This window comes from Enterobacter sp. NFIX58 (assembly GCF_900110475.1).
GTDB lineage: Bacteria > Pseudomonadota > Gammaproteobacteria > Enterobacterales > Enterobacteriaceae > Enterobacter > Enterobacter quasiroggenkampii.
The window spans coordinates 343555-401225 of record NZ_FODW01000004.1 but is presented as its reverse complement, the minus strand read 5'-3'; the positions used below and the strand labels follow the sequence as shown (position 1 = coordinate 401225).

General features: G+C 56.4%; 47 protein-coding genes, 1 pseudogene and 1 riboswitch (1 of these 49 running past the window's edge). Of the genes and pseudogenes, 23 read left to right on the top strand and 25 right to left on the bottom strand.

Going from position 1 to position 57671, the window contains the following annotated elements:
- From BMW97_RS18205 to leuO, 16 genes are all read right to left on the bottom strand, one after another.
- On the bottom strand, positions 1 to 274 hold the beginning of the coding sequence (locus tag BMW97_RS18205; RefSeq protein WP_045907798.1) for a D-alanine--D-alanine ligase. 647 nt of this gene lie to the left of the window's left edge; only the first 274 of its 921 coding nucleotides appear in the window; it begins with the start codon at positions 272 to 274; its stop codon lies off the left edge, out of view.
- Positions 267 to 1742: a UDP-N-acetylmuramate--L-alanine ligase gene (gene murC, locus BMW97_RS18200; RefSeq protein ID WP_023293287.1), complete on the bottom strand. Its 1476-nt coding sequence runs from the start codon at positions 1740 to 1742 to the stop codon at positions 267 to 269. Before murC ends, BMW97_RS18205 begins: the two co-directional genes overlap by 8 nt.
- 56 nt (positions 1743 to 1798) lie before the next feature.
- Positions 1799 to 2863 (bottom strand): undecaprenyldiphospho-muramoylpentapeptide beta-N-acetylglucosaminyltransferase, encoded by a 1065-nt coding sequence (murG, locus tag BMW97_RS18195; RefSeq protein ID WP_045907797.1) that lies wholly within the window; start codon positions 2861 to 2863, stop codon positions 1799 to 1801.
- Complete coding sequence (gene ftsW, locus BMW97_RS18190) at positions 2860 to 4104, bottom strand: cell division protein FtsW (protein WP_008501983.1); 1245 nt, start codon at positions 4102 to 4104, stop codon at positions 2860 to 2862. Before ftsW ends, murG begins: the two co-directional genes overlap by 4 nt.
- Positions 4104 to 5420 carry a UDP-N-acetylmuramoyl-L-alanine--D-glutamate ligase gene (gene murD, locus BMW97_RS18185; RefSeq protein ID WP_045907796.1) on the bottom strand — a complete coding sequence of 439 codons (1317 nt, stop codon included), beginning with the start codon at positions 5418 to 5420 and terminating at the stop codon, positions 4104 to 4106. The genes ftsW and murD overlap by 1 nt, the downstream gene beginning before the upstream one ends.
- 2 nt (positions 5421 to 5422) lie before the next feature.
- Positions 5423 to 6505: a phospho-N-acetylmuramoyl-pentapeptide-transferase gene (mraY, locus tag BMW97_RS18180; RefSeq protein WP_008501985.1), complete on the bottom strand. Its 1083-nt coding sequence runs from the start codon at positions 6503 to 6505 to the stop codon at positions 5423 to 5425.
- Positions 6499 to 7857: a UDP-N-acetylmuramoyl-tripeptide--D-alanyl-D-alanine ligase gene (gene murF / locus BMW97_RS18175; RefSeq protein ID WP_045907795.1), complete on the bottom strand. Its 1359-nt coding sequence runs from the start codon at positions 7855 to 7857 to the stop codon at positions 6499 to 6501. The genes mraY and murF overlap by 7 nt, the downstream gene beginning before the upstream one ends.
- Complete coding sequence (gene murE / locus BMW97_RS18170; RefSeq protein ID WP_045907794.1) at positions 7854 to 9341, bottom strand: UDP-N-acetylmuramoyl-L-alanyl-D-glutamate--2,6-diaminopimelate ligase; 1488 nt, start codon at positions 9339 to 9341, stop codon at positions 7854 to 7856. The genes murF and murE overlap by 4 nt, the downstream gene beginning before the upstream one ends.
- Entirely contained in the window at positions 9328 to 11094 is a 1767-nt protein-coding gene (locus BMW97_RS18165; protein WP_045907793.1) for a peptidoglycan glycosyltransferase FtsI, read from the bottom strand. Before BMW97_RS18165 ends, murE begins: the two co-directional genes overlap by 14 nt.
- Before the next feature lie 15 nt (positions 11095 to 11109).
- Positions 11110 to 11475 (bottom strand): cell division protein FtsL, encoded by a 366-nt coding sequence (gene ftsL, locus BMW97_RS18160; RefSeq protein ID WP_008501989.1) that lies wholly within the window; start codon positions 11473 to 11475, stop codon positions 11110 to 11112.
- Entirely contained in the window at positions 11472 to 12413 is a 942-nt protein-coding gene (gene rsmH / locus BMW97_RS18155; RefSeq protein ID WP_090393056.1) for a 16S rRNA (cytosine(1402)-N(4))-methyltransferase RsmH, read from the bottom strand. Before rsmH ends, ftsL begins: the two co-directional genes overlap by 4 nt.
- Before the next feature lie 2 nt (positions 12414 to 12415).
- A complete protein-coding gene (mraZ, locus tag BMW97_RS18150) occupies positions 12416 to 12874 on the bottom strand; it encodes a division/cell wall cluster transcriptional repressor MraZ (RefSeq protein WP_021240528.1) in 459 nt (152 codons plus the stop codon).
- A gap of 600 nt (positions 12875 to 13474) precedes the next feature.
- A complete protein-coding gene (cra, locus tag BMW97_RS18145) occupies positions 13475 to 14482 on the bottom strand; it encodes a catabolite repressor/activator (RefSeq protein WP_008501993.1) in 1008 nt (335 codons plus the stop codon).
- 179 nt (positions 14483 to 14661) lie between these two features.
- Positions 14662 to 15153 (bottom strand): acetolactate synthase small subunit, encoded by a 492-nt coding sequence (ilvN, locus tag BMW97_RS18140; RefSeq protein ID WP_045907792.1) that lies wholly within the window; start codon positions 15151 to 15153, stop codon positions 14662 to 14664.
- A gap of 1 nt (position 15154) precedes the next feature.
- Positions 15155 to 16879, bottom strand: a complete 1725-nt coding sequence (gene ilvI, locus BMW97_RS18135; RefSeq protein WP_045907791.1) for an acetolactate synthase 3 large subunit — start codon at positions 16877 to 16879, stop codon at positions 15155 to 15157.
- A gap of 380 nt (positions 16880 to 17259) precedes the next feature.
- Positions 17260 to 18222, bottom strand: coding sequence for a transcriptional regulator LeuO (gene leuO / locus BMW97_RS18130; protein ID WP_275430302.1), 963 nt, complete (start codon positions 18220 to 18222; stop codon positions 17260 to 17262).
- A 587-nt stretch (positions 18223 to 18809) separates the two neighbouring features.
- On the opposite strand from leuO, the gene leuL reads away from it, so the two are divergent.
- The 5 genes from leuL (at position 18810) to leuD (ending at position 23669) form a co-directional block, all read left to right on the top strand.
- Positions 18810 to 18896: a leu operon leader peptide gene (leuL, locus tag BMW97_RS24450; RefSeq protein ID WP_071530973.1), complete on the top strand. Its 87-nt coding sequence runs from the start codon at positions 18810 to 18812 to the stop codon at positions 18894 to 18896.
- Between the two features lie 91 nt (positions 18897 to 18987).
- Positions 18988 to 20559 carry a 2-isopropylmalate synthase gene (leuA, locus tag BMW97_RS18125; RefSeq protein WP_008501997.1) on the top strand — a complete coding sequence of 524 codons (1572 nt, stop codon included), beginning with the start codon at positions 18988 to 18990 and terminating at the stop codon, positions 20557 to 20559.
- Complete coding sequence (gene leuB / locus BMW97_RS18120) at positions 20559 to 21650, top strand: 3-isopropylmalate dehydrogenase (protein WP_024907450.1); 1092 nt, start codon at positions 20559 to 20561, stop codon at positions 21648 to 21650. Before leuA ends, leuB begins: the two co-directional genes overlap by 1 nt.
- A 2-nt stretch (positions 21651 to 21652) precedes the next feature.
- Entirely contained in the window at positions 21653 to 23053 is a 1401-nt protein-coding gene (gene leuC / locus BMW97_RS18115) for a 3-isopropylmalate dehydratase large subunit (protein WP_008501999.1), read from the top strand.
- Between the two features lie 10 nt (positions 23054 to 23063).
- Entirely contained in the window at positions 23064 to 23669 is a 606-nt protein-coding gene (gene leuD, locus BMW97_RS18110) for a 3-isopropylmalate dehydratase small subunit (protein ID WP_023616037.1), read from the top strand.
- A gap of 91 nt (positions 23670 to 23760) precedes the next feature.
- On the opposite strand, the gene BMW97_RS18105 is transcribed toward leuD, so the two are convergent.
- From BMW97_RS18105 to sgrT, 3 genes are all read right to left on the bottom strand, one after another.
- Entirely contained in the window at positions 23761 to 23913 is a 153-nt protein-coding gene (locus BMW97_RS18105; RefSeq protein WP_045907789.1) for a Hok/Gef family protein, read from the bottom strand.
- A gap of 216 nt (positions 23914 to 24129) precedes the next feature.
- Positions 24130 to 25308, bottom strand: coding sequence for a sugar efflux transporter (locus BMW97_RS18100; protein ID WP_045907788.1), 1179 nt, complete (start codon positions 25306 to 25308; stop codon positions 24130 to 24132).
- Between the two features lie 120 nt (positions 25309 to 25428).
- Positions 25429 to 25581: a glucose uptake inhibitor SgrT gene (gene sgrT, locus BMW97_RS18095; RefSeq protein ID WP_045907787.1), complete on the bottom strand. Its 153-nt coding sequence runs from the start codon at positions 25579 to 25581 to the stop codon at positions 25429 to 25431.
- Positions 25582 to 25669: 88 nt separating this feature from the next.
- On the opposite strand from sgrT, the gene sgrR reads away from it, so the two are divergent.
- From sgrR to thiQ, 4 genes are all read left to right on the top strand, one after another.
- Positions 25670 to 27325 (top strand): HTH-type transcriptional regulator SgrR, encoded by a 1656-nt coding sequence (gene sgrR / locus BMW97_RS18090; protein ID WP_045907786.1) that lies wholly within the window; start codon positions 25670 to 25672, stop codon positions 27323 to 27325.
- Between the two features lie 36 nt (positions 27326 to 27361).
- Positions 27362 to 27462: riboswitch (TPP riboswitch) on the top strand.
- Positions 27463 to 27493: 31 nt separating this feature from the next.
- Positions 27494 to 28477, top strand: coding sequence for a thiamine ABC transporter substrate binding subunit (thiB, locus tag BMW97_RS18085; RefSeq protein ID WP_023345430.1), 984 nt, complete (start codon positions 27494 to 27496; stop codon positions 28475 to 28477).
- A complete protein-coding gene (gene thiP / locus BMW97_RS18080; protein ID WP_045907785.1) occupies positions 28453 to 30063 on the top strand; it encodes a thiamine/thiamine pyrophosphate ABC transporter permease ThiP in 1611 nt (536 codons plus the stop codon). The genes thiB and thiP overlap by 25 nt, the downstream gene beginning before the upstream one ends.
- Positions 30047 to 30745 (top strand): thiamine ABC transporter ATP-binding protein ThiQ, encoded by a 699-nt coding sequence (gene thiQ, locus BMW97_RS18075; RefSeq protein ID WP_045907784.1) that lies wholly within the window; start codon positions 30047 to 30049, stop codon positions 30743 to 30745. The genes thiP and thiQ overlap by 17 nt, the downstream gene beginning before the upstream one ends.
- A 28-nt stretch (positions 30746 to 30773) precedes the next feature.
- On the opposite strand, the gene BMW97_RS18070 is transcribed toward thiQ, so the two are convergent.
- Together BMW97_RS18070 and araC are read right to left on the bottom strand one after the other, a co-directional pair.
- Entirely contained in the window at positions 30774 to 31541 is a 768-nt protein-coding gene (locus BMW97_RS18070) for a DedA family protein (RefSeq protein WP_045907783.1), read from the bottom strand.
- Between the two features lie 128 nt (positions 31542 to 31669).
- Positions 31670 to 32515 carry an arabinose operon transcriptional regulator AraC gene (araC, locus tag BMW97_RS18065; protein ID WP_023293301.1) on the bottom strand — a complete coding sequence of 282 codons (846 nt, stop codon included), beginning with the start codon at positions 32513 to 32515 and terminating at the stop codon, positions 31670 to 31672.
- Positions 32516 to 32852: 337 nt separating this feature from the next.
- Here araC and araB point away from each other — a divergent pair, with 337 nt between their 5' ends.
- The 8 genes and pseudogenes from araB (at position 32853) to BMW97_RS18030 (ending at position 46678) form a co-directional block, all read left to right on the top strand.
- Positions 32853 to 34562, top strand: a complete 1710-nt coding sequence (araB, locus tag BMW97_RS18060) for a ribulokinase (RefSeq protein WP_045907782.1) — start codon at positions 32853 to 32855, stop codon at positions 34560 to 34562.
- A 10-nt stretch (positions 34563 to 34572) separates the two neighbouring features.
- The gene (gene araA, locus BMW97_RS18055) at positions 34573 to 36075 is read left to right on the top strand and encodes an L-arabinose isomerase (protein ID WP_045907781.1); all 1503 of its coding nucleotides are present in this window, start codon (positions 34573 to 34575) and stop codon (positions 36073 to 36075) included.
- An 89-nt stretch (positions 36076 to 36164) separates the two neighbouring features.
- Positions 36165 to 36860: an L-ribulose-5-phosphate 4-epimerase gene (gene araD / locus BMW97_RS18050; protein ID WP_008502011.1), complete on the top strand. Its 696-nt coding sequence runs from the start codon at positions 36165 to 36167 to the stop codon at positions 36858 to 36860.
- A 156-nt stretch (positions 36861 to 37016) separates the two neighbouring features.
- Positions 37017 to 39374 (top strand): DNA polymerase II, encoded by a 2358-nt coding sequence (gene polB, locus BMW97_RS18045; RefSeq protein ID WP_045907780.1) that lies wholly within the window; start codon positions 37017 to 37019, stop codon positions 39372 to 39374.
- 128 nt (positions 39375 to 39502) lie between these two features.
- On the top strand, positions 39503 to 42409 hold the full coding sequence (rapA, locus tag BMW97_RS18040; protein ID WP_045907779.1) for an RNA polymerase-associated protein RapA: 2907 nt from the start codon (positions 39503 to 39505) through the stop codon (positions 42407 to 42409).
- Positions 42410 to 42421: 12 nt separating this feature from the next.
- Positions 42422 to 43081 carry a bifunctional tRNA pseudouridine(32) synthase/23S rRNA pseudouridine(746) synthase RluA gene (gene rluA / locus BMW97_RS18035; protein WP_045907778.1) on the top strand — a complete coding sequence of 220 codons (660 nt, stop codon included), beginning with the start codon at positions 42422 to 42424 and terminating at the stop codon, positions 43079 to 43081.
- A 312-nt stretch (positions 43082 to 43393) separates the two neighbouring features.
- Positions 43394 to 43519 (top strand): annotated as a pseudogene (locus BMW97_RS24445) (ESPR domain-containing protein); the annotation flags it as partial.
- A gap of 189 nt (positions 43520 to 43708) precedes the next feature.
- Positions 43709 to 46678: an autotransporter outer membrane beta-barrel domain-containing protein gene (locus BMW97_RS18030; protein ID WP_302846758.1), complete on the top strand. Its 2970-nt coding sequence runs from the start codon at positions 43709 to 43711 to the stop codon at positions 46676 to 46678.
- Positions 46679 to 46738: 60 nt separating this feature from the next.
- Here BMW97_RS18030 and djlA read toward each other — a convergent pair whose 3' ends face one another.
- Positions 46739 to 47554, bottom strand: coding sequence for a co-chaperone DjlA (djlA, locus tag BMW97_RS18025; protein ID WP_008502016.1), 816 nt, complete (start codon positions 47552 to 47554; stop codon positions 46739 to 46741).
- Between the two features lie 239 nt (positions 47555 to 47793).
- Between djlA and lptD the strand changes: the two genes are divergently transcribed.
- The 6 genes from lptD to apaH are packed head-to-tail and all read left to right on the top strand — an operon-like array spanning position 47794 to position 54547.
- A complete protein-coding gene (gene lptD / locus BMW97_RS18020; RefSeq protein ID WP_045907776.1) occupies positions 47794 to 50169 on the top strand; it encodes an LPS assembly protein LptD in 2376 nt (791 codons plus the stop codon).
- A gap of 53 nt (positions 50170 to 50222) precedes the next feature.
- A complete protein-coding gene (gene surA, locus BMW97_RS18015; protein ID WP_045907775.1) occupies positions 50223 to 51509 on the top strand; it encodes a peptidylprolyl isomerase SurA in 1287 nt (428 codons plus the stop codon).
- Complete coding sequence (gene pdxA, locus BMW97_RS18010; RefSeq protein ID WP_045907774.1) at positions 51509 to 52495, top strand: 4-hydroxythreonine-4-phosphate dehydrogenase PdxA; 987 nt, start codon at positions 51509 to 51511, stop codon at positions 52493 to 52495. Before surA ends, pdxA begins: the two co-directional genes overlap by 1 nt.
- Positions 52492 to 53313 carry a 16S rRNA (adenine(1518)-N(6)/adenine(1519)-N(6))-dimethyltransferase RsmA gene (gene rsmA / locus BMW97_RS18005; protein ID WP_008502020.1) on the top strand — a complete coding sequence of 274 codons (822 nt, stop codon included), beginning with the start codon at positions 52492 to 52494 and terminating at the stop codon, positions 53311 to 53313. Before pdxA ends, rsmA begins: the two co-directional genes overlap by 4 nt.
- 3 nt (positions 53314 to 53316) lie before the next feature.
- Positions 53317 to 53694: a Co2+/Mg2+ efflux protein ApaG gene (gene apaG / locus BMW97_RS18000; protein WP_032644031.1), complete on the top strand. Its 378-nt coding sequence runs from the start codon at positions 53317 to 53319 to the stop codon at positions 53692 to 53694.
- Positions 53695 to 53698: 4 nt separating this feature from the next.
- On the top strand, positions 53699 to 54547 hold the full coding sequence (apaH, locus tag BMW97_RS17995; RefSeq protein WP_045907773.1) for a bis(5'-nucleosyl)-tetraphosphatase (symmetrical) ApaH: 849 nt from the start codon (positions 53699 to 53701) through the stop codon (positions 54545 to 54547).
- A gap of 36 nt (positions 54548 to 54583) precedes the next feature.
- On the opposite strand, the gene folA is transcribed toward apaH, so the two are convergent.
- From folA to kefF, 3 genes are all read right to left on the bottom strand, one after another.
- Complete coding sequence (folA, locus tag BMW97_RS17990) at positions 54584 to 55063, bottom strand: type 3 dihydrofolate reductase (protein WP_045907772.1); 480 nt, start codon at positions 55061 to 55063, stop codon at positions 54584 to 54586.
- A 114-nt stretch (positions 55064 to 55177) separates the two neighbouring features.
- A complete protein-coding gene (kefC, locus tag BMW97_RS17980; RefSeq protein ID WP_045907771.1) occupies positions 55178 to 57043 on the bottom strand; it encodes a glutathione-regulated potassium-efflux system protein KefC in 1866 nt (621 codons plus the stop codon).
- Positions 57036 to 57566 carry a glutathione-regulated potassium-efflux system oxidoreductase KefF gene (kefF, locus tag BMW97_RS17975; protein WP_045907770.1) on the bottom strand — a complete coding sequence of 177 codons (531 nt, stop codon included), beginning with the start codon at positions 57564 to 57566 and terminating at the stop codon, positions 57036 to 57038. Before kefF ends, kefC begins: the two co-directional genes overlap by 8 nt.
- Positions 57567 to 57671 lie beyond the last annotated feature (105 nt).

Below are 57671 nucleotides of genomic sequence, written 5' to 3'. Positions count from 1 at the left end.
CGGAAGCCATCACGCCGCTGCCGGTGTACGGCAGGCCGATCAGATCCAGAAGCCCCTGCAGGGTACCGTCTTCACCGCCACGACCGTGTAAAGCGATAAAAACTTTATCGAAGCCCATGGCTTTTAACTGCGTCACGTCGACCTCTTTTGGGTCAACCAGGTGCGCATTGACGCCACCTTCACGCAGGCCCGCCAGTACAGCCGCGCCGGAATTCAGGGAAACCTCGCGCTCGGCGGAGGTGCCGCCAGACAGGACAGCAATCTTATCAGCCATGATGCTCATCCTCCTGGTTTTGCGGCTTCAGTTTGATTTCAGCTAAGGTACGGGCGATTTTGCCGATATTTCCCGCACCCTGAATCAGAATCAAATCGTTACCTGTCAGGACCGGTGCCAGAATTTCCGCCACCTGTGCAGGGTCAGAAACCAGAATAGGGTCAACCTTACCGCGTCCACGAATGGTGCGACACAGAGAACGGCTGTCTGCACCAGGAATCGGCGTCTCGCCTGCGGCGTATACATCCAGCATTAGCAGGGTATCAACCTGCGACAGGACGCTGGCGAAATCGTCATACAGATCGCGCGTACGCGTGAAACGGTGCGGCTGGAACACCATCACCAGATTCTTGTCCGGCCAGCCCGCACGTGCGGCTTTAATGGTGGCGTCCACTTCGGTTGGATGATGACCGTAGTCGTCCACCAGCATCGCCGTACCGGCTTTACCGTTCACCGGATCCAGCGGGAATTCACCGAGGAAATCGAAACGACGACCGGTGCCCTGGAAACTTTCCAGCGCGCGCAGGATCGCATCATCATCAATGCCTTCTTCCGTCGCGACGGCCACTGCCGCTGCGGCATTGAGCGCGTTATGGCGCCCTGGCGCATTCAGCGTCACGTGCAGCAGCTCTTTGTCCTGACGCGCCAGCGTGAAGTGCCCCTGCGCGCCAATCTGTTTGTACTCTTCCACGCGGACGTCAGCGTCTTCACTGAAACCGTAGGTGGTGATTTGACGACCCACGCGCGGCAGCAGCTCGCGGATCACCGGATCGTCTACGCACATCACCGCGCGCCCGTAGAACGGCAGGTTGTGCAGGAAGTTGATAAAGGTCTGCTTTAAGTTCTCGAAGTCACCCTGGTAGGTATCCATATGGTCCGCTTCGATGTTGGTGACAATCGCCACCATCGGCTGCAGGTGCAGGAACGACGCGTCGCTCTCATCCGCTTCAGCAATCAGATAACGACTGTGGCCCAGACGCGCATGCACGCCCGCGGCTTTAACCAGACCACCGTTGACGAACGTCGGGTCGAGACCCGCTTCTGCATAAATACTGGAGACCATCGCCGTGGTCGTGGTTTTACCGTGGGTCCCGGCAATCGCGATGCCGTGGCGAAAACGCATCAGTTCCGCCAGCATTTCTGCACGGCGGATCACCGGAATGCGCGCGTCATGCGCGGCAACGATTTCCGGGTTGTCAGAGGAGATAGCGCTCGATACCACTACCACGCTCGCATCGCGCACGTTTTCCGGGCGATGATTGAAATAGATAGTCGCCCCAAGCGACGCCAGCTGCTGCGTTACAGGGTTTGGCGCCAGGTCAGACCCGCTGATCTGATAGCCTTCGTTAGCTAACACTTCGGCAATACCGCCCATGCCAGCACCACCGATGCCAACAAAGTGAATGTGCCGGACGCGACGCATCTCGGGCACGATTGAACGCAGTTTTGCCAGTTGTTGTGTATTCATTCTCTAAACGCCATCGACTACTTAAAATTCGTGCCGCGCTTCACGCGCTGCGAGGGTTAAGCCTGGGCTGCCAGGCTCACTTCTTTTGCCACCCGTTCCGTCGCATCAGGGATAGCCGCCGCGCGCGCGCGTTCAGCCATCTCAAGCAATACGTCTCTGTTCCAGCCCGCCAGGGTGGTGGCGACCGCGTCGGCGGTAAATTGTGGCTGCTCAAAAATTTTCGCCGCACCGGCTTTCTCAAGCGGCAGGGCATTCCAGTACTGCTGTCTGTCTTTGTGCTGGAAAGGCACAAACAGAGCCGGCAGCCCCGCGGCAGCGATTTCGCTTACCGTTAAGGCGCCAGAACGACAGACCACGACATCGGCCCAGGCGTACGCTGCCGCCATGTCGTCGATAAATTCCGTCACGTTATGCTGCGACTGCCCCGCCTCGGCGTAAGCCTGCTCAACGGTCTGCTGAGCGCCTTTTCCACTCTGGTGCCAGATGGTGACGGCATCACCCAGCTTTGCGGCAACCTGCGGCATCGTCTGGTTTAAAATACGTGCGCCCTGAGAGCCGCCGACGACCAGCACACGCACCGGCCCTTCACGGCCCGCCAGGCGAGCCTCCGGCAGCGGCAGTGCCAGTACGTCCACGCGCACCGGGTTTCCCACCACGTCCGCTTTCGGGAACGCGCCAGGAAATGCCTGCATGACTTTGGTGGCGATTTTCGCCAGCCATTTGTTGGTCAGACCCGCAATACCGTTCTGCTCATGCAGCACGACGGGAATACCTAACGACCACGCGGCTAACCCACCTGGACCCGAGACATAGCCGCCCATGCCCAGCACCACATCGGGCTTAAAGCGCTTCATGATGGTGCGCGCCTGACGCCAGGCGTTAAAAATGCGCACCGGTGCCAGCAGCATTGCCTTGAGGCCTTTGCCCCGAAGGCCGGAAATACGAATAAAGTCGATCTCAATACCGTGTTTCGGTACCAGGTCGGCCTCCATGCGGTCTGCGGTTCCCAGCCAGCGTACCTGCCAGCCCTGATCCATTAAATGGTGCGCAACCGCCAGTCCCGGGAACACATGTCCGCCAGTACCGCCTGCCATCACCATTAACCGCTTCGGTTGATTCATCGTGAACCTCGTGTAAACGCCTGGGCTTTTTCCAGACGCGTCTCATAATCTATGCGCAACAACAGCATGATGGCCGTCGACATAATCAACAGACTGGAACCACCATAACTGATCAACGGCAACGTCAGACCTTTGGTCGGCAGCATACCTGCTGCGGCCCCGACGTTAACCAATGCCTGGAAGCTAAACCAGATACCAATTGAGCAGGCCAGGAAGCCTGAGAAACGGTGATCGATCTCCAGCGCTTTCCGGCCGATGGACATGGCGCGGAAAGCGACGAAGAATACCATTAATAGCGCTAATACCACACCGATATAACCCAGTTCTTCCGCAATAATGGAGAAGATGAAGTCAGTATGCGCTTCCGGTAAATACTCCAGTTTCTGTACCGAGTTACCCAGCCCCTGCCCCCAGAGCTCACCGCGCCCAAAGGCCATGAGTGACTGCGTCAGCTGATAGCCGCTGCCGAACGGGTCTTCCCACGGGTTCCAGAACGAGGTCACGCGGCGAATACGGTAAGGCTCGGCGAGGATCAGCAGCACAACCGCTGAAATCCCCATCCCGATAATGGCGATGAACTGCCACAGCTTTGCGCCCGCCAGGAACAGCATGGCCAGCGTGGTGACAAACAGTACCACCACGGTACCGAGGTCAGGCTGCGCCAGCAGTAATACCGCCAGCACCAGAATCACGCCCATCGGTTTTAAGAAGCCGCGCAGGTTATTACGCACTTCATCTACCTTACGCACCAGGTAGTTCGCCAGGTAGCAGAACAGGGAGAGCTTGGTAAATTCCGCAGGCTGAATACGCAGCGGGCCAAAGGCGATCCAGCGTGATGCCCCGTTTACGGAACTCCCCACCACCAGAACGATCAGCAGCATAATGATCGACGCGATCAGCATCGCCGTACTGTGCCGCTGCCAGAACTCCATCGGCAGACGCAAGGTCACCAGCGCCAGGCAGAATGCCAGGATGATGTACAGACCATCACGTTTGGCAAACAGGAAAGGATCGTTCGCCAGACGCTGCCCGACGGGCATTGACGCTGACGTCACCATAATAAAGCCGACCGCCGCGAGCCCCATTGTGAGCCAGAACAGCGTGCGGTCGTACATGATCAGGCTGTCGTTATCTTTTTGACGAGAGCCCATCACCCAGCCTTTGAGCGCCGCAAACAACCACACCAGGATCCCAAATCCTGGCAGGCGCGGCATTTTCAGGCGAGGGAGAGATAAACGCATCAGCCTAACTCCTTCGCCAGGCGGGTAAAGACATCACCACGCTGTTCGAAATTCTTGAATTGATCGAGGCTGGCGCAGGCCGGAGAGAGCAGCACCATGTCACCCGGCTTCACGCGAGGGGCAATCAGCCGCATCGCCTGTTCCATGGTTTCGGTTTGCTCGGCGACCTCAGGGCGCAGTGCAGCCAGCTCGCTGCCGTCACGGCCGAAGCAGTACAGACGGACATTATCGCCGGAGAGATACGGCTTCAGGGACGAGAAATCCGCTGATTTACCGTCACCGCCCAGCAGCAGATGCAAGGTACCGTCAACGTGCAGGCCGTTCAGCGCGGCCTCCGTGCTGCCCACGTTGGTGGCTTTGGAGTCGTTGATCCAGCGCACGCCGTTGTGCTCCAGCGCCAGCTGGAAACGGTGTGCCAGGCCGGAAAACGTGGTTAACGCTTTCAGGCTTGAGGAGCGCGGCAGCCCCACTGCGTCCGCCAGCGCCAGCGCCGCCAGCGCATTGGTATAGTTGTGCTGCCCAGAGAGCTTCATCTCTTTCACGTTCAGCACTTTCTCACCTTTCACGCGCAGCCAGGTTTCACCCAGCTGGCGGTTGAGATGATAATCACCCATGGTGATGCCAAAACTAATGCAGCGGTCGTCTGCGCCACGCACCGGCATGGTCAGCGCATCATCGGCGTTCACTACGCAGACTTTGGCATTCTCATAAACGCGCAGCTTGGCGGCACGGTACTGCTGCAGACCAAATGGATATCTGTCCATGTGATCTTCAGTCACGTTGAGGATCGTCGCAGCGGCAGCATGCAGGCTGGAGGTCGTTTCCAGCTGGAAGCTGGAAAGCTCGAGAACATACAGTTCACAGCCTTTGTCCAGCAGCATCAGAGCAGGCAAACCAATGTTACCGCCAACGCCGACGTTCATGCCCGCCGCTTTTGCCATTTCCCCCACCAGGGTGGTGACGGTGCTTTTACCGTTAGAACCGGTAATCGCGATAACAGGAGCCTGCGCTTCGCGGCAGAACAGCTCGATATCGCCGACAATCTCAACGCCTGCATCTGCGGCAGCGCTCAGGGAAGGATGCGCCAGCGCCATACCCGGGCTGGCGACAATCAGATCGGCTGCCAGCAGCCAGTCATCATTCAGACCACCAAGGTGGCGTTCAACCTGTTCCGGCAGTTTATCCAGACCCGGCGGAGAGACACGCGTATCCATCACGCGCGGCGTCACGCCACGTGCGAGGAAAAAGTCCACGCAGGAAAGGCCCGTGAGGCCTAACCCGATGATAACGACTTTTTTACCCTGGTAATCTGCCATGATTAACGTACCTTCAGCGTTGCCAGGCCAATCAGCACCAGCATCAGCGAAATAATCCAGAAGCGCACAATGACGCGCGGCTCCGGCCAGCCTTTCAGTTCATAGTGGTGGTGAATCGGCGCCATACGGAAGATGCGCTGGCCGCGCAGCTTGAAGGAGCCGACCTGCAAAATCACCGACAGCGTCTCAACCACAAACACGCCGCCCATGATCACCAGCAGGAACTCCTGACGCAGCAGCACGGCAATAATGCCCAGCGCGCCGCCCAAAGCCAGTGAACCGACGTCCCCCATAAAGACCTGAGCCGGATAGGTGTTGAACCACAGGAAGCCAAGCCCCGCGCCGACAATCGCCGTACAGACGATCACCAGTTCACCCGCGTGGCGCAGATAAGGGATGTGCAGGTAGTTCGCGAAATTCATGTTACCGGTCGCCCAGGCCACCAGCGCAAAACCGGCCGCCACGAAGACGGTAGGCATGATTGCCAGTCCATCCAGACCGTCGGTCAGGTTAACGGCGTTACCGGTGCCGACAATCACAAAGTACGCCAGCAGAATGTAGAACAGACCCAGCTGCGGCATCACGTCTTTAAAGAACGGCACGACCAGCTCGGTCGCTGGCGTGTCTTTCCCTGCCAGATACAGCGCGAAGGCCACGCCCAGCGCGATCACCGACATCCAGAAGTACTTCCAGCGGGCAATCAGGCCTTTGGTATCTTTGCGGACGACTTTGCGGTAATCATCGACGAAACCAATGATCCCGTAACCCACCAGAACCGTCAGCACACACCAGACGTACGGGTTGGACGGGTACGCCCACAGCAGTACGGAAACGACGATGGCAGTCAGGATCATGATCCCGCCCATGGTCGGGGTACCGCGCTTGCTGAAGTGCGATTCCGGGCCGTCGTTACGCACAACCTGGCCGAAAGAGAGCTTTTGCAGACGGGCAATCATGCGCGGGCCCATCCACAACGAGATGAACAGCGCAGTCAGCAGGCTGACGATGGCGCGAAACGTCAGATAGGAAAAGACGTTAAAGCCTGAGTAATATTTGACCAAATGTTCGGCCAGCCAAACTAACATGTCCCGTTCTCCTGTAATGCGTGCACAACCTCTTCCATGGCGGCACTACGTGAACCTTTCACTAACACTGTCACAATTTGTTTTTCTGTCATTAATGCCTTAAGGCGCTCAATCAACGCGGCTTTATCGGCAAAATGCTCGCCAACGCCGCTGGCCTGGCTAATCGCCTGGCTCAGTTTTCCTGCGCTCAGTACACAGTCCAGCCCCGCCGCTTTCGCCGCTTCACCGACCTGGGTATGACAGGCTTCGCTTTCGTCGCCCAGCTCTGCCATGTCGCCAACCACCATGATGCGGAAGCCCGGCATTTCAGATAACACCTGCACCGCCGCCGTCATCGAGCCAACGTTCGCGTTGTAGGAGTCGTCCAGCAGCAGTTTGTTTTCCGAAAGCTGAATCGGGAACAGGCGTCCCGGCACGGCTTTCAGGTTCGCCAGCCCGGCTTTGATTGCCTCATGTGAAGCGCCTACCGCCGTTGCCAGCGCCGCCGCCGCAAGGGCATTGGCGATGTTATGGCGACCCGGCAGCGGCAGCAGCACCTCCACGCCACCCGTTGGGGTGGTGAGGGTGAACTCGGTGCCGTGCGACGTCACATGGATATTGGTCGCCGTAAAATCACTGTTGGCCGCATTTGGCGAGAAGCGCCAGGTTTTACGCGCACCAATGATGCTCTGCCAGTTCAGCCAGTCGTTGTTATCGGCGTTCAGAATGGCGATCCCGCTTTCCGGCAGGCCGGTGTAAATCTCGCCTTTTGCTTTCGCCACGCCTTCCAGCGAGCCAAAGCCTTCCAGGTGCGCAGCCGCGAGGTTATTCACCAGCGCTGCTTCCGGTCGAGTCAGGCTCACGGTCCAGGCGATTTCACCCTGGTGGTTTGCACCTAACTCGATCACCGCATACTCGTGCTCTTTGGTCAGGCGAAGCAATGTCATCGGCACGCCGATGTCATTATTGAGGTTGCCCGCGGTATAAAGCGTATTGCCGCACTGGCTGAGGATCGCCGCCGTCATCTCTTTCACTGACGTTTTGCCAGAGGATCCGGTCAGGGCGACGACGCGAGCCGGCACCTGCTGACGAACCCAGGCCGCCAGCTCGCCGAACGCGAGACGCGTATCTTTCACCACAACCTGCGGCAGATCGATATCAAGCTTGCGGCTGACCAGCAGCGCACCGGCGCCGTTCTCTTTGGCCTGTTCAGCAAAATCATGCGCGTCAAAACGCTCGCCTTTCAGCGCCACGAACAGACAGCCAGCGGTGACTTTGCGGGTGTCCGTCGTCACGGCATCAATGGTCAGGTCTTGCCCGTGCAGGTCGCCGTGCAGTACCGCTGCGGCCTGGCTTAACGAGAGGCTAATCATGCGACGACTCCCAGCAGGCGAGCTGCCGTTACGCGATCGGAGTAATCCAGACGGCGGTTGCCAACGATCTGATAATCTTCATGGCCTTTACCCGCCAGCAGAACAACATCATTCTCCTGGGCCTGCATGATGGCGTTCGTCACGGCTTCCGCCCGGCCTTCCACGACGCGCGCGCGGCCCGCATCCAGCATGCCCGCCAGAATGTCATTAATGATGGCGCGCGGCTCTTCCGTACGCGGGTTGTCATCGGTGACAACCGGAATATCTGCGAACTGTTCCGCAATAGCGCCCATCAGCGGGCGTTTGCCTTTGTCACGATCGCCGCCACAACCAAACACGCACCAGAGCTTACCGGTACAGTGCAGACGCGCCGCTTCCAGCGCTTTTTCCAGCGCATCCGGCGTGTGGGCATAATCAACCACAACGGTCGGTTTGCCCGGCGCGCTAAACACTTCCATACGGCCACAAACTGGCTGCAGACGCGCGGCGGTTTTCAGCAGTTCAGCCATCGGGTAACCCAGCGCCAGCAGCGTTGCCAGCGCCAGCAGCAGGTTGCTGACGTTAAACGCCCCCATCAGGCGGCTTTCAATTTCGCCTTCACCCCAGGAAGAGGCAAAGCGGATGGTCGCCCCGCTGTCGTGATATTTCACCTCAACCGCCTTCAGCCAGCGGCCGTGGCAGTTCGGATTGATATGGTCTTCCATCGATACGGCAACCGCATCGGGCAGCTTCGCCAGCCAGCGGCGGCCGACTTCATCGTCGGCATTAATGATCGCCTGACCACAGTGGTGAGTGGAATAGAGCAGCCATTTCGCGGCTTCGTAGTGCTCCATATCACCATGATAATCAAGATGATCGCGGCTCAGGTTGGTAAACACGGACGCGGCAAATTTCAGCGCCGCGACACGGTGCTGTACCAGACCGTGCGAAGAGACCTCCATCGCGGCAAAGGTTGCGCCCTGCCCTGCCAGACCGGCGAGCACGTGCTGTACGTCAACCGCGGAGCCGGTGGTGTTTTCCGTCGGGCTCACTTTGCCCAGCAGACCGTTACCTACGGTACCCATCACCGCGCCGGTTTCACCCAGCAGCTGAGCCCACTGCGCCATCAGCTGCGTGGTGGTGGTTTTTCCGTTCGTACCCGTTACGCCAACCAGGCGCAGCTGGTCGGAAGGTTCGTGATAAAAACGTCCCGCCAGTGCGGAAAGACGTTCGTTTAACTGGCTGAGATAGATGACCGGCACGCCGTGCATTTCACGGATCTCACCGTCGGTTGCCTCATCTTTAGCCTCAGCAATAATGGCAGCCACACCTTGCGCAATCGCCTGCGGGATATAACGACGCCCGTCCGCCTGATGACCGACCACCGCCACAAAAAGATCGCCAGAAGCAGCCACGCGGCTGTCCAGTACCATCTCTCGCAGTGCTCGCTCCGGTGCATTTGGCACCCACGGAGCGAGAAGGTCGCGCAAATTACGATCTGCCACCTGTACCCTCGCCTTGATTAATTACAAATTCACTTTTTTCGCCCGTCGCCAGCGCATCCGGTTCAATGTTCATGGTGCGTAACACGCCGCCCATGATGGCCCCGAACACAGGCGCGGAGACGGCGCCGCCGTAGTATTTACCCGCCTGTGGATCGTTTATCACGACCACCAGCGCAAAACGCGGATTGCTTGCAGGCGCAACGCCTGCGGTATAGGCAATGTATTTGTTGATGTAGCGGCCGTCTGGCCCCACTTTTTTCGCTGTACCGGTTTTAATGGCGATACGATAGCCTTTAATCGCCGCCTTCACGCCGCCGCCGCCCGGCAGCGCCACGCTTTCCATCATGTGCACTACGGTACGAACGATGGATTCCGGGAAGATACGCTCTCCCGGGACCGGTGGATCAACTTTGGTAATCGACAGCGGGCGATAAACGCCATAGCTGCCAATCGTTGCGTAGACTCGCGCTAACTGTAACGGGGTTACCATTAGCCCGTAGCCGAAAGAGAAGGTGGCCCTCTCTATGTCAGACCACCGTTGTTTTTGAGGATATAAGCCACTGCGTTCTCCGACCAACCCCAAATTGGTCGCCTTTCCCAGTCCAAAACGTGAGTAAGTCTCTACTAACGCTGAGGACGGCATCGCTAACGCCAGCTTTGAAACACCGACGTTACTCGACTTCTGTAACACCCCAGTCAGGGTCAATTCGCTGTAGCGCGCCACGTCTTTTATCTCGTGGCCGTTAATACGGTATGGGATGGTGTTCAGAACCGTGTTTTCATTGACGATGCCGCGCTGGAGCGCGGTCATCACCACCATCGGTTTCACCGTGGAGCCAGGTTCGAACACGTCGGTAATCGCCCGGTTACGCATGGCATCTTTTGCAGTGCCGGTAAAGTTGTTCGGGTTGTAGGACGGACTGTTGGCCATCGCCAGCACTTCACCGGTGCTGACATCCACCAGCACGGCGCTGCCTGACTCCGCCTTGTTGAACGCCACGGCGTTGTTCAGCTCGCGGTAGACCAGCGCCTGCAGGCGCTCGTCGATACTCAGGGCCAGGTTGTGCGCTGCCTGACTGTCCGTAGAGGAGATATCTTCGATGACGCGCCCGTAGCGGTCCTTACGCACGATTCGCTCGCCCGGCTGACCGGTGAGCCACTTATCGAAGCTTTTTTCAACGCCCTCAATCCCCTGGCTGTCGACGTTGGTGAAGCCAATGAGGTGAGCGGTTACTTCGCCGGATGGATAGTAACGACGGGATTCTTCACGCAGATGAATGCCCGGCAGCTTCAGTTTGCGAATGTAGTCCGCCATGTCAGGGTTAACCTGACGCGCCAGATAGATAAAACGCCCTTTCGGGTTCGCGTTAACGCGGGAGGCCAGCTGATCCAGCGGCATTTTCAGCGCATCAGCCAGCGCTTTCCAGCGGTTATCAAGGGTAATGCCACCGGCGTCGTGCAGCTCTTTCGGATCGGCCCAGATAGCCTTCACCGGTACGCTCACCGCCAGCGGACGACCGGAGCGGTCGGTGATCATCCCGCGGGACGTGGAGACCTCCTGAACGCGCAGAGAGCGCATATCGCCCTGGCGTACCAGCATGTCAGGGGCGACGATCTGCAGCCAGGCCACGCGGCCCAGCAGAAAACCCAGCGCCAGTAAAATGCAGCCGCAAAGCAACGCAAAACGCCAACTGATAAAGTTGGCCTGTTCTTCCTGACGTTTTGGTTTTAGCGTTTTTGCCGCTGCTTTCATGCGTCGCGTTTTCCCTTATTTTTGTACTACGATATTTTCCTGTGAAGGATCAACATGCTGCAGCTGCAGCTTTTCCGTTGCGATCCGTTCAACCCGGCTGTGATCGCCGAGCGCGTTTTCTTCAAGGATCAGATTTCGCCATTCAATATCCAGCGCATCGCGTTCCAGTACCATCTGCTCGCGTTGCGCAGTCAATAAACGTGTATGGTGGGCTGTCGTCACCACCGTTACTGCCGTGACAATGATGCAAATGAACAGACAGAGTGGCAGTTTCCCAAACCGCAAAAGATCGTCGCCGATCACGCCAGGCAAGGCATGGCGCTCGTTGCTTCCTAACGAATCCTTAACTTTGCTTAGGGTCTCTGTCACTCTGCCGATCATGCGTTCGTCCTCTCTGCAACACGCAGCACTGAACTACGGGCGCGTGGATTCTCTGCCACTTCTTCTTCGCCCGGCATCAACTTGCCTAATGCTCGCAACTGACGGCCACCCAGCTTCCTGAGTTGTTCTTCCGTCATCGGCAGCCCCGCTGGCACCTGTGGACCGCGGCTTTGTTCACGCATAAAGCGTTTCACAATACGGTCTTCCAGCGAATGGAAGCTGATGATGGATAACCGCCCACCCGGGGCAAGCACGTTGAGCGAGCTTTTTAGCGCCAGCTCTATTTCCTCCAGTTCACTGTTTACCCAGATACGAACCGCCTGGAAGGTACGGGTCGCGGGATGTTTGTGCTTATCCTTCACCGGGGTCGCTGCCGCGATCACCTCGGCCAACTCTTTGGTGCGGGTCATTGGCTCAATGCGGTTGCGCTCAACAATGGCGCGCGCAATACGTTTGCCAAAGCGCTCTTCGCCAAACGTTTTAATGACCCATGCAATATCGGCTTCGTCAGCGGTCTGTAGCCACTCGGCGGCGGATTGTCCGCGCGTCGGGTCCATCCGCATGTCCAGCGGACCATCTCGCATAAAGGAGAAACCGCGCTCAGCGTCGTCGAGTTGGGGTGAAGAGACGCCAAGATCGAGAAGAATCCCGTCGATCTTGCCCGTCAGGCCGCGCTCAGCCACATAGTCCGCGAGCGCAGAGAAAGGTCCATGCACGATGGAAAAGCGTGGGTCATTGATGGTCTGTGCAACGGCAATTGCCTGCGGATCGCGATCGATTGCCAGCAGACGTCCCTCCTCACCCAGCTGGGAGAGGATCAAACGCGAGTGGCCACCGCGACCAAATGTGCCATCAATGTAGATGCCATCCGGACGAATATTCAGGCCGTTAACGGCCTCGTCCAGTAACACCGTTTTATGTTTATAATTTTCCATCATATTTATAGAGACAAGTCCTGCAGTCGTTCCGATAATGTCGCGGAATCAGACTGCTCAGCGTCGATATCTTCCTTGACCTGTTGATACCAGGTCGTTTCATCCCACAGTTCAAACTTGTTGAACTGCCCGACCAGCATCACTTCTTTTGTCAGACCGGCATGTTGCCGCAACACAGGGGCAATCAGTAATCGCCCTGCGTTATCCATCTGACATTCACTGGCATGTCCCAATAACAGCCGCTGCACGCGGCGTTCCTGCGGGTTCATGCTCGACAGTCGCGACAGCTTTTGCTCAATAATTTCCCATTCAGGTAAGGGGTAAAGCAGCAGGCAGGGGGAGTTAATGTCAATGGTGCAAACCATTTGACCCGCAGCGTTCTCAATCAGCTGGTCGCGGTATCGGGTTGGTACCGATAAACGCCCTTTGCTGTCGAGATTGACTAACGTTGCTCCACGGAACATGCCAGTCTCACCCCTCCTCACCACTTTAACCCACAAATTCCCACCTAAAGGAGTTTACGGAGCGAGGGAAAAGCTTGTCAAGCCAGGACTCTCCGTATAAGGACTCGAAAGCCCTCTATTTACAGAGTTAAACAGTCCTGGTTAATAACTGCACAACTGGCGAGGCAAAATTAACGTTATGAATATTTGTAAGAAAAAAACCGAATATGCACACTAGCGTTAAGGCTCACTCAATATCATCGCAGATAAATATAAAGTGTCAGTTTGCGACGCGGGCAGCATTTTATGACAGATTCTCAGGGGATGACAGCGCCAGATTCACCCAGGCACACGGTAAGCGCAGTGGTTAGCACGTAAGCTGGCAAAGGAAGAGGAAAAAACGTCTGAATATTCATCGACCGAAGAGGGTTTGTAACAAAATAATACAAAGAATACCGTTTAAAATCGCTGAGATGTTCTTTAAAGAACAATTTAAAAGCCAAAATGAATTAAGAAAAATAGGCGATTATGATCTCACAAGAATTATCCTAATTTCTCTCCGGGAATTATCCGCACGAATTATTGCAGCAAAATGGGGCAGATTTCGCCGCCCCAGTCATTTCATTTTTGGCGGCTTAAAATTCCGCGATGGTAGAGATTACGTTTGATACGCGTCAGGCCCGGCTTTGGTTTGCGGGGTTCATCCAGACTCGCCAGCACAATCTCCAGCACGCGTTCAGCCACGTCGCGGTGACGCTGTGCAACCGCCAGCACCGGGCACTGAAGGAAGTCGAGCAGCTCGTTATCCCCGAACGTGGCAATCGCCAGGTCGGAGGGGAGTTTACCTTCACGGCGTAAGGTGACATCCATGACGCCCTGCAAGAGCGCAAACGAGGTCGTGAACAGCGCCTGAGGCATCGGGTGGGTTTCCAGCCATTTCTCGAACAGCTGCGCGGCGGCTTCACGTTCGTAGCTGTTGGCATAGAGGTAGTGAACCTCGCGCGGATCGTCTTTCCAGGCGGTTCTGAATCCCTGCTCGCGCAGGAAGCTCACCGAAAGCTCGGGCAACGCGCCAAGATACAGCACCGTTTCCGCCGGGAACGTCCGCAGCTCTGCGGCCAGCATTTCGGCATCATCCTGATCCGCACCCACTACGCTGGTGAAATGTTCACGATCGAGCGCCCGATCCAGCGCCACGATTGGGAACGGGTCGTTCGCCCAGCGCTGGTAGAACGGATGTTCTGGCGGTAAGGAGGTCGAAACAATAATGGCATCCACCTGGCGCTGGAGCAGGTGCTCAATGCAGCGCATCTCGTTATCAGGCTGATCTTCCGAGCAGGCAATCAGCAGCTGATAGCCACGCTGGCGCGCCTGACGTTCAAGATAGTTGGCGATACGGGTATAGCTGGTGTTTTCCAGGTCCGGGATCACCAGACCAATAGAGCGGGTGCGCCCGGCGCGCAGACCGGCTGCGACAGCATTCGGATGGTAGTTATGTTCACGAACCACCGCCATAACTTTTTCAACGGTCTTGTCGCTGACACGGTACTGCTTTGCTTTACCGTTAATCACATAGCTGGCCGTTGTTCGTGACACGCCGGCTAGCCGGGCGATTTCATCCAGTTTCACAATTGCCCCTTAAAAAAAGAAAAGAGTCCATGGCCCTGTCAAGGTTATGGTTAAATCTTTTAACATCTAAACGCAGAAAAGCCTTCGCGGCAACCGCTTTTATCTGCGTTGTCGGCTGATTACGCAAAAAAAAGCCCGGCTTTGGTGACCGGGCAGAAAGAGGCGAACCTTTTTGACAACTAACGCATGATTTTCTCGCCGCGTGACAGACCCACGACACCCGATCTTGCGACTTCAACAATTTTTGCCACATCCCGCACGGACGTCAGGAAAGCATCCAGCTTGTCACTCGTCCCGACCAGCTGAACTGTATAAAGAGAAGGTGTGACGTCGATAATCTGTCCGCGGAAAATATCCGCATTGCGTTTAACTTCTTCACGCCCGTAGCCGCTGGCCTGGATTTTCACCAGCATGACCTCACGTTCAACGTAGGCCCCCTGCCCCAGCTCGCTCACGCGCAGCACATCAACCAGCTTATGCAGCTGTTTTTCAATCTGTTCAAGCACTTTGGCGTCGCCAACGGTTTGAATCGTCATGCGCGACAGCGTGGGATCCTCCGTCGGCGCGACGGTCAGGCTTTCAATGTTATAACCGCGCTGCGCAAAAAGACCAATGACGCGCGACAGTGCGCCAGACTCGTTTTCCAGTAAAACCGATAATATCCGGCGCATATCAGGTTCTCTCCGTTTTGCTTAACCACATTTCATCCATACCGCCCCCCCGAATATGCATCGGATAAACGTGTTCGGTTCCATCAACAATCACATCCATAAAGACAAGGCGGTTGTTTTTAACGTGCTCAAGCGCTTGTGCGAGCTTCGTTTCCAGCTCGGCCGGATCGGTCACTCGCATCCCAACATGGCCATAAGCTTCAGCAAGACGAACAAAATCCGGCAGCGATTGCATATAGGACTGCGAATGACGGCCAGAGTAAATCATATCCTGCCACTGCTTCACCATGCCGAGATAGCCGTTATTCAGATTCAGCACAAGAACCGGCAGCTCATACTGCAGTGCGGTAGACAGCTCCTGAATGTTCATCTGAATACTGCCGTCTCCGGTCACGCAGACGACGGTTTCATTCGGCAGAGCCAGCTTCACGCCCAGCGCGGCAGGCAGACCGAAGCCCATGGTGCCTAAGCCACCCGAGTTGATCCAGTGACGCGGTTTATCAAACGGGTAATACAGGGCGGCAAACATCTGGTGTTGGCCCACGTCTGAGGTTACATACGCCTCACCTTTCGTCAGTCGCCACACCGCTTCGATGACCGCCTGCGGCTTAATGTTTTCGCTTTGCGTGTCATATTTCAGGCACTGACGCGCTCGCCACTGTTCAATCTGCTGCCACCAGTCGCGGATCTCATCCAGCGGCTGGGTCGCGTTCTCCTGGGTCAGCAGATCCAGCATCTGTTCCAGAACCTGACGAGCATCACCGACGATCGGCACATCAGCCGACACCGTTTTTGAAATGGACGTCGGATCGATATCAATGTGCAACACGGTGGCGTTCGGGCAATACTTCGCCAGATTGTTGGTGGTACGATCGTCAAAACGCACGCCGACGGCAAAGATCACATCGGAATGATGCATCGTCATGTTGGCTTCATAGGTACCGTGCATACCCAGCATGCCGAGCGCCTGGCGGTGAGTGGCGGGAAACGCCCCCAGCCCCATTAGCGACGACGCCACAGGAAGGTTGAGTTTTTCAACCAGCTCACGAAGCTGGGCTTCACAGGCAGCGTTGATCGCCCCGCCGCCGACATAGACGACCGGTTTTTTGGCTGCCAGAAGCGTTTGCAACGCCCGCTTGATCTGTCCTTTATGCCCCTGCGTTGTCGGATTGTAAGAACGCATGCTCACCGAGTCAGGCCAGACGTACGGCAGCTTGTTTGCCGGGTTCAGAATGTCTTTAGGCAGATCGACCACCACCGGTCCCGGGCGCCCGCTTGCTGCCAGCCAGAAGGCTTTTTTCAGTACGCCGGGAATGTCTTCGGTTTGCTTGACCAGAAAGCTGTGCTTCACAACGGGACGGGAAATCCCGACCATGTCACACTCCTGAAAAGCATCGTAGCCAATCAGCGAGGTTGCTACCTGCCCGGAGAGGATCACCAGCGGGATAGAGTCCATATACGCCGTCGCAATGCCGGTAATGGCGTTTGTCGCGCCGGGGCCGGACGTGACTAAGACCACGCCCACTTCACCCGTCGCACGCGCCAGACCGTCGGCCATGTGTACAGCCGCCTGCTCGTGACGTACCAGAACATGGTCAATGCCCCCTACCGTATGCAGCGCATCATAAATATCCAGGACCGCGCCGCCAGGGTAGCCGAACACTTGCTTTACGCCCTGATCGATCAGCGACCGCACGACCATTTCCGCGCCAGACAACATCTCCATGCTTTGCCTCCAGGCATTTTGTTATAGACGGACTGCCGAATTCATTTCCGCACCGTCTTACGATCGGGATGAACCAATCTTATATTTTGCAGAGTGTTCTTTACCTTAACCGCTCGTTATGAGGCAGGCAATTAGCAAACCCGGGGAGATAAACGGTGCGTAAAGCAGAAAAAGCAGCCGTTAACTGAAGATATGGTTAATTCCTCTGGGAATAGAGGACGGTGTGATAAATCATCGCTGAAAAGCGCGGCAATGCAGGAAATCATCTATTTTTGCGTACCGAAGAGCGGCCCGAAAAAATTCATCACAGAACAAAATAGCAATTATCTATAAAAACTCAGGATAAATCACACAATCCGATGCGATTTATCCTGATGCGTTTACCGGCGGCAGATACCGACCAGCAACTCCTCCATCCACTGGTGCCCTTTATCCCTTCCGGCCGCTTCATGCCAGGAGAGATAGCAGGTTCGGCTATTTAATTTAAGCGGCAGAGGCAAAATTTGCAGATTTAACGGGTCAGAAAACTCTTCTGCCAGCCAGCGCGGTGCAATCGCCACCAGATGTGTTTGGGAGACAACGTTTAATACGCTGACCATAGCCATCCCCTGATAAGCCACGCTCGCCTGCTTATCCGCAGAGTCATACCATGGCAGGCTAAAGGAAGCATATCTGTCGAGGGCAACAACGGCATGCTGCTCGTTATAGACATCATTTTCGCGTAGTGGATATTTCAGCCGGGGATGATTTTTACTGGCCACCAGAACCATTTCATCTTTAAACAGCGGTACGCAGGAAAATTCAGGACGACGGAACTCTTCATACCCCAGGACGAATTCAATCTCCTGATAGCGTAACTGATGCTCTGTACTTTGGTTCAGGGATGATTTAAAAACCAGATGGATATTTGGCGCGATCTCTTCGACTTTATTATAGATAATCGAGGTTAAATAATTATCTAATGGACTGCAGACACACAGATGAAATGTGCGCTCGCTGCTTAAAGGTTCAAAGCCCGATCCCGGCAGCTCGTTTTGTACCAGCTGCAACGCCTGACGGATTGAGCCGAACAGCTGGAATGCACGCGCAGTAGGCTGGATCCCTCTTCCGTAACGAACAAACAATTCGTCGTTAAACATGACCTTAAGCCTGGCAACGGCGTTACTCACAGCAGGTTGTGACATCCCCAACGCCTGGGCCGCGCGGGTGATATTCTGTTCCTGCATGACAGCATCAAACACCGTCAGAAGATTAAGATCCACCGTGCGTAACTGCGGTTTAATCCCATCAGTAGCTTGAGGTTGTTTAATATTATTTTCTGACACTTCTGACTCCACTGTCACGCTACACTCCCTTTGCTCACGTACGGTAATAATCTCGAAAAATATGATTTATCATGCAAATACGATCAGCGAAAGAGAATTATTTAAAATTCAGAATATATAAAGACGCTATACAAACGAAAAGAAAATAGCGCAAATGATATGTTTGACTTTAGGATTTAAATGAAACCATAAACCAAGCAAATACACAATGACCGCCAGATTAATGATGACTTAAGTATTATTAAACTGTTATCGCCACCGCTCATCAGTTAGTTAATAACATGTTACCCCTGTTCATTTTTTAGCGACGCGCAATAGATTCACCGTAATTATAACTTAATGATAGTAAACCCCTTTATGTACAGAATACTCTCTGTAACGCGCGTCACTCATTTTAAACAATTATATTTATTTATTTCTGCAACTGTTTTCTTCAGTCCAAAATTAGACAATTAGTCGGCTCGCAAAAGCCAAAACCAGCACAATTAGCTAAAGTAAAATCCTACCCGTTCCGCCCGTCGGGTCCGTTTTTATCGTCAGGGGTTGACATCAACTGCCGTATCCAGTACCACTAAAAGCATATTGAATTTAACGGAGCACGATTCATGATTCGCACCATTCGTTTCACCGGTCTACTACTACTAAACGCATCCACTGTGCGCGGTAGACTGGCGGGCGAAATTCAGCGTTGAATCGTCACCAGTAAGACTAAAAACCCGCGCCACTGCGCGGGTTTTTTTATGCTCGTAGCAAGGCGCCCTAAGACTGACAAGGACCTAACCCATGAGCCAGCAAGTCATTATTTTCGATACTACTTTACGTGACGGTGAACAGGCATTACAGGCAAGCCTGAGTGTAAAAGAGAAACTGCAGATCGCGCTGGCTCTCGAACGTATGGGTGTCGACGTGATGGAGGTGGGTTTCCCGGTCTCGTCTCCGGGTGATTTCGAATCCGTCCAGACCATCGCCCGCACCATTAAAAACAGCCGCGTATGTGGTCTGGCGCGCTGTGTGGAAAAAGATATCGACGTTGCAGCCGAGTCGCTGAAAGTGGCCGAAGCGTTCCGTATCCACACCTTTATTGCCACCTCGCCCATGCACATCGCCACCAAGCTGCGCAGCACGCTGGATGAGGTGATTGAGCGCGCGGTGTATATGGTGAAACGCGCACGCAACTACACCGATGACGTTGAATTCTCCTGTGAAGATGCAGGCCGTACGCCAATCGACGATTTGGCGCGCGTCGTGGAAGCTGCCATTAACGCGGGTGCCAAAACCATCAACATCCCTGACACCGTCGGCTACACCATGCCGTTTGAGTTCGCCAACATCATCACCGGCCTGTATGACCGCGTTCCGAACATTGATAAAGCGATTATCTCCGTCCACACCCACGATGATTTGGGTCTGGCCGTGGGCAATGCTATCGCCGCCGTCCACGCTGGCGCGCGTCAGGTAGAAGGCGCGATGAACGGTATCGGTGAACGTGCGGGCAACTGTTCGCTGGAAGAAGTGATCATGGCGATCAAAGTGCGCAAAGACATCATGGACGTGCACACCCGCATCAATCACAACGAGATCTGGCGCACCAGCCAGACCGTCAGCCAGATTTGCAACATGCCTATTCCGGCCAACAAAGCGATTGTCGGCACTGGCGCCTTCGCGCACTCCTCCGGTATTCATCAGGATGGCGTGCTGAAGAACCGTGAAAACTACGAAATTATGACCCCGGAATCCATCGGCCTGAACCAGGTCCAGTTGAACCTGACCTCCCGTTCCGGACGTGCGGCAGTGAAGCACCGCATGGAAGAGATGGGCTATAAGGACAGCGATTACAACATGGATCAACTGTATGACGCGTTCCTGAAGCTGGCCGACAAAAAAGGGCAGGTGTTCGACTATGACCTGGAAGCGCTGGCCTTTATTAACAAACAGCAGGAAGAGCCAGAGCACTTCCGTCTGGATTACTTCAACGTGCAGTCCGGATCCAGCGACATCGCCACCGCCTCGGTCAAGCTGGCCTGCGGAGATGAAATTAAAGCAGAGGCAGCTAACGGTAATGGACCTGTCGATGCGATTTACCAGGCCATCAACCGCGTTACCGAGTACGACGTTGAGCTGGTCAAATATGACCTGACGGCCAAGGGCCATGGCAAAGATGCACTGGGCCAGGTCGACATTGTTGTGACCCACAATGGCCGCCGCTTCCATGGCGTGGGTCTGGCGACCGATATCGTTGAATCCTCCGCGAAAGCGATGGTGCATGTGCTGAATAACATCTGGCGCGCCGCCGAAGTCGAAAAAGAGTTGCAACGCAAAGCTCAGAATAAAGAGAACAACAAGGAAACCGTGTAATGTCGAAGAATTACCATATTGCTGTGTTACCGGGCGACGGTATTGGCCCGGAAGTGATGGCACAGGCGCTGAAAGTACTGGAAGCCGTTCGCACGCGTTTTGCGATGAAAATCACCACCAGCCACTACGATGTGGGCGGTATTGCGATTGATAACCACGGTACGCCACTGCCAAAAGCGACCGTGGAAGGCTGTGAAAATGCCGATGCCGTGCTGTTTGGTTCCGTCGGTGGTCCAAAATGGGAACACCTGCCGCCAGCAGAGCAGCCAGAGCGCGGCGCGCTGCTGCCGCTGCGTAAACATTTCAAACTGTTCAGTAACCTGCGTCCGGCGAAGCTGTACCAGGGTCTGGAAGAGTTTTGCCCGCTGCGCGCCGATATCGCCGCTAACGGTTTCGACATTCTGTGCGTACGTGAACTGACCGGTGGGATCTATTTCGGTCAGCCAAAGGGGCGCGAAGGCAGCGGTCAGCATGAAAAAGCGTTCGATACCGAGGTGTATCACCGCTTCGAAATTGAACGTATCGCCCATATCGCGTTTGAGTCGGCGCGCAAACGCCGCCATAAGGTGACCTCGATTGATAAAGCGAACGTGCTGCAGTCTTCCATTCTGTGGCGCGAGATCGTCAGCGAAGTCGCTAAACAGTACCCGGACGTTGCGCTGTCGCACATGTACATCGACAACGCGACCATGCAGCTGATTAAGGATCCGTCCCAGTTTGACGTGCTGCTGTGCTCCAACCTGTTCGGCGATATTCTCTCTGACGAGTGCGCGATGATCACCGGCTCGATGGGCATGCTGCCATCCGCCAGCCTGAATGAAGAAGGCTTCGGCCTGTACGAGCCTGCGGGCGGCTCCGCACCGGATATCGCCGGCAAAAACATCGCTAACCCGATTGCGCAGATCCTCTCTCTGGCCCTGCTGCTGCGCTACAGCCTGGATGCAGGCGATGCAGCAACCGCAATTGAAAACGCCATTAACCGGGCGTTAGAAGAAGGCGTTCGTACCGGTGATTTAGCACGCGGCACGGCGGCAGTCAGTACCGATGAAATGGGCGACATTATTGCCCGCTATGTCGCTGAAGGGGTGTAATCATGGCTAAGACGTTATATGAAAAGTTGTTTGATGCGCACGTTGTCTACGAAGCACCAAACGAAACCCCACTGCTGTATATCGACAGACATCTGGTACACGAGGTGACCTCTCCTCAGGCATTTGACGGCCTGCGCGCGCATAAGCGTCCGGTGCGCCAGCCGGGTAAAACCTTCGCGACGATGGATCACAACGTTTCCACCCAGACTAAAGACATTAACGCCTCGGGTGAGATGGCGCGTATCCAGATGCAGGAGCTGATTAAGAACTGCAATGAATTTGGCGTTGAGCTGTACGACCTGAACCATCCGTATCAGGGCATCGTCCACGTGATGGGCCCTGAGCAGGGGATTACCCTGCCGGGCATGACCATCGTCTGCGGTGACTCGCATACCGCAACCCACGGCGCGTTTGGCGCCCTGGCGTTCGGGATTGGCACTTCCGAGGTGGAACACGTGCTGGCGACGCAGACCCTGAAGCAGGGTCGCGCCAAAACGATGAAGATTGAAGTGAAGGGCAAAGCGGCACCTGGCATTACCGCGAAAGACATCGTGCTGGCGATTATCGGTAAAACCGGCAGCGCAGGCGGTACCGGCCACGTCGTTGAGTTCTGCGGCGATGCTATTCAGGCGCTGAGCATGGAGGGTCGCATGACCCTGTGCAACATGGCCATTGAGATGGGTGCCAAAGCCGGGCTGGTCGCGCCAGATGAAACGACCTTTAACTATGTGAAGGGCCGTCTGCACGCGCCGAAAGGGCAGGATTTTGACGACGCGGTAGCGTACTGGAAAACCCTGAAAACCGACGACGGGGCAACGTTTGATACCGTTGTCACGCTGCAGGCAGAAGAGATTGCCCCTCAGGTGACCTGGGGGACCAACCCGGGTCAGGTGATTTCCGTCAACGACGCCATTCCCGATCCGGCTTCCTTCGCCGATCCGGTCGAGCGCGCCAGTGCGGAAAAAGCGCTGGCCTATATGGGGCTGAAGCCCGGCGTGCCGTTGACCGACGTGACCATTGATAAGGTGTTTATCGGCTCCTGCACCAACTCCCGTATCGAAGATTTGCGTGCAGCGGCAGAGATCGCCAAAGGCCGTAAAGTCGCGCCGGGCGTGCAGGCGCTGGTGGTTCCAGGCTCCGGTCCGGTGAAAGCCCAGGCGGAAGCCGAAGGTCTGGATAAGATCTTTATCGAAGCAGGCTTCGAGTGGCGCCTGCCAGGCTGTTCCATGTGTCTGGCCATGAACAACGATCGCCTGAATCCGGGTGAGCGCTGTGCCTCCACCAGCAACCGTAACTTTGAAGGCCGTCAGGGCCGCGGTGGGCGCACCCATCTGGTCAGCCCGGCAATGGCCGCCGCTGCGGCAGTCACCGGCCATTTCGCCGACATTCGCAGCCTGAAATAAGGAGACAATCATGGCAGAGAAATTTACCCAACATACAGGCCGGGTTGTCCCCCTGGACGCCGCGAACGTCGATACTGACGCCATTATTCCTAAGCAGTTTTTGCAGAAGGTGACGCGTACCGGTTTTGGCGCGCACCTGTTCAACGACTGGCGTTTCCTGGACGACAAAGGCGAAGTGCCTAATCCGGAATTCGTTCTGAACTTCCCGGAATACAAAGGTGCCTCCATTTTGCTGGCGCGGGAAAACTTTGGCTGCGGCTCGTCGCGTGAGCATGCGCCCTGGGCGTTGACCGACTACGGCTTTAAGGTGGTTATTGCTCCCAGCTTCGCGGATATCTTCTACGGCAACAGCTTCAACAACCAGCTGCTGCCGGTGACGCTGAGCGATGAGCAGGTCGATGAATTGTTTGCGCTGGTTAAGGCCAATCCGGGCATGTCGTTTGAAGTGGATCTGGAAGCGGAAGTGGTGAAAGCCGGGGATAAGACCTACAGCTTCAGCATTGATGCGTTCCGCCGTCACTGCATGCTGAACGGTCTGGACAGCATTGGTTTGACGCTGCAGCACGAAGACGCCATCTCAGCGTATGAGAAAAAACAGCCTGCGTTTATGGGCTAAAGGCAATGGCCCGCGAAATGCGGGCCATTGATAAGGGTGCGTTGAGGCTCAACCACTCTGGAGAGGCGGGGAAACTTCCCCGCCCATACCGCTAACGTTTTGCTTCGTAAGCCAACACTGCCGCCATTTCTGTTTTCTCCTGTCTGAAATGCAATTCACACAACGAATCACGGACCATCCAGGTGAAGATCAACAACGTCGTACAGATCAGAAATAAACCTAACAGCAGAGTACGTTTTGGCATTCCAGCCTCCTTATTGCTTTTCGGCAATGAAGAGACTAACCTCGCAATGTTGGTTGTGAAGTTGGTCTCCCCATCAATCTTTTGATGTGGGACTCTCCACTGTTTGCCTCTTGCGAAAGCCTGAGGCAAACAGCCTCAAGCACCCGCCACGCACTCTATTCCCCTTCGCGATCTCTGTCAGAATGTCGTTCCAATTTGTGAAGCCGTCTTCCAGAATCAGACGTCTTTTACCCGGCAGGTCAGCAGGAGCGTCACGACGGATATCGCCGCAATCATCCAGTAAACCGACGTATGGCCATAGCTTTGCGCCAGCGCGCCCTGGATCACACCGGCCAGAATCACCCCGGTTGAAATACTGTTCGTAAAGAGCGTCGTGGCCGATCCCGCGCGTCCGGGCATCAGATCCTGAAACCAGAGCATGCCGATTCCGGCGACGATCCCAATGAACACAGCATTAAACAGCTGCAGCGCCAGCAGCGCTTCGCGCGAGTGGAATAAGATCAGCCCAAGATAAAACAACACCCCGGCTGCAACCGCAACCACCATCATTTTGCGTTTACCGAAACGCTTTACGTAATATCCCGCCAGAATCATTGCCGGAATTTCCAGCCCGGCAGCGGTCCCCATTAAGATCCCCGCAAGCTTGTCCGGTAAGCCCAGATCGCTGCTGATCCACAGCGGCATGTCGATGATGTACATGGTGTTGCAGGTCCACATCAGCGTGGAGGCAATAAACAGCATACGGACGTTCTTGTCCTGCCAGCCGCTCACCTGGGTGAGCGGTTTATCCGTTGTCTGTTCGACGCGCGCCACGGACGGCAGCGCGAAGGCTATCAGCGCCAGGCTGATGACAAAAATCCCGGCCGCGATGGTGAACATGGTGGTAAAGCCGTAGTTCAACGCCAGCATAAAGGCCAGCGGCGGACCAATGACCCACGCCAGCGAGAGCTGGGCACGCATCACCGAGCTGAACATCACCACTTCCCGTGCCGAGCTATCCGCATATTCCCGCGCCAGGGCAAACAGCTGCGGCATGGCGGTATTCGCCAGCGACGCCAGCAGCACGCCGCAGGTAATGAGCGTCAGGTAATGACGGTTAAAAGCAAAGAGCAGCGCGTTACCCACGGCCATGGCGCAGCAAAAGAGGATCAGCTTGCGGCGATCGCCCTGGCTGTCCGATCGTTTCGCCAGCGCGAGGCTGACCAGGATCCCGGCAATCGCGTTGACGGTATAAAACAACCCCACCCAAAACGGCTGCGCCCCCACCTCGCGGCTGAGAAACAGGCTCAGCGTCGGCGCCTGCAGCGCCCCCGCCACGCCCATCATAAAGGCCACCAGCATAAAAGCGGCATACACGCCGTTCAGGCGTCGCCCCATCGTCATCAACCACAGCATGCGCAAGTCCTTGTGAAAGCGAATCGAAATTGGGTGAAAGAATAAACGAAAAAAGCCAGCAAAAACATTTTGCTGGCGGGTGATAAGCACCAATACTCAGTCACACATGATCGAGGCGAGTCAGCGAGAAGAGGCCGGTTTCGTAACGTCCCACTGCATCAGTTCTTCTAACATTTTCAGCCGTTGCTCTGCACACTGGCGGGCCAGCCAGGACGATCCTTTTGTCGCTGAAAAGTACTGCTGATAAAACTGACGTGCGGTAGACCTCTTCATCATTTACCTCCTCGCTTCATCGGGAAGCATTATTGGCCTAATATAGGGATTAATAAATTGCTGGTTTTTTGTCAGGAGTTCCCCTTTTATGCCTTCCGGTCGTCTGCAGCAACAATTTATCCGCCTCTGGCAGTGCTGCGAGGGGCAATCGCAGGAAACGACGCTCAACGAGCTGGCCGACCTGCTTAGCTGTTCCCGGCGTCATATGCGTACGTTGCTCAATACCATGCAGCAGCAGGGCTGGTTAAGCTGGGAAGCGGAAGCAGGACGCGGGAAACGCTCGCGACTGACCTTTCTCTACACCGGGCTGGCATTGCAGCAGCAGCGTGCAGAAGACCTGCTCGAGCAGGACCGCATCGATCAGCTGGTCCAGCTGGTGGGCGACAAAGCCGCCGTGCGCCAGATGCTGGTTTCCCATCTCGGACGCAGTTTTCGTCAGGGCCGACACATTCTGCGGGTGCTCTACTATCGGCCAATGAAAAATCTGTTGCCCGGCACGGCGTTACGGCGCTCTGAAACCCATATGGCCCGGCAAATCTTCAGCGGCCTGACGCGAATAAATGAGGAAAACGGGGAACTGGAGGCGGATATCGCGCACCACTGGCAGCAGCTTTCCCCGCGCCACTGGCGCTTTTTCTTACGCCCTGGCATCCACTTTCACCACGGTCGCGAGCTGGAGATGCACGACGTCATCGCCTCTCTGGAACGCGCCCGCAGGCTGCCGCTCTACTCGCATATATCGCGCATCCACTCCCCCACGGCCTGGACGCTGGATATTGAGCTGTCGCAGCAGGACAAGTGGCTTCCCTGGCTGCTGGGCTATGTACCGTCGATGATTTTGCCCGGCGAGTGGGAGTCGATGAACAATTTTGCCAGCCTGCCAATTGGCACCGGCCCCTACGCCGTGTCCCGCAATAACAGCAATCAGCTGAAAATCCGCGCGTTCGATGACTACTTTGGCTATCGGGCGCTGATCGACGAAGTGAACGTGTGGGTATTGCCGGATCTCAATGAAGACCTGAGCTGCGGGCTGACGCTGGAAGGCCCCACCACGGGAGAAAAGGCCGTGGAGAGCCGCCTGGAGGAGGGATGCTACTATCTTCTCTTTGACCGCCGCACCCACCGCGGAGCAAACCAGGATGTCCGGAAGTGGATCAGCCACGTGTTGTCCCCTTCCAATCTGATCTACCATGCGGAAGCGCAGTACCAGACATACTGGTTCCCGGCGTACGGCCTGCTTCCGCGCTGGCACCACGCCCGCCCGTCGCACTGCGACAAACCCGCAGGGCTGGAGTCCATCACCCTGACCTACTACCGCGAGCATGTTGAGCATCGTTTTATCGCGAGGATCATGACCCGCCTGCTGGCAGCCGAGGGGGTCAGGCTGGACATCAGGGAAGTGGACTATGACGAATGGCATCAGGGGGAGATCGCCAGCGATATCTGGCTCAACAGCGCCAACTTTACCCTGCCGCTCGATTTTTCCCTTTTCTCGCATTTGTATGAAGTCCCGCTGATCCAGCACTGCATCGACCGTGACTGGCAGCAGGATGCCGCCCTGTGGCGTGCGGGCGAGATGAATCTTGCCGTGTGGTGCCAGCAGCTGCTGGCCGAGCAGGCCATCGTCCCGTTAATCCACCACTGGCTGATGATTCAGGGCCAGCGCAGCATGCGCGGCCTGCGGATGAACACCCTGGGCTGGTTTGATTTCAAATCCGCCTGGTTTGCGCCCCCGGAGCCATAACGCTTTCGTAATATTCACCAAATCATTACAATAGCGCCGTTCTCAACGGGGTGCTGCATCACAGATGTGCGCTGAGATAATACCCGTCGAACCTGATCCGGATAACGCCGGCGAAGGGATTTGAGGCTGTCGCTCAAAATCCTTTGCCACTCAACCCTGAGGTGCAAAGTGTTAAAAAAAGTTCTCCCCCTGCTGGCGCTGTTCGCGCTGCCCGCTTTAGCTAAACCCGTCCTGACGGTCTACACCTACGACTCTTTCTCTGCCGACTGGGGCCCTGGCCCGGTTGTCAAAAAAGCTTTTGAAGCTGACTGCAACTGCGAGCTGAAGTTCGTGGCGCTGGAAGATGGCGTTTCACTGCTCAACCGTCTGCGCATGGAAGGGAAAAACAGCAAGGCTGACGTGGTGCTCGGTCTGGATAACAACCTGCTGGAGGCCGCCTCGCAGACCAAACTGTTTGCCAAAAGCGGCGTCGCAGCAGAGGCCGTTAACGTGCCTGGCGGCTGGAAGAACGACACCTTTGTGCCGTTCGACTACGGCTACTTTGCTTTTGTTTACGACAAAAACAAGCTGAAAAACCCGCCGAAGAGCCTGAAAGAGCTGGTGGAAAGCGACCAGAAGTGGCGCGTGATTTATGAAGATCCCCGGACCAGCACGCCGGGCCTGGGTCTGCTGCTGTGGATGCAGAAAGTCTACGGCGATAAGGCGCCGGAAGCGTGGCAGAAGCTGGCTGCCAAAACCGTGACCGTGACCAAAGGCTGGAGCGAGGCCTATGGCCTGTTCCTGAAAGGCGAAAGCGACCTGGTGCTGAGCTACACCACCTCCCCGGCTTACCACATTATCGCCGAGAAGAAAGATAACTATGCTGCCGCAGATTTTGCGGAAGGGCACTATCTGCAGGTGGAAGTCGCCGCGCGTACCGCTGCCAGCAAACAGCCTGAGCTGGCCGAGAAGTTCCTGAAGTTTATGGTTTCGCCGGCATTCCAGAATGCCATTCCCGCAGGCAACTGGATGTATCCGGTCACCAGCGTTGCGCTGCCTGCAGGTTTTGAACAGTTGACCAAACCGAAAACCTCGCTGGAGTTTACGCCGCAGCAGGTCGCCGCGCAGCGTGCCGCATGGGTAAGTGAATGGCAACGCGCCGTCAGCCGCTAATTCCCGGCTGGTTGCTTCCCGGACTGCTCGCCGCCGTCGTAATGGTGGCAGTCAGTCTGGGGGCTTTTCTTGCGCTGTGGTTTAACGCGCCGGAGAGCGACCTGCTCGCTCTCTGGCACGACAGCTACCTGTGGCACGTCATTCGGTTCTCTTTCTGGCAGGCGTTTCTTTCTGCCCTGATGTCGGTGCTCCCGGCGATTTTTCTTGCACGCGCACTGTATCGGCGGCGTTTCCCCGGCAGGCAGGCTCTGCTGCGCCTGTGCGCCATGACGCTGATCCTGCCCGTGCTGGTGGCGGTATTTGGCATTCTGAGCGTTTACGGTCGCCAGGGGTGGCTGGCTTCGCTGTTCGGCCAGCTTGGTCTGGAATGGTCATTCTCGCCTTACGGACTGCAGGGCATCCTGCTGGCACACGTCTTTTTCAATATGCCGATGGCAACGCGCCTCTTTTTGCAGGCGCTGGAGAACATTCCCGGCGAACAGCGCCAGATTGCCGCCCAGCTCGGCATGCGCGGCGCGTCGTTCTTCCGCTTTGTCGAATGGCCGTGGCTGCGCCGCCAGCTCCCGCCCGTAGCGGCATTAATCTTCATGCTCTGCTTTGCCAGCTTTGCCACCGTGCTGTCACTTGGCGGCGGGCCGCAGGCCACCACCATTGAGCTGGCGATTTACCAGGCGCTGAGTTACGACTACGATCCCGGTCGCGCCGCACTGCTGGCGATAGTCCAGATGGCGTGCTGCCTTGCACTGGTGCTGTTGAGCCAGCGGCTGAGTAAAGCCATTCCCGCTGGCAGTCATCAAATAACCGGCTGGCGCGATCCGCAGGACAGCCTGCACAGCCGCGTCAGTGATGTTATCCTGATCGGGCTGGCGCTCCTGCTGCTGTTGCCGCCGCTGCTGGCCGTTATCGTTGACGGACTGAACCTCAATCTCATGTCTGTTCTGCAACAGCCCGTCCTCTGGCAGGCCACCTGGACCTCGCTGCGTATCGCGCTGGCTGCCGGATTACTGTGCGTCATCCTGACCATGATGCTGTTGTGGAGCAGCCGTGAGCTTTACGCCCGCCAGGCGCAAAAAGCCGGACAAATGCTGGAGCTGACGGGCATGCTGATTCTGGCGATGCCGGGGATCGTGCTGGCGACGGGCTTCTTTTTACTGTTCAACAGCACCATCGGCCTGCCCGAAAGGGCCGACGGCATTGTGATCTTTACCAACGCCTTAATGGCCATCCCTTACGCGCTCAAGGTGCTGGAAAACCCGATGCGCGACGTCAACAGCCGCTACAGTTTGCTGTGCCAGTCGCTGGGCATGCAGGGCTGGCAGCGGCTGAAGGTGGTTGAACTGCGCGCGCTAAAGCGTCCGCTGGCACAGGCGCTGGCGTTTGCCTGCGTGCTCTCTATTGGAGACTTTGGGGTCGTGGCGCTGTTCGGCAATGACGATTTCCGCACGCTGCCATACTGGCTCTATCAGCAAATCGGCTCTTACCGCAGTCAGGACGGCGCGGTCACCGCGCTGTTACTGCTGCTGCTGTGCTTTGCCTTATTTACCGTTATCGAAAAACTTCCGGGACGTGATGCTAAAACTGACTGATGTAACCTGGCTTTATCAGCATCTGCCGATGCGCTTCACGCTCTCCGTGCGCCAGGGAGAGATGATCGCCGTGCTTGGCCCAAGCGGTGCCGGGAAAAGCACCTTGCTCAATTTGATCGCCGGTTTTCTGCAACCCGCCAGCGGGTCGATAGCCATCGATAATCGTGATTTCACCAGCGCCCCTCCGGCTAAACGTCCTGTCTCAATGCTGTTTCAGGAAAACAACCTGTTTACCCACCTGACGGTGCGGCAAAACATCGCGCTGGGAATGCACCCGGGACTCAGGCTGAACGATGATCAGCGCCATAAGCTGGAGGTCATTGCCGCGCAGATGGGGATCGCCGGGTTTATCGACAGGCTGCCGGGCGAGCTTTCCGGCGGGCAGCGTCAGCGCGTGGCGCTGGCACGTTGTCTGGTGCGCGAACAGCCGATACTACTGCTGGATGAGCCGTTCTCGGCGCTCGATCCCGCGCTGCGTCAGGAGATGCTGGCCCTGGTGCAGGAGGTCTGTCAGCGCCAGCAGCTGACGATGCTGATGGTTTCACACAGTATCGAGGATGCCGCACGGATTGCGCCGCGATCGGTGGTGATCGCGGAGGGACGCATTTTGTGGGATGGAGCAACAGAAGCATTAATGAGCGGAAAAGAAAGCGCTTCTGGATTATTGGGTATAAAACCGTAGGCCGGGCAAACGCAGTGCCGCCCGGCGCTTAACGGCTCACAACTTTCAACAGGATCTCACCGTACACCGGCATCAGCGGGTGGCGAATCAGCGCCACCAGCGCCACCACCGCCACACCCAGCGTCAGCGGGGCCAGCCAGAGCAGGCGAGTACGCGGGAGGTAGCGCGTCAGGCGATCGATATTTGCCTTCGCGCTGCGCCACAGTCGCCAGCAGAGCCATGCCGCCAGCCATAGCAGCAGCGCCGTGCCCAGCAGTAGCCACTTAAACTCACCGCTTTGCATACCGTCAGGAATATCGATGGCGGCCCCCGCGAGGATCCCCGGCAGGAAGTAGAACGGCGGCCAGAAGACGCAGCCGATAATGTTTGGCACCACGAATTTCGCAACGGGCAGATCCAGCATCCCGGCCACCATCGGCACCAGCGGACGCGTTGGCCCAACGAAGCGGCCGACGAGGATGGTAAACATGCTGTGCTGGTGCAGCGCATGCTCGGTCTTATCCAGCAAGGCTTTGTTCTTTTTCATGAACGACCAGCGGTGCAGCGGCTTCTTAAAACGCCAGCCCAGCCAGAAGGAGATCCAGTCGCCCAGCAGACAGCCGATTATCCCGGCCAGCCATGCCTGCCAGAAATTGACCTCACCGCTGCCGATAAGCGCCCCAAGCCCCGCCATCATCACGGTGCCGGGCAGGATTAACCCGACAAGCGCCAGCGATTCCAGAAACGCCACCAGCGCCACGGCGATGAGCGAGTACATAACGGACTGGGTAATAAAGTGTTCCAGCAATGCCTGCATAACTATTCCGGTCAGAAAACGAATCAGCGATTCTGCTTAGCGCCCCGCACCGCGTCAAGGCAACAATTGTCTGAATAGTTTACAGGTTGCTTCCTGCATTCACCTGTTTGTTTATCTTTTTTTACCGTTTATTCACATCCCGCGCGGAATTCACTGGGGCTGGCACCGGTACATTTTTTAAATACCCGGGAGAAATAGAGCTGATCCTCAAAGCCCACATTGCGCCCCACGGTGGCGATGGGCATCCGGGTGGTGCTGAGCAGCAGCTTCGCCTGGCTGATCCGCTGATCCTCGCGCCAGCTCAACACGCTGACGCCCAGCTGCTGGCGGAACAGATGCGACAGACGCGACGGTGACAGGCAGACGTGCTGGGCAACGCTGGCGATATCAAACTGGCTATCGGCCAGGTGGTCGCTGATGTACTGGCAGGCGTCGCGCACGCGGTTATCCAGCGGCGGGTTAAGCGACGCGTTAATCGCCTCCATCCGTCGCAGCAGCAGCTGTTCAAGCAGGTTAATCGCCAGCAGTTCAGCGTAGCGCCCACCGGCCTGTCCCGCCTCGATAATCTGCGCAAAAAGCTCGCGAAACTGCGCCAGATGCACCTCATCCGGGCGATAAAAACCGGTGTGCGCAAAAATCGCCGGCCAGGAAAGCCACTCCTGCCAGTAGGCGCGCGGACGGAAATAGACCCACTGGTGATACCACTCTTTGGCATCCGGATGACGGCCATAGTGGTGGATCTCCCCCGGCGGGAACAGCAGGATATCCCCCGGGCGGCAGACAAATTGCTGGTCGCCGTTTTTGATGATCCCTTCCCCTCGCACGGTCAGGTTGAGGATATATCCTTTCATCCCAAGCGGTCGGTCGACGTAAAAGTCGAGATATCCTTCAGCCTCGATAGGAGTCAGTCCCGCCACAAGGTGCGCGTTAAACGAGTATCCCGGCAGCAGAGGATCGTTTTGCGTTTCGGCCATAGATTCAGTTCTCCCAAGGGTCCTCAAGGAAACCAATTGTCCATATCACTAAAAGCAGGTTAAAAATGGCCCGCGAAAAGATCCAAAAAGCATCACGCCGCTTTTACGTCCGCCATGTTTCAGCCTTTCCCCCTGATTTTTCCGCCTGAGCAGGCAGATAAGCAGTAACAAAAGTGTCTATAAGTGCGGCAGAAATGTCCACATTGAATATTTGCACGGCGTCACACTTTCCGTTGTAACAGCAATTTAGTCCATAAGATTAGCGGATCCTGCCTGACGACTTTTGTCCCCAGTCTCTAATGTTCTTCCATACCTCTTTTTTCGATGGAGCAACACCATGGCAATTGCGATTGGCCTCGATTTTGGCAGCGATTCGGTTCGCGCGCTGGCAGTGGACTGTACGTCCGGCCAGGAGATAACAACCAGCGTTGAGTGGTACCCGCGCTGGCAAGAGGGGCGCTACTGCGATGCGCCGAACAACCAGTTTCGGCATCACCCGCGTGACTACATTGAGTCGATGGAAGCGGCCATTAAAACCGTTCTGGCCGAACTGACCGACGCCCAGCGGGCGGATATTGTTGGGATTGGCGTCGACAGTACCGGCTCCACGCCTGCCCCTGTGGATGCCGATGGCCGCGTGCTGGCGCTGCGTCCTGAGTTTGCCGACAACCCGAACGCCATGTTCGTGCTGTGGAAAGACCATACCGCCGTGGAAGAGGCCGAAGCCATCACCCGCCTGTGCCATCAGCCGGGCAAAACGGACTACTCGCGCTACATCGGCGGAATTTACTCCAGCGAATGGTTCTGGGCCAAGATCCTGCACGTCACCCGTGCCGACGCAACTGTTGCGCAGGCTGCAGCGTCATGGGTTGAGCTGTGCGACTGGGTGCCTGCTCTGCTCTCCGGCACCACGCGTCCACAGGATATCCGCCGCGGTCGCTGCAGCGCCGGGCATAAATCCCTGTGGCATGAAAGCTGGGGCGGCCTGCCTCCGGCAGCCTTCTTCGATGAACTCGACCCGATCATCAACAAGAGCCTGACATACCCGTTGTTTACCGACACCTTTACCGCCGATATTCCCGTCGGCACCCTCTGTGAGGAGTGGGCGACGCGCCTCGGCCTGCCGCAAAACGTGGCGATCTCCGGCGGCGCGTTTGACTGCCATATGGGCGCCGTGGGCGCGGGCGCACAGCCAAACACGCTGGTCAAAGTTATCGGTACCTCCACCTGCGACATCCTGACGGCGGATAAAGCCACCGTCGGCGACCGCGCGGTAAAAGGCATCTGTGGCCAGGTTGACGGCAGCGTGGTACCGGACTTCATCGGCCTCGAAGCCGGTCAGTCCGCGTTTGGCGATATCTACGCCTGGTTTGGTCGCGTGCTGGGCTGGCCGCTGGATCGGCTGGCGGCGGCGCATCCTGAACTGAAAACCCAGATCGCCGAGAGCAAAAAGCAGCTTCTGCCGCAGCTTACCGAAGCCTGGGCCAAAAATCCCTCTCTCGACCACCTCCCGGTGGTGCTGGACTGGTTTAACGGTCGTCGCACACCGTTTGCCAACCAGCGCCTGAAAGGGGTGATTACCGATCTCAACCTCGCGACCGACGCGCCCGCGCTGTTCGGCGGCCTGATTGCCGCAACGGCCTTCGGTGCCCGCGCCATTATGGAGTGCTTCACCGAGCAGGGCATCGACGTGAATAACGTGATGGCGCTGGGCGGCATCGCCCGTAAAAACCCGGTGATCATGCAGGCCTGCTGCGACGTGCTGAACCGTCCGCTGCAGATTGTGGCGTCCGATCAGTGCTGCGCGCTGGGCGCGGCGATTTTCGCCGCCGTCGCCGCGGGCGTCCATGCGGATATCCCCGCCGCGCAGCAGCACATGGCGAGCGCCGTCGAAAACACCCTTCAGCCGCGTGCTCAGCAGGCACAACGCTTTGAACAGCTTTATCAGCGCTACCAGCAGTGGGCAAAAAGCGCCGAACTTCACTATCTCCCTGTCGCCGCCCCGGCCAAAAGCACCGCGGACACTACGGCAACCCTGACCCATTAAGGACACGATGATGACCATTTTTAATAACTATGAAGTGTGGTTTGTGATTGGCAGCCAGCATCTGTACGGACCGGAAGCGCTGCAGCAGGTAACGAAACACGCGGAGCACGTCGTTAACGCGCTGAACGCGGAAGCCAAACTGCCGTGCAAGCTGGTGCTGAAACCGCTGGGCACAACGCCGGATGAGATTACCCATATCTGCCGCGACGCGAACTACGATGATAAATGCGCCGGTCTGGTGGTGTGGCTGCACACCTTCTCACCGGCAAAAATGTGGATCAACGGCCTGTCTATCCTCAACAAACCGCTGCTGCAGTTCCATACCCAGTTCAACGCCTCCCTGCCATGGGACAGCATCGACATGGACTTTATGAACCTGAACCAGACCGCACACGGCGGCCGCGAGTTCGGCTTCATCGGCGCGCGTATGCGTCAGCAGCACGCGGTGGTCACCGGCCACTGGCAGGATGGTAAGGCGCAACAGCGTATCGGATCCTGGATGCGCCAGGCGGTTTCGAAGCAGGATACCCGCCACCTGAAAGTGGTGCGTTTTGGTGACAACATGCGTGAAGTGGCGGTCACCGACGGTGACAAAGTGGCCGCGCAGATCAAGTTCGGCTTTTCCGTGAATACCTGGGCCGTGGGCGACCTGGTGCAGGTAGTGAATGAAATCAGCGATGGCGACGTGAGCGCGCTGGTGGACGAGTACGAAAGCAGTTACCGCCTGACGCCTGCGGCACAGATCAACGGCGACAAGCGTCAGAACGTGCTGGATGCGGCGCGCATCGAACTGGGCATGAAGCGCTTCCTGCAACAGGGCGGTTTCCACGCCTTTACCACCACTTTTGAAGATCTCCACGGTCTGAAACAACTGCCGGGTCTGGCAGTACAACGTCTGATGCAGCAGGGCTACGGCTTTGCCGGCGAAGGCGACTGGAAAACTGCCGCTCTGCTTCGCATCATGAAGGTGATGTCGACCGGTCTGCAGGGCGGCACCTCCTTTATGGAGGACTACACCTACCACTTCGAGAACGGCAATGACCTGGTGCTCGGCTCTCACATGCTGGAAGTGTGTCCTTCCATCGCGGTAGAGGAAAAACCGATCCTCGACGTGCAGTACCTCGGCATCGGCGGTAAAGCCGATCCGGCGCGTCTGATCTTCAACACCCGCACGGGCCCGGCCATCAACGCCAGCCTGATCGATCTGGGCGATCGTTTCCGCTTGCTGGTGAACTGCGTCGATGCGGTTGAAACACCACATTCTCTGCCGAAACTGCCGGTCGCCAACGCCCTGTGGAAAGCACAGCCGGACCTGCCGACCGCGTCTGAAGCCTGGATCCTGGCCGGTGGCGCGCACCATACCGTCTTCAGCCACGCGCTGGATCTGAACGACATGCGTCAGTTCGCCGAGCTGCACGATATCGAACTGACCGTCATTGATAACGATACCCGCCTGCCCGCCTTCAAGGACGCGCTGCGCTGGAACGAAGTCTATTACGGTTCAAAACGCTAAAGCACGGAATGCCCGGTGGCGCCGCGTTTACCGGGCCTACGATCCTGTAGGCCGGATAAGCGAAACGCCATCCGGCACTGGAGACAACAATGTTAGAAGAGCTCAAACGGCAGGTACTTGAAGCCAACCTGGCGCTGCCGAAACATAATCTGGTCACCCTTACCTGGGGCAACGTGAGCGCCGTTGACCGCGATAAAGGCGTGTTCGTGATCAAGCCTTCCGGCGTCGATTACGCGGTGATGACGGCGGACGATATGGTCGTTGTCAGCATCGAAACAGGTGAAGTGGTGGAAGGCAACAAAAAGCCGTCATCCGATACGCCCACTCACCGCCTGCTCTATCGATCATTCCCGACCATCGGCGGTATCGTGCATACCCATTCGCGCCATGCCACCATCTGGGCGCAGGCGGGCCAGTCCATCCCGGCGACCGGCACCACCCACGCGGACTACTTTTACGGCACCATTCCCTGCACGCGTTTGATGACCGATGCGGAAATCAACGGCGAGTATGAGTGGGAAACCGGTAACGTGATCGTTGAGACCTTCGAAAAACAGGGAATCGACGCGGCGCAAATGCCGGGCGTGCTGGTGCACTCCCACGGCCCGTTTGCCTGGGGGAAAAACGCGGAGGACGCGGTGCACAATGCCATCGTGCTCGAAGAGATCGCCTATATGGGGATCTTCTGTCGCCAGCTGGCGCCGCAGCTGCCGGATATGCAGCAAACCCTGCTGGATAAGCATTACCTGCGCAAGCACGGTGCGAAGGCCTACTACGGACAGTAACCCCTTGCCCGGTGGCGCTGCGCTTACCGGGCCTACGGAACCTGCAGGCCGGATAAGCGCAGCGCCATCCGGCAAAACAGGCACTGTATAAAACCCCAGCAAACCTACCTCAACCAGGCTATAATCAGGCCTGGTTTTGTTTTCTGGGATAACGGCGTGGCGCAGGCGCAAGAAGGCTTTTTACTGACCCGACACTGGCGGGATACGCCTCAGGGCACCGAGGTTGAATTCTGGCTGGCAACCGACAACGGCCCGCTGCAGGTGACGCTGCCGCCGCAGGAATCCGTGGCGTTTATTCCAGAAGCGCACGTCGAAAAAGTGAAACAGCTGCTGCGCGGTGAAAACGGCTGGCGCATTACCCCGCTTGAGCTGAAAGATTTCCACCGTCAACCGGTTTATGGCCTCTACTGTCGCGCCCATCGTCAGCTGATGCGCTATGAAAAACTGCTTCGCGAAGCGGGCGTAACGCTCTACGAAGCCGACATCCGCCCACCGGAGCGCTTTCTGATGGAGCGGTTTATTACCGCGCCCGTCTGGGTCGACGGCACCGCGCACAACGGCAGCCTCGTTAACGCGCGGCTGAAGCCGAACCCGCACTACCGCCCTCCGCTGAAGTGGGTCTCCCTGGATATCGAAACCACCCGCCACGGCGAACTGTACTGCATAGGCCTGGAAGGCTGCGGCGATCGGGTTGTCTATATGCTCGGACCGCCGAATGGTGATGCCTCCGAGCTGGATTTCCGGCTTGAGTACGTCAACAGCCGCCCGCAGTTGCTCGAGAAGCTTAACCAGTGGTTTGCCGACTACGATCCCGACGTCCTGATCGGCTGGAACGTGGTGCAGTTCGACCTTCGCGTGCTGCAAAAACACGCCGAGCGTTACCGCATCCCGCTGATGCTCGGGCGCGGCAACAGCGAGCTGGAATGGCGCGAGCACGGTTTTAAGAACGGCGTTTTCTTCGCCCAGGCGAACGGTCGCCTGATTATCGACGGCATTGAGGCGCTCAAGTCCGCCTTCTGGAACTTCTCATCATTCGCCCTCGAAGCGGTGGCGCAGGAGCTGCTTGGCGAAGGCAAATCCATCGACAACCCCTGGGACAGAATGGACGAGATCGACCGGCGCTTTAACGAAGACAAGCCCGCGCTCGCCACCTATAACCTGAAAGATTGCGAGCTGGTCACGCAGATTTTCCACAAAACCGAAATTATGCCCTTCCTGCTGGAACGCGCGACGGTGAACGGCCTTGCGGTAGACAGGCATGGTGGATCGGTTGCCGCCTTTAGCCATCTCTACTTTCCCCGAATGCACCGGGCAGGATATGTCGCCCCTAACCTCGGGGAGGTGCCTCCGCAGGCCAGCCCCGGCGGCTACGTCATGGATTCCCGGCCAGGATTGTATGATTCCGTTCTGGTGCTGGACTACAAAAGCCTCTACCCGTCGATAATTCGCACCTTCCTGATCGATCCCGTCGGGCTGGTTGAGGGCCTGGCCCAGCCGGATGATGAACACAGCACCGAAGGCTTCCTCGGCGCACGCTTCTCGCGGGAAAAACACTGCCTGCCCGACATCGTGGGAAACATCTGGCACGGCCGCGATGAGGCCAAGCGCCACGGCAACAAGCCCCTTTCACAGGCGCTGAAAATCATCATGAACGCCTTCTACGGCGTGCTGGGTACCAGCGCCTGCCGCTTCTTCGACCCGCGTCTGGCGTCGTCGATCACCATGCGCGGGCACGAGATCATGCGTCAGACCAAAGCGCTGATTGAGTCCCGGGGCTATGACGTCATCTATGGTGACACCGACTCCACCTTTGTGTGGCTTAAGGGCGCGCATTCAGAAGAAGACGCCGCGCAAATCGGCAAAGCGCTGGTCGCCTTCGTGAACGACTGGTGGCAGGAACATCTGCAGAAAGCGCGGTTAACCAGCGCGCTGGAGCTGGAATTTGAAACCCATTTCGCCCGCTTTTTAATGCCCACCATTCGCGGTACCGATCAGGGCAGCAAGAAGCGCTACGCCGGGCTGATTCAGGACGGCGACGCGCAGCGGATGGTGTTTAAAGGGCTCGAGACGGTACGTACCGACTGGACGCCGCTGGCGCAGCAGTTCCAGCAAACGCTCTATCTGCGGGTGTTTCGCAATGAACCGTATCAGGACTACGTGCGCGAGACGATAGCCAGCCTGATGGCGGGCGAGCTTGACGCGCAGCTGGTGTATCGCAAACGCCTGCGCCGCCCGCTCGCGGAGTACCAGCGCAACGTTCCTCCGCACGTGCGCGCCGCGCGCCTTGCGGACGACGAAAACGTCCGGCGCGGCCGCGCGCCGCAGTATCAGAACCGGGGCACCATCAAATACGTCTGGACGATAAACGGTCCGGAACCGGTGGATTATCAGCATTCGCCTCTGGATTACGAACACTATCTGACGCGTCAGCTTCAGCCGGTTGCCGACGGAATTTTGCCCTTCATCGACGACGACTTTGCTACACTGGTTACAGGGCAACTTGGCCTATTTTGACACGTGACGAAATGGCTGCCATCCAGTACCATAGCGCCCTTTCCATTCCCGGACCCATTTTTCGATGACCGTCTTTTTTGACGGTGGTCGAACTATTGCCTGCAATTAAAGATTAGAGCCGAACAACTATGCCTTTTACACTTGGTCAACGCTGGATCAGCGATACAGAAAGCGAACTTGGATTAGGAACCGTCGTTGCCGTTGATGCGCGCATGGTTACCCTCCTCTTCCCTGCCACTGGTGAAAACCGCCTGTACGCTCGCAATGACTCCCCTGTAACCCGCGTGATGTTTAATCCGGGTGACACCGTGACCAGCCATGACGGCTGGCAGCTCAAGATTGAAGACGTAAAAGAAGAGAATGGACTGCTCGCCTACATCGGCACTCGCCTGGACACCGACGAGGCCAATGTCATCCTGCGCGAAGTGCTGCTCGACAGCAAGCTGGTGTTCAGCAAGCCACAGGACCGTCTGTTTGCCGGGCAAATCGACCGTATGGATCGCTTCTCGCTGCGCTATCGCGCGCGTAAGTTCCAGAGTGAACAGTACCGCATGCCGTGGAGCGGCCTGCGCGGCCAGCGCACCAGCCTCATCCCCCACCAGCTGAACATCGCCCATGACGTGGGCCGTCGCCACGCGCCACGCGTGCTGCTGGCAGATGAAGTGGGCCTGGGTAAAACCATTGAAGCGGGTATGATCCTGCATCAACAGCTGCTTTCCGGCGCCGCCGAGCGCGTGCTGATCGTGGTGCCAGAAACCCTGCAGCACCAGTGGCTGGTTGAAATGCTGCGCCGCTTCAACCTGCGTTTCTCTCTGTTCGACGACGAACGCTACGCAGAAGCGCAGCACGATGCGGACAACCCGTTTGAAACCGAACAGCTGGTGATTTGCTCTCTGGACTTCGTGCGCCGCAGCAAGCAGCGTCTTGAGCATCTGTGCGATGCCGAGTGGGACCTGATGGTGGTCGACGAAGCGCACCACCTGGTCTGGAGCGAAGATGCGCCGAGCCGCGAATATATGGCTATCGAGCAGCTTGCCGAACGCGTGCCTGGCGTTCTGCTGCTGACCGCAACGCCGGAACAGCTGGGTCTCGAAAGCCACTTCGCCCGTTTGCGCCTGCTCGATCCCAACCGTTTCCACGATTTTGAGCAGTTTGTGGAAGAACAGAATAACTACCGTCCGGTGGCGGATGCCGTCGCCCTGCTGCTGGCGGGCAAGCGTCTTTCTAATGACGAACTCAACACCCTGAGCGATCTGATCGGCGAGCAGGATATCGAGCCACTTTTGCAGGCTGCGAACAGCGAGAGCGACAACGCGGAATCCGCGCGCAAAGAGCTGATCGACATGCTGATGGATCGCCACGGCACCAGCCGCGTGCTGTTCCGTAACACCCGTAACGGCGTGAAAGGGTTCCCGAAACGCGAGCTGCACACCATTAAACTGCCGCTGCCGACGCAATATCAGACGGCGATTAAAGTCTCCGGCATTATGGGCGCGCGCAAAACGCAGGAAGAGCGCGCCCGCGACATGCTTTATCCGGAGCAAATCTACCAGGAGTTCGAAGGCGATACCGGCACCTGGTGGAACTTCGATCCGCGCGTGGAGTGGCTGATGGGCTACCTGACCGCACACCGCTCCCAGAAAGTGCTGGTGATCTGCGCCAAGGCGGCTACCGCCCTGCAGCTGGAGCAGGTTCTGCGCGAGCGTGAAGGTATTCGCGCCGCCGTGTTCCACGAAGGCATGTCCATCGTTGAACGCGACCGTGCCGCGGCGTGGTTTGGCGAAGAGGACAGCGGCGCGCAGGTTCTGCTGTGCTCGGAAATCGGCTCCGAAGGCCGTAACTTCCAGTTCGCCAGCAACCTGGTGATGTTCGATCTGCCGTTCAACCCGGATCTGCTCGAGCAGCGTATCGGCCGTCTGGACCGTATCGGTCAGGCCCATGATATTCAGATCCACGTGCCGTATCTGGAAAAAACGGCCCAGTCCGTGCTGGTGCGCTGGTTCCACGAAGGTCTGGATGCGTTTGAACATACCTGCCCGACGGGCCGCACCATTTACGATCAGGTGCATAGCGATCTGATCGGCTACCTGGCCGCGCCGGAAAACACCGACGGCTTTGACGATCTGATTAAGTCCTGTCGTGAGAAGCACGACGCGCTGAAAGCCCAGCTGGAACAGGGTCGCGATCGCCTGCTGGAGATCCATTCCAACGGTGGCGAGAAAGCGCAGGCGCTGGCAGAGAGCATCGAAGAGCAGGATGACGACACCAGCCTGATTAGCTTCTCGATGAACCTGTTCGATATCGTCGGTATCAACCAGGACGATCGTGGTGAGAACCTGATAGTCCTGACCCCGTCCGATCACATGCTGGTACCGGATTTCCCTGGCCTGCCGGAAGATGGCTGTACGATCACCTTCGAGCGTGACGTGGCGCTGTCCCGTGAAGATGCCCAGTTCATCACCTGGGAACACCCGCTGATCCGCAACGGGCTGGACCTGATCCTCTCCGGTGATACCGGCAGCAGCACCATCTCCCTGTTAAAGAACAAGGCGCTGCCGGTGGGGACGCTGCTGCTGGAGCTGATTTACGTTGTGGAAGCACAGGCGCCGAAGCAGCTGCAGCTCACCCGTTTCCTGCCGCCGACGCCGGTCCGTCTGCTGCTGGATAAAAACGGCACGAACCTGGCCGGACAGGTCGAGTTCGAAAGCTTCAACCGCCAGCTGAGCGCGGTGAACCGCCATACCGGCAGCAAGCTTGTTAACGCGGTCCAGCAGGACGTGCACGCTATTCTGCAGCAGGGCGAAACCCAGATTGAGAAAGCGGCCAGAGCGCTGATCGATGCCGCACGCGCGGAAGCCGACGAGAAACTGTCTGCGGAGCTGTCGCGTCTGGAAGCGCTGAAGGCCGTGAACCCTAACATCCGTGACGACGAGCTGGCGGCGATTGAAAGCAACCGTCAGCAGGTGCTGGAAAGCCTCAACCAGGCTAGCTGGCGTCTGGATGCCCTGCGTCTTATCGTTGTGACGCATCAGTAACCGGAGCGCAAGATGGTGATGGAGCCGTACAATCCGCCGCAGGATCCCTGGCTGGTCATTCTGTATCAGGATGAACACATTATGGTGGTCAACAAGCCCAGCGGGCTGTTGTCCGTGCCGGGGCGTCTGGATGAGCACAAAGACAGCGTGATGACGCGCATTCAGCGCGATTATCCTCAGGCGGAGTCTGTCCATCGCCTGGACATGGCCACCAGCGGCGTGATTGTAGTGGCGCTGAACAAAGCGGCGGAACGCGAGCTGAAGCGCCAGTTCCGCGATCGCGAGCCGAAAAAGCAGTATGTCGCCCGCGTCTGGGGTCACCCCGCGCAGGCGGAAGGGCTGGTAGATTTACCGCTGATCTGCGACTGGCCGAACCGGCCAAAGCAGAAGGTGTGCTACGAAACCGGCAAGGCCGCGCAGACCGAGTATGAAGTGCTGGAGTACGCGCCGGATAATACCGCGCGCGTCCTGCTTAAGCCGATTACCGGTCGCTCACATCAGCTACGCGTGCATATGCTTGCCCTGGGTCATCCAATTCTGGGCGACCGGTTTTACGCGCCGCCTGAAGCGCTGGCCTTAGCGCCACGTCTGCAGCTGCACGCGCAGACGCTTACCATCACCCATCCGGCCTTCGGTAACGCGATGACGTTTAAAGCTCCGGTGGACTTCTAATCCACTCTCAATAAATATTTGTTATCGGGCACGCGCCTGATAACAAATATTCAAAATCCATATCTCCCGCATCAATATTAAAGCCATCATAAATAATATTCACAAAAGTTATTGCTTATAATAACGCCTCTCTCATTTATTTAAAAAAACTAAAATACATATTAAAAAATAGTAAATTGAATTAACGTCGGTCATTGTTAAAAATCCACCTAAAAAATAAGGAAATACTAATCCCACTGGCTCCCAGGGCAGGTTGTTTCGCTAGTCAAAAACATTCAGAAACAATCGACTCATTAATTTACAAGGACGTATATGAACAGGACTTACAACATCATCTGGAATTGTGCCAGAAATATGTACATTGTTGCCTCTGAGTTTTCCCGTGGAGACAGCAAAACCCGCTCATGCGTTCGCGCTGGAGGGGCTATCGCGACCTTTATTTTATCCGGCATTGCGGGTTCGGCACTCGCGACTGACAGGACGTTTGAGGCTGTCCCAGGTGATAACGAGATCAGCGGCGAATACTCAACCACAGAGAATGTTACCGCAGCGGTAACAGCCAACGGTTCCGATGTCGTTGTTAACGATAGTGGCGCGCTGACAATATCGACTAGCGGAGACTCAGCGATGGGCCTTTACGTTTTCAATGGCGCGAAAGTCACGCTAGACGATCCCAACACCACCATTACTACTTCTGGATATGGCATGGCCAGGGGGCTCGTTAACCAACAAGGAACGGTCACATTAGCTAACGTTACTATAAAAACCACCGGTGATTTTGGTAATGCGGGCATATTTAACAATGGCGAAATGACCGGCACCGGGGTCACCATTAGTACAACCGGTAGCGAGAGCTACGGGATTCAGAATTACACCCAAACGTTCACCTTAGACTCATCAAAAATTGATACTTACGGTGAAAAGTCTATCGGTTTATCCAATTTCGGCCGAGCAGCGCTCTCGGATACGCAAATTGCTACGCATGGCCAGAATTCTGACGCGATATCCTCCAGTAAGGCAACCAGCGCTGTCGTGCTGAATAACGGTTCTGTTATCACGACCGGGGAAAATTCACGGGCGGTGGTTATCAATAACGGCGGGGAATTTGAAGCAACCAGCACCACGATTACCAGTGAACAGTCTGCAGCCATCGTCTTGCAAAACGCCAGCAATGCCGCCATCGCTAACAGTAATATTTCCGGTAGCAATGCCGTCTTCTCGTTCAGCGGTGGAAAAAATGCCGCCACAATTGACGGCGGAAGCATTACGGCAACCGCATCCGGAGGAAGTGCTTTTGCCGTGGATTCAGGATCTGCCGATATTAGCGTGAAGAATGTGCAAACGATGAATGCAGACAATCTGCTCACCGTGGCCAATACCGCCGATGCAGTCACCCTGAGCGCTCAAAACAGCAAGCTGTCCGGCGCCGTTAAGGCCAGCGGTGATAATGTCAGCATGAATCTGGATGAAAACAGCCAGTGGCTGCTTACCGGCGATTCCAGCGTCGGTAATCTTTCCAGTAACGGGCGCATCACGCTCGGCGATGAAAACGGCAGTGCCGGTACGCTCAATGTCGGTAATCTCATCCTTCAGGATAACAGCCAAACTGATGTCTACCTCGATGCAAACGCGACAAGTGCCCCTGTTATCGCTCAGAATGCAACGCTGAATGGCACGCTGAATATTACGGGTTACGGTGGTGCCAGCACGCTTTCAGCGGATAGCACCTTCACGGTGATTGACGCTGAAAATGCAATCAATGGCAATTTTACCCACTTCACCGTCGCGGGTATGGCATCAGGATCCGTTGACTTCATCACCTTCAGCGGCGCCGTTGACCCCGCCGACGTGACGAATTACGTCCTGACGCCGTCATTAGCCTGGTATGCCAGCCAGAACCCAACGCCAACGGCGGCTCACGGTACATTCACCCTGAACAATGCTGACGGCAGCTTTACGCTGAGCACGGCGCTTGTCGATCAAAATGCTAACGCCACGACGGGATGGGACGGTAAATCACTCACCAAAGAGGGGCAAGGTACGCTGATTCTGAATGCCGCAAACAGTTACAGCGGCACAACGGATGTTAACCAGGGCACGCTCTGGCTGGGCGAGGCCGGCGTTATCGGCGTACAAAACAGCGATCAGGCCGTGAATGTCGCGGCAGGCGCGACGTTTGGTGGCGACAACGGAGTGGTGAACGGCAATGTTAACAGCAAGGGCACCGTTCAGTTCAACGACACGCTTACGATCAATGGTGATCTGAGCAACGCAGGCAGCATTATCAGCGGCAAAATCGAAGGTACCGACGGCATAACGACCGGTAACACACTGATCGTAAATGGCGCTTATACCGGTTATCAGGGGTCTCTGACGCTGAATACGCAGTTAGGCGACGATACGTCGCCAACCGATATGCTTAAAATTACGGGGAATACGTCCGGTAACACTACCCTGTACATTAACAACGCAGGCGGTCAGGGGGCCCTGACCCAAAACGGAATTGAAGTGATTAAGGTCGGCGGTGAATCAAACGGTACCTTTGTTCAGGGTAACCAGGTCCAGATCAACGCCTACGAATACCGTCTGTATCAGGACTCAGGGAACTGGTATCTCCGTTCCCAGGCCATGGATGAGGGTGGCGACGTAACGCCTCAGTATCGTGCCGATATTGGTTCATACCTTAGCAACCAGTGGCTGGCTCGCGATCTGCAGATGCAGACCCTCTCAGACCGAGAAGGCAGCCAGTTCAAATCGGAAAACGGCACGACATGGGCGCGTTTCAAAGCAGGTAAGAACCAGTCCACTGCGGCAGAGAGCAATATTGATATCGACAGCAACTACTCCCAGTTCCAGATGGGGGGTGATGTTGCAGCCTGGAACAACGACGAACAAAGCCTGGTGGTCGGGATTATGGGTAGCTATATGAACGCCAGCAGCAACAGCACGGGCAATAGAGGTGCTGACGGCAGCCGCTTCAGCGCTGACGGTAAAGTCGATGGCTATAACCTCGGCGTCTATACCACCTGGTTTGCCGATGCCCGACAGCATCAGGGTTTTTATGTCGACAGCTGGTATCAGTACGGGATGTACCACAACAGCGTAGATAACGGTGACGTTGGCTCAACGGATTACGATTCAAACGCCAACGCCGTTTCGCTGGAAACGGGCTATCGCTACAATGTCGCACTCGGCGACAACACGCTGAGCCTCACGCCGCAGGGACAGATCGTCTGGCAGGATTACCGTGCCGATGACATCAAAGACAGCAGCGGCACAACGATTGATGGGCAAAACGGTAACAGCTGGACCACCCGTTTAGGTCTGCGAGTTGACAGCAAGATGAATAAGGCGAACGACGCGGTTATCCAGCCGTTTGCGGAGGTCAACTGGCTGCATACCTCTGAAGAAACGGCAGTTAACTTTGGTGACACACAGATCAAGCAGGATATTCCTGCCGATCGTGCGGAGCTGAAAGCAGGTGTTCAGGCGAACGTGAACAAGCAATGGAGCGTTATCGCCCAGGTGTCCGGACAAAAAGGTGTTAATGATTACAGCGATGTAAACGGCAGTCTGAACGTACGCTACAGCTGGTAATCACGTAGAAAGGGCCTGGCAGTTCATCCTGCCAGGCCCTTCTTCATTCTCCAGAGGGGCTTATTTAAAGCCTTTCTTCTCTTTAATCAGTTCGTACGCTTTCTGAATTTCCTGCGCCTTTTGCTTCGCCATCTCCATCATTTCCGGCGGTAAGCCTTTCGCGACCAGCTTGTCCGGATGGTGCTCGCTCATCAGCTTACGATAGGCACGTTTGATCGTGGTCTGATCGTCAGAAGGCTTTACGCCTAGTACGTTACAGGCATCTTCCAGCGTCGGACCACGCTGCGCCTGCTGCCAGGCACCGCCAGATGACTGCTGGTGATAGCCGCCGCCAAACTGCGCCCCGCCCTGCATCATCCGCAGGAACTGGTCGAACTGCATACGGGAGATGCCCAGCTCTTCCGCAATCACGTATAAAACATCGCGCTCGTTAGGGTGAAGCGAGCCGTCGGCAAAGGCCGCCTGAATCTGAATTTCCAGAAACATCCGAATTAAATCAAAACGGCCGAAGCAGATGCTGCGGAACTGACGCATTTTTTCGCGAAGCGGATAGTTGTCGGATTTCCCGATGCGAAACGCATTTTGCGCCTCCAGGCGGGAGTCACCGTGCAGATTCATGCGGTCCATAAAGACGCTGGCAATCTGAATATCGGCTTCCGTAACGCGGCCTTTGGATTTGGTTAAATGCCCCATCACCTCAAAAGTGGTGGAGAAAAAGAGTGACTGACGCTCGCGCTGATTGGCAAACCAGGCCATTTTGCGGCTGCGCGCCTTATCAAACATATGCCCAATAATAAGCCCCAGCACTATTCCCCAGAACCCGGCACCCATGATGATGGCGAACGCAACGCCGATTATTTTACCCCAATACTGCATATACTCCCCGGATAGTCATATTCCTGGCCGACGCAACGTCATCATCACTGTGTTCAAGTCACGGTCAATTGAAGGACATCGCCTATAATTTGCTTTATCATACTCGTCATTCGATAGCGAGCCTAACACTCTGGCACGCAAACGGGCAGGATTAACGCTGGTACTGCGCAGATGAGTAAGATAGTCTCTGAGCGTTTGTAAGCCGTAGCCACTGATGACGGAACAATAAAATACAACGTATGAAAAAACGTATCCCCACCCTCCTGGCCACAATGATTGGCACCGCCCTGTACAGTCAACAGGGGCTGGCGGCCGATCTCGCCTCGCAGTGTATGCTTGGCGTCCCAAGTTATAATCGCCCACTGGTGAGTGGCGATACCAATAGCTTGCCGGTAACCATTACTGCCGACAGTTCAAAAGGGACTTACCCTGACAATGCCACGTTTACAGGCAATGTCGATATTAATCAGGGCAATAGCCGCCTGCAGGCAGATGAAGTGCAGCTGCACCAGAAGCAGCCGGAAGGCGCGGCCGAACCGGTACGCACGGTGGATGCGCTGGGTAATGTGCACTATGACGACAATCAGGTCATCCTGAAAGGTCCGAAAGCCTGGTCAAACCTGAATACGAAAGACACTAACGTCTGGAAAGGTGATTACCAGATGGTGGGTCGCCAGGGGCGCGGTGACGCAGACCTGATGAAACAGCGCGGAGAAAACCGCTATACCATCCTGGAAAATGGCACGTTCACGTCGTGTCTGCCGGGTTCAAATACCTGGAGCGTGGTCGGGAGCGAAGTGATCCATGACCGCGAAGAGCAGGTCGCTGAGATCTGGAATGCCCGCTTCAAAGTGGGTCCGGTCCCCATATTCTACAGCCCTTATTTGCAGCTTCCCGTGGGTGACAAACGTCGCTCCGGTTTCCTGATCCCGAATGCCAAATACAGCACCACGAACTACTTTGAGTTCTACCTGCCGTATTACTGGAACATCGCGCCCAACATGGATGCGACGATCACGCCGCACTATATCCACAAGCGCGGCAACGTCATGTGGGAGAACGAATTCCGCTATCTGACCCACGCCGGTGCGGGTCTGATGGAGCTGGATTATCTGCCGTCGGATAACGTTTACAAGGACGACGCCAGAAACGTCTCGGGTGATAACCGTCACCGTTGGCTGTACTACTGGCAGCATTCCGGGGTGATGGATCAGGTGTGGCGCTTTAATGTTGACTACACCAAAGTCAGCGATTCGGCTTATTTTAATGACTTCTCGTCCAAATACGGCTCGAGTACCGATGGCTATGCCACGCAGAAATTCAGCGTAGGCTATGCGGTGCAGAACTTTGATGCAACCGTCTCGACCAAGAAATTCCAGGTGTTTTCTGACCAGTCCACGCCTACCTATGGCGCTGAGCCACAGCTGGACGTCAACTGGTACCAGAATGATGTAGGTCCATTCGACACCCGGGTTTACGCTCAGGCGGTGCATTTCGTGAACACGGATTCGGACATGCCTGAAGCCACGCGTGTTCACCTGGAGCCGACGATCAATCTGCCGTGGTCTAACGACTGGGCAAGCCTGAATACCGAAGCCAAGCTGATGGCAACGCACTATCAGCAAAAAAATCTCGATAATTACAACGCAACGAACAGTGCGCATCTGGAAGAGTCGGTTAACCGAACGCTCCCTCAGTTTAAAATGGACGGCAAGCTGATCTTCGAGCGTGATATGGCCCTGCTGGCGGATGGGTATACCCAGACGCTTGAACCGCGTATGCAGTATTTGTACGTGCCATACCGCGATCAGAGCAACATTCAAAACTACGACTCCTCTTTACTGCAGTCTGACTACAGTGGTCTGTTCCGCGACCGTACTTACGGCGGTCTGGACCGCATCGCCTCAGCGAACCAGTTAACGACCGGCGTCACAACACGTGTTTATGATGATGCCGCCGTTGAACGTTTTAACGTTTCTGTGGGTCAAATCTACTACTTCACAGAGTCTCGCACGGGCGATGACAATATTCAGTGGGAGAAAGACAACAAAACGGGATCGATAGTATGGGCGGGAGATACCTACTGGCGTATGACTGACCGTTGGGGCCTGCGTGGCGGTGTGCAGTATGACACGCGTCTCGACAACGTTGCTAACAGTAGTGCAGCCATAGAGTATCGTCGCGATGAAGATCGTATGATTCAGGTAAGCTATCGTTACGCTAGCCCAGAATATATTCAGGCAACGCTACCGAAAAGCAATGATCAGAACAGCATCAACTACTGGAAATCACCACAATATTCGGATGGTATTTCTCAGGTCGGTGCGGCAGCGAGTTGGCCCATCGCCGACCGTTGGTCAATCGTAGGCGCTTACTACTTTGACACTAACGCGAATAAAGCTGCTGACCAGATGGTGGGGCTGCAATATAACTCCTGCTGCTACGCGCTGCGTGTCGGTTACGAACGTAAGCTTAACGGCTGGGAAAACAATCAAAGCAAATACGATAACGTGATTGGCTTTAACTTCGAGTTACGCGGCCTGAGTTCCAACTACGGTCTGGGTACGCAGAAAATGCTGCGCTCGAATATTCTGCCTTACCGCAGTTCCTTGTAATGTGCTTGATTTGCAACGTAATCCGCTTTGCGGTTAATTGAAATGGAAAAAGTATGAAGAACTGGAAAACGCTGCTGCTCGGTGTCGCTATGGTTGCGAATACCAGCTTCGCGGCCCCCCAGGTTGTTGATAAAGTCGCCGCGGTGGTTAACAACGGCGTCGTGCTTGAAAGTGACGTTGACGGTCTGATGAAATCGGTGAAGCTCAATTCGGGCGAAGCGGGTCAGCAGCTTCCGGATGACGCCACGCTGCGCCACCAGATCCTGGAGCGTCTGATCATGGATCAGATCGTTCTGCAGATGGGGCAGAAAATGGGTGTGAAGGTCACTGACGAGCAGCTCGATCAGGCGATCGCTAACATCGCGAAACAAAACAACATGTCTTTAGACCAGATGCGCAGCCGTCTGGCCTATGACGGCATCAGCTACGCCACCTACCGTAATCAGATCCGTAAAGAGATGCTGATTTCGGAAGTGCGTAACAACGAAGTGCGTCGCCGCGTCACTATCCTGCCTCAGGAAGTGGACGCGCTGGCAAAACAGGTGGGTAACCAGAACGATGCGAGCACGGAGCTGAATCTGAGCCACATTCTGATCCCACTGCCAGAGAACCCAACGTCCGATCAGGCTGCGGAAGCAGAAAGTCAGGCGCGTTCCATTGTCGAACAGGCGCGTAACGGCGGCGACTTTGGCAAGCTGGCCATCACCTACTCCGCAGACCAACAGGCGCTGAAAGGCGGCCAGATGGGCTGGGGACGTATTCAGGAGCTGCCGTCCATCTTTGCTCAGGCCCTGAGCACGGCGAAGAAAGGGGATATCGTCGGTCCAATCCGTTCAGGCGTGGGCTTCCACATTCTGAAAGTGAACGATCTGCGCGGCCAGAGCCAAAATATCTCCGTTACCGAAGTTCACGCTCGTCATATTCTTCTGAAACCGTCACCAATCATGACTGACGATCAGGCGCGTGCGAAGCTGGAACAGATTGCAGCAGACATTAAGAGCGGTAAAACCTCGTTTGCGAAAGCAGCAAAAGAGTTCTCGCAGGATCCTGGCTCTGCTAACCAGGGCGGCGATCTGGGCTGGGCGGCAGCGGATATCTACGATCCTGCCTTCCGTGACGCGCTGATGAAGCTGAACAAAGGCCAGATTAGCGCGCCGGTCCACTCTTCGTTTGGCTGGCATCTGATCGAGCTGATGGACACCCGTAACGTTGATAAAACGGATGCGGCGCAGAAAGACAGAGCCTACCGTATGCTGTTTAACCGTAAGTTCTCTGAAGAAGCAGCCACCTGGATGCAGGAACAACGCGCCAGTGCTTACGTGAAAGTGCTGAGCAACTAATGAAACAGCATCGTGTTGTTATCACGCCCGGCGAACCCGCCGGGATTGGGCCTGACCTCGTTGTCCAGCTCGCCCAGCGCAGCTGGCCAGTAGAACTGGTTGTCTGCGCGGATGCAACACTGTTACAGGACCGGGCAACGCTGCTCGGTCTGCCTTTAACGCTCATCCCTTACGTTGAAGGCCAACAGCCTGCACCGCAGCAAGCCGGTACCCTCACCCTTCTTTCTGTTCCCCTTCGTACGCCAGTCATTCCTGGCCAGCTCAGCACGGAAAACGGCCACTATGTGGTTGAAACCCTTGCGCGCGCCTGCGACGGTTGCCTGAAGGGCGAATTTGCCGCCCTGATTACCGGCCCCGTCCACAAAGGCGTGATCAACGAAGCGGGCATACCGTTTACCGGGCATACGGAGTTCTTCGAAGAGCGATCGCACAGTCCGAAAGTGGTGATGATGCTGGCGACCGAAGCGATGCGCGTTGCCCTGGTGACCACCCATCTGCCGATCAAAGCGATTCCGGATGCGATCACCCCCGATCTCCTGCGCGAGATCATCGGGATTTTGCATCACGATCTGCAGACAAAATTTGGGATCCCGCAGCCGCATGTGCTGGTTTGCGGCCTGAATCCGCACGCGGGCGAAGGCGGGCACATGGGCACCGAAGAGATCGACACCATCATTCCGGTACTCAACGAAATGCGGGCGAAGGGAATGAACCTCAGCGGTCCGCTGCCTGCTGATACCCTTTTCCAGCCGAAATACCTGGATAATGCCGACGCCGTGCTCGCGATGTACCACGATCAGGGCCTGCCCGTGCTAAAATACCAGGGCTTTGGCCGCGGGGTGAATATCACCCTCGGTTTACCCTTTATTCGAACGTCCGTTGACCACGGTACTGCGCTGGATCTGGCAGGCCAGGGGAAAGCGGATGTCGGCAGTTTTATTACGGCGCTTAATCTCGCCATCAAAATGATTGTTAATACTCAATGACTAATCGAGTCCATCAGGGCCACTTAGCCCGTAAACGTTTCGGGCAAAACTTCCTTAACGATCAGTTCGTGATCGAAAGCATTGTCTCGGCTATTAATCCACAAAAAGGCCAGGCGATGGTCGAAATCGGCCCGGGACTTGCCGCACTGACCGAACCGGTAGGCGAACGCCTCGACGAACTGACCGTCATCGAACTGGACCGCGATCTGGCCGCACGCCTGCAAACGCACCCGTTCCTCGGGCCGAAGCTGACTATCTATCAGCAGGACGCCATGACCATGAACTTCGGCGAACTGTCGGAAAAAATGGGTCAGCCGCTGCGCGTATTCGGCAACCTGCCGTATAACATCTCCACGCCGCTCATGTTCCACCTCTTTAGCTATACTGATGCCATTGCCGATATGCACTTCATGTTGCAAAAAGAGGTGGTTAACCGTCTGGTTGCAGGCCCGAACAGTAAAGCGTATGGTCGTTTAAGCGTGATGGCACAATATTACTGCAACGTGATCCCGGTACTCGAAGTACCGCCGTCAGCGTTCACACCGCCACCGAAAGTGGATTCAGCGGTTGTGCGCCTTGTGCCGCACAAAACGAAACCGTACCCGGTTAAAGATCTGCGTGTACTGAGCCGCATTACCACTGAAGCCTTTAACCAGCGTCGTAAAACGATCCGTAACAGCCTCAGCAATTCGTTCACCGTTGAGGTATTAGCTGAACTGGGGATCGACCCGGCAATGCGTGCGGAGAACATTTCCGTAGAGCAGTACTGTAAGCTGGCTAATTACATCAGCGAAAATGCGCCGCCGAAGGAGAGTTAAGCCATGATTGATTCGCCCCGCGTATGTGTCCATGTACAAAGCGTCTATGTTGAATCACAGTCCTCGCCGGACGAAGAACGCTTTGTCTTTGCTTACACCGTGACCATTCGCAACCTGGGGCGGACGCCCGTGCAACTGCGCGGACGCTACTGGCTTATCACCAACGGCAATGGCCGCGAAATCGAAGTTCAGGGGGAAGGTGTGGTCGGTGAACAGCCCCACATCGCCCCTGGCGAAGAGTACCAGTACACCAGCGGCGCGGTGATTGAAACGCCGATGGGTACCATGCAAGGCCATTATGAAATGGTCGATGTCGATGGCAATGGCTTCCGCGTTGCTATTCCCGTGTTCCGTCTCGCCGTAACCACACTTATTCATTAATCTAATGTCTACATATCTGATTGGCGACGTTCACGGTTGCTACGATGAACTGATCGCATTATTAAAACAGGTCGACTTTACGCCAGAACAGGACACGCTCTGGCTGACGGGCGATTTAGTCGCACGTGGCCCCGGCTCGCTTGAGGTATTACGTTTCGTCAAATCACTGGGCGACAGCGTTCGCATGGTGCTGGGCAATCACGATCTGCATCTGCTGGCAGTGTTCGCCGGGATCAGCCGCAATAAACCTAAAGATCGCCTCACCCCGCTGCTGGATGCGCCGGACGCGGACGATCTGATTAACTGGCTGCGCCGTCAGCCCCTGCTGCAGGTTGACGAAGAGAAAAAGCTGGTCATGGCGCATGCCGGGATCACGCCACAATGGGATCTTGAAACAGCGAAAACCTGTGCGCGTGACGTTGAGGCGGTGCTGGCAAGCGACTCGTATCCTTTCTTCCTCGATGCCATGTACGGCGACATGCCGAACCACTGGAGCGAGGATCTCAGCGGTCTGGCCCGTCTGCGCTTTATCACGAACGCCTTCACCCGCATGCGTTTCTGCTTCCCGAACGGACAGCTGGACATGTATTCCAAAGAGACGCCGGAAAGCGCACCGGCCCCGCTCAAACCGTGGTTTGCCATTCCGGGGCCGGTGACCAGCGAGTACAGCGTGGTATTTGGTCACTGGGCTGCACTGGAAGGAAAAGGGACGCCGGACGGGATTTACGGTCTGGATACCGGATGCTGCTGGGGCGGAGAGCTAACCTGTTTACGCTGGGAAGATAAAGCTTACTTTGTTCAGCCGTCCAACCGACAGCTGGACTTAGGGGAAAGTGAGGCCGTCGCCTCCTGAATCATGCCCTCTCCCGGGCGGGAGAGGGCAAATCACTTAACGACGTTCCAGGATCTCGAAGCAGTAGCTGTGAGAGTTCTGTGCATCCGCATCGTGGAATTCGCTGAATACCGATTCCCACTCGTCCGGATCGTAGTCCGGGAAATGGGTATCTCCTTCCACTTCCGCATCAATATGGGTCAGATACAGCTTCTGCGCTTTAGGCAGGAACTGCTCGTACACGCGCCCGCCGCCAATTACCATGATCTCTTCGGCATTGCCGCATGCAGCAATAGCATCGTCGACGGATTTTACCCATTCGACGCGATCGTCAGTACCCGGCTGGCTACTGATAACGATATTTTTACGGCCCGGCAATGGACGACCAATCGACTCCCAGGTCAGGCGGCCCATCACTACCGGCTTGTTTAACGTAGTACGTTTAAACCATGCGAGATCGGCAGGCAGGTTCCACGGCATGGCATTTTCCATACCGATAACGCGGTCCACCGCCAGCGCTGCAATCAGACTGATCATTGAAAATTTCCCGGATGCAAAAAATTGCCGCCACTATACGGAAAGCTTAATCTTTCGTCGACTGGCGGCAGAGTAAAGATACAGAAATTTTTTAATATTGCTGGCAACTCCACTTCACGCGGAAGGTTTACTCTCCGGTTCGTCAGACGGATCCCCGGTATGCTTGCCCTCTTCTGTGCCCTGCCAGCCGTGACGCTGGATCAGCGACAGGTGATTGCGATCCTCATTGATGATTTCCGTCAGCATGGCGCTGGTGCGTTTAAACACTGCCGCACGCTCCGTGGCCGTACTGCCCGCCATCGCCGCCATCTCTTCCACCATTTCGGTATTAAAGCGACGGAACAGATCCGCCCGTTCGCGGGCTTCATACGCGCCGAGCCCCAGGTTTTCCAGCGCCATGCGGCCAGACTTCAGCGCGCCTTCAAAGGTTTCACGCTCGGGGGCTGCGACGCCCGCCTGCCTGAGGCGGATATAATGATCAACATCGCGCGCGCGGGAAATGATGGTTAGATCCGGAAAATGCTCTTTCGCCATTTCCACCATCTGCAGGCTGGTCTCCGGATCGTCAATCGCGTTAATCAATACCTCCGCTTTCGCCGCCCCGGCGGATTCCAATAGATCGACGCGCGTTGCATCGCCGTAAAACACCTTCATATCAAATTTACGCAGGGTATCGACATGGTCGGGGTCGTGATCGAGGATAACCATTTTCACCCCGCTGGACAGCAACAGACGACCAACGATCTGCCCGTAGCGGCCAAATCCGGCAATGATGACGCGAGGCTGCTCCTCGTCAATCTCATCGGCTTCGCGCTCCTGATCGCTACCCGATTTTTCCAGACGCGTCAGCACCACCAGCAGAACGGGCGTCGCGGCCATCGACAGTGCGACTGCCAGCGTCAGCGCTTTTGCCCACTCGGGATCGAGGACGTTTGCCATCTGCGCCGCGCCAAAGACCACGAACGCAAATTCGCTCCCCTGCCCCAGCAGAACCGCAAACCAGCTGCGCTGCTTATTCGGCACCTTCAGCGGACGCGCAATCAGCCACAGCATCGCCATTTTAATGATCAGGAAGCCGACCAGCAGGACGACGATCCGCAGCGGGTGCGTCACCAGCGTGCCAAAGTCGACGGACATCCCTACGCCGATGAAAAACAGCCCCAGCAGCAAGCCTTTGAACGGCTCGATATCGCTTTCCAGCGCGTGACGGTATTCGGAACTCGCCAGCAGAACGCCCGCCAGGAAGGCCCCCATCGCCATCGACAGACCAGCTTCCTCCAGCAGCAGACCGAAACCAAACACCAGGAAGAGCGCCACGGCGCTGAACACTTCGCGAAGGCCCGAGCGGGCAACGAACCGCAGCAGCGGGCGGGTGACGTAGCGACCAAGCAGCACCACCAGCGCCAGCGCCCCCACGACTTTTAATGCCGACAGCGCGAACGCCCCCAGCGTCGTGGAGGAACCGCTGGCCGCCAGCAGCGGAATCATCGCCACCAGCGGGATAGCGGCAATGTCCTGGAACAGCAGCACTGAGAACGCGCTGCGTCCCATCTGGGAGACCGTCAGATTGCGCTCGTTCATGGCCTGCATGGCAATGGCGGTCGAGGAAAGCGCCAGCGTCATGCCGATAAGCTCTGCCACTTTCCAGTCCATGCCCAGCAGGATGCAGAACCCACCCAGCAGCAGGCCGCAGGCCACCATCTGCAGCGCCCCGCCGCCAAATACCGAGGCGCGAAGCTTCCACAGGCGCTGCGGATCGAGCTCCAGACCAATCACAAAGAGCATCAGCACAACGCCAATTTCAGCGAAATGAAGGATCGCCTCTGCATCCGTCACCAGTCGAAAGCCCCACGGTCCAATAACGCAGCCCGCAATCAGGTAGCCGAGAACAGAGCCCAGCCCCAGGCGTACCGCCACGGGCACAATCAGCGCCGCTGCGCCAAGGTATATCAGCGCCTGTATCAGCGTATGGCTATCCATGGTGCGCCTCCTGCCACTCAAGTAAGCGTTGTTTATAATGGCGAGCCTGCGCCTGCAGCGTTTCGTCATCGCAGACAAAAGTGCAGTGCATCGCAAAAGGCGGGAGCCAGTTCAGGCCGCAGTAGAGCGCGGTCGCCTGCAGCGGCTGTGCCAGGACCTCAAAACCCGGGAAGGAACCAATATCAAAGTGGCTTTCCCCTCCGCCCGTGGTGACCGCCCACATCAGGCTTTTCCCTTTTAGCGCATGACCATTGTGGCCATACGCCCAGCCGTGGGAGAAGACCTTATCAATCCACAGCTTCAGCAGCGGGGGCGTGCTGTACCACTGCATGGGATGCTGCCAGACGATCAGATCGGCACGGGAAAGCGCCTCCTGTTCAGCGGCGATATCGATGTTGAAATCGGGATAAAGTTGATAGAGAGAACGTATCTCTACGTTATCAAGCGTCCTTACCTGCTCAAGCATCCGCTTATTCGCATGCGAGTGCTGCGGATAAGGGTGCGCGTAAATAATGAGTATCATCAAATGGCCTGTCTTCTTCTCTTCTTGTAGCAGTGAGTGTAGACAGTTAACCCGCCCGGTGAAAGGGGCGAAAAGCCTTGCAAAGGTAAAACGCAACAATGGGCA

What these genes read in the sequence shown, in the direction of transcription:
- murF (WP_045907795.1), bottom strand. Translation starts at nt 7,857, where the DNA reads ATGATTAGCCTCTCGTTAAGCCAGGCCGCAGCGGTACTGCACGGCGAC.
- surA (WP_045907775.1), top strand. Translation starts at nt 50,223, where the DNA reads ATGAAGAACTGGAAAACGCTGCTGCTCGGTGTCGCTATGGTTGCGAAT.
- ilvI (WP_045907791.1), bottom strand. Translation starts at nt 16,879, where the DNA reads ATGGAGATGTTGTCTGGCGCGGAAATGGTCGTGCGGTCGCTGATCGAT.
- ftsW (WP_008501983.1), bottom strand. Translation starts at nt 4,104, where the DNA reads ATGCGTTTATCTCTCCCTCGCCTGAAAATGCCGCGCCTGCCAGGATTT.
- lptD (WP_045907776.1), top strand. Translation starts at nt 47,794, where the DNA reads ATGAAAAAACGTATCCCCACCCTCCTGGCCACAATGATTGGCACCGCC.
- araB (WP_045907782.1), top strand. Translation starts at nt 32,853, where the DNA reads ATGGCAATTGCGATTGGCCTCGATTTTGGCAGCGATTCGGTTCGCGCG.
- leuA (WP_008501997.1), top strand. Translation starts at nt 18,988, where the DNA reads ATGAGCCAGCAAGTCATTATTTTCGATACTACTTTACGTGACGGTGAA.
- kefF (WP_045907770.1), bottom strand. Translation starts at nt 57,566, where the DNA reads ATGATACTCATTATTTACGCGCACCCTTATCCGCAGCACTCGCATGCG.
- sgrR (WP_045907786.1), top strand. Translation starts at nt 25,670, where the DNA reads ATGCCTTCCGGTCGTCTGCAGCAACAATTTATCCGCCTCTGGCAGTGC.
- thiQ (WP_045907784.1), top strand. Translation starts at nt 30,047, where the DNA reads ATGCTAAAACTGACTGATGTAACCTGGCTTTATCAGCATCTGCCGATG.
- BMW97_RS18030 (WP_302846758.1), top strand. Translation starts at nt 43,709, where the DNA reads ATGGGCCTTTACGTTTTCAATGGCGCGAAAGTCACGCTAGACGATCCC.
- BMW97_RS18105 (WP_045907789.1), bottom strand. Translation starts at nt 23,913, where the DNA reads ATGCCAAAACGTACTCTGCTGTTAGGTTTATTTCTGATCTGTACGACG.
- murD (WP_045907796.1), bottom strand. Translation starts at nt 5,420, where the DNA reads ATGGCAGATTACCAGGGTAAAAAAGTCGTTATCATCGGGTTAGGCCTC.
- leuL (WP_071530973.1), top strand. Translation starts at nt 18,810, where the DNA reads ATGATTCGCACCATTCGTTTCACCGGTCTACTACTACTAAACGCATCC.
- pdxA (WP_045907774.1), top strand. Translation starts at nt 51,509, where the DNA reads ATGAAACAGCATCGTGTTGTTATCACGCCCGGCGAACCCGCCGGGATT.
- murG (WP_045907797.1), bottom strand. Translation starts at nt 2,863, where the DNA reads ATGAATCAACCGAAGCGGTTAATGGTGATGGCAGGCGGTACTGGCGGA.
- kefC (WP_045907771.1), bottom strand. Translation starts at nt 57,043, where the DNA reads ATGGATAGCCATACGCTGATACAGGCGCTGATATACCTTGGCGCAGCG.
- leuB (WP_024907450.1), top strand. Translation starts at nt 20,559, where the DNA reads ATGTCGAAGAATTACCATATTGCTGTGTTACCGGGCGACGGTATTGGC.
- ilvN (WP_045907792.1), bottom strand. Translation starts at nt 15,153, where the DNA reads ATGCGCCGGATATTATCGGTTTTACTGGAAAACGAGTCTGGCGCACTG.
- apaH (WP_045907773.1), top strand. Translation starts at nt 53,699, where the DNA reads ATGTCTACATATCTGATTGGCGACGTTCACGGTTGCTACGATGAACTG.
- araC (WP_023293301.1), bottom strand. Translation starts at nt 32,515, where the DNA reads ATGGCCGAAACGCAAAACGATCCTCTGCTGCCGGGATACTCGTTTAAC.
- mraZ (WP_021240528.1), bottom strand. Translation starts at nt 12,874, where the DNA reads ATGTTCCGTGGAGCAACGTTAGTCAATCTCGACAGCAAAGGGCGTTTA.
- mraY (WP_008501985.1), bottom strand. Translation starts at nt 6,505, where the DNA reads ATGTTAGTTTGGCTGGCCGAACATTTGGTCAAATATTACTCAGGCTTT.
- folA (WP_045907772.1), bottom strand. Translation starts at nt 55,063, where the DNA reads ATGATCAGTCTGATTGCAGCGCTGGCGGTGGACCGCGTTATCGGTATG.
- BMW97_RS18100 (WP_045907788.1), bottom strand. Translation starts at nt 25,308, where the DNA reads ATGCTGTGGTTGATGACGATGGGGCGACGCCTGAACGGCGTGTATGCC.
- thiP (WP_045907785.1), top strand. Translation starts at nt 28,453, where the DNA reads ATGGCAACGCGCCGTCAGCCGCTAATTCCCGGCTGGTTGCTTCCCGGA.
- rapA (WP_045907779.1), top strand. Translation starts at nt 39,503, where the DNA reads ATGCCTTTTACACTTGGTCAACGCTGGATCAGCGATACAGAAAGCGAA.
- rsmH (WP_090393056.1), bottom strand. Translation starts at nt 12,413, where the DNA reads ATGATGGAAAATTATAAACATAAAACGGTGTTACTGGACGAGGCCGTT.
- ftsL (WP_008501989.1), bottom strand. Translation starts at nt 11,475, where the DNA reads ATGATCGGCAGAGTGACAGAGACCCTAAGCAAAGTTAAGGATTCGTTA.
- BMW97_RS18070 (WP_045907783.1), bottom strand. Translation starts at nt 31,541, where the DNA reads ATGCAGGCATTGCTGGAACACTTTATTACCCAGTCCGTTATGTACTCG.
- murC (WP_023293287.1), bottom strand. Translation starts at nt 1,742, where the DNA reads ATGAATACACAACAACTGGCAAAACTGCGTTCAATCGTGCCCGAGATG.
- djlA (WP_008502016.1), bottom strand. Translation starts at nt 47,554, where the DNA reads ATGCAGTATTGGGGTAAAATAATCGGCGTTGCGTTCGCCATCATCATG.
- BMW97_RS18165 (WP_045907793.1), bottom strand. Translation starts at nt 11,094, where the DNA reads ATGAAAGCAGCGGCAAAAACGCTAAAACCAAAACGTCAGGAAGAACAG.
- sgrT (WP_045907787.1), bottom strand. Translation starts at nt 25,581, where the DNA reads ATGAAGAGGTCTACCGCACGTCAGTTTTATCAGCAGTACTTTTCAGCG.
- rluA (WP_045907778.1), top strand. Translation starts at nt 42,422, where the DNA reads ATGGTGATGGAGCCGTACAATCCGCCGCAGGATCCCTGGCTGGTCATT.
- rsmA (WP_008502020.1), top strand. Translation starts at nt 52,492, where the DNA reads ATGACTAATCGAGTCCATCAGGGCCACTTAGCCCGTAAACGTTTCGGG.
- leuC (WP_008501999.1), top strand. Translation starts at nt 21,653, where the DNA reads ATGGCTAAGACGTTATATGAAAAGTTGTTTGATGCGCACGTTGTCTAC.
- araD (WP_008502011.1), top strand. Translation starts at nt 36,165, where the DNA reads ATGTTAGAAGAGCTCAAACGGCAGGTACTTGAAGCCAACCTGGCGCTG.
- araA (WP_045907781.1), top strand. Translation starts at nt 34,573, where the DNA reads ATGACCATTTTTAATAACTATGAAGTGTGGTTTGTGATTGGCAGCCAG.
- apaG (WP_032644031.1), top strand. Translation starts at nt 53,317, where the DNA reads ATGATTGATTCGCCCCGCGTATGTGTCCATGTACAAAGCGTCTATGTT.
- leuD (WP_023616037.1), top strand. Translation starts at nt 23,064, where the DNA reads ATGGCAGAGAAATTTACCCAACATACAGGCCGGGTTGTCCCCCTGGAC.